Origin of the sequence: Brevibacterium sp. H602, assembly GCF_051172395.1 — a bacterium.
Taxonomy (GTDB): domain Bacteria; phylum Actinomycetota; class Actinomycetes; order Actinomycetales; family Brevibacteriaceae; genus Brevibacterium.
Genome location: NZ_JBPIZD010000017.1, coordinates 1 through 57671, shown reverse-complemented (window position 1 = coordinate 57671; position 57671 = coordinate 1). Strand labels below are relative to the sequence as shown.

Genomic DNA, 57671 nt, shown 5'->3' with positions numbered 1-57671 from the left:
TGGCTCAGTTGCTCGCCGCCGGAGCGCAGGTGTCCTTCAGCCATTCCGAGACCTCGCCTTGGGCAGGAGTGCGGGATGCCGTCGTCGGCGACGAAGGGATCGGCGCCCGTGCGGCCTTCAACGCTGCCACCCGCTTCGCCCACCGCGCGGCCGGTAATCCCGAAGGCGGAGTGCTCGCCCCCGGTGCCGATGCCGATATCGTGCGCTGGAAGGTCGAACGGCTCGTCGTGCAGGTCGCCGACCCGCGCGTCGCAGCCTGGAGCACCGACCCGCGGTCGGGTACACCGGGGCTGCCCGAACTGTCTCCCGATGTGGCTCTGCCCACCCGGGTGGAACTCTGATCCGAAGCCGACGCTTCGGCCTGTCCAGCCGACACGCCGATGGACTGAACATTTCGGTTCTTCAATTGAGCCTCTGACCTGCAGTTTCAGCCATCAGCCCAGGTCACAGCGATTTTGCAAAGTCTCCGGCGGCCACTAGATTCGACGTGAACATTCCGCTTGATGTGGGATGGAGCCGGCACTCCCGTCAATAGATAACTCGCTGCTGCGGCAGCGTGGTCCGAAGGCGGGGGTGTCGACTCATTGTCTGGGGCGACTTCCGCGTATCGTGGAGTCCGTGCTTTCCAAGATTCTCGTCGTCATCCCCACTTTCAACGAACGTCTCGCCCTCCCCGTGACCCTGACCGGACTGTTCGAGCAGCAGCCCGAAGTCGACGTCCTCATCGTCGACGACGGCTCTCCCGATGGAACCGGCGAGTGGGCCGATGAGCAGGCTGAGAAGGACCCCCGCATCAACGTCCTCCACCGCAGCGAGAAGTCAGGCCTCGGAATGGCCTATATCGCTGGATTCGAATGGGCATTGGAACGCGACTACGAGATCATCTGCGAGTTCGATGCCGACGGTTCTCACCGCTCACTCGACCTGCGACAGCTGCTCGATGCCGCGGCAGAAGGGCGAGGGGACCTCATCATCGGCTCACGGTGGGTGCCCGGCGGCGAGATCGTCGACTGGCCGAAGTCCAGATACTTCCTCTCCCGCGGCGCGAATGTCTACGTCAACGCTGTCATGGGTCTGGGAGTCAAAGATGCGACTGCCGGTTTCCGCGCGTACAACCGTTCTGTGCTCGAGGCACTCGATCTCTCCGGTGTGCAGTCGCAGGGATACTGCTTCCAGATCGACATGACCTACCGCACCGTCGAGGCCGGCTTCCGCGTCGCTGAGGTGCCCATCGTCTTCGTCGAACGCGAGCTCGGTGAATCGAAGATGAGCGGCTCGATCATCACCGAGGCGTTCACGAAGGTCGCCGGCTGGGGCCTGACGCGCCGCCGCGGTCAGCTGCGCCGCCTGCTGACCCGCTCCACCCCCACCACCTAAATACCCCCCCCTTACTACCTGACGGCGGCCCAGCAACCTCGCGCCAGGTTGTTGGGCCGCCGTCAGGTAGCAATAAGGGGTGCAGGTCTGTTGACCTGCACCCCTTATGTGCGCTTGTTGCGGTTGTATCAGCTCTGGGCCGGAACCTCACCGCGACGGATTGCGAGGCGCTCGTCGAGGAGCACCTGGAGCTCGTCGAAGGATCGGCGTTCCAGGAGCATGTCCCAGTGGGAACGCACATGCTTGACGGGCTCGCCATCGGGTTCGTTGACTCCGACGCGGACACCGATGCCGTGGATTCCCGAATCCCAGGTCGAGGGGACTTCGGCTTCGATGGAGAACGGCACCTTGAAACGGGTCCCGTCTTCGCATTCGAATTCGACCATCTGGCGGGGTGCCGGCTCGACGCCCTCTTCGGTTTCGAGGCTGCGCGAGCCCAACTGTGTTCCGCGGAGACTGCGTTCGCTCATATCTAAGACCTTCCGACTCGACTGCACACCTTGGACGCAATGTAACAGTCTACCGTGCTCGGATATTCCTCGCCGACTGGCCACGGCGGCATTCGTGCAGCGGCCCGTGTTCCGGGGCCGCCACTGCGCTGAAAGGCAGTCGCTGCACGAGGAGAAAGTGTTGCATTCGCGGCCGAATCCTCGGTCTATCCGCGTCGGCTGGCCAGCACGTCGAGGCCGAGCTCGACATCATCGGTGACGATCCCGTCGACTCCGAGATCGAGCAGCGACCGCATCGTCGCCTCGTCATTGATCGTCCAGACGTGGACGAGCAGACCTGACCGGTGAGACCGGTCGACGAAGTCCGCTGTGACCACGGGGATCCCCTTGAACGTTGCCGGGACCTGCAGCGCGTCGACACCGGGCGGCAGGGGCGCGGCACCGTGTGCAGGGACCCCCGGGATCCGACCGAGGGCGAAGAGGGCGGTCTCCGTCGTTCCCGTCGACGTCCGCACACCGGGCAGAGCTATGCGCAGCCGTCGGAGCGTCGTGGAATCGAAGGAAGCGAGGCGGATGCGGTCGGCGGCATGGAAATTGTGAACGAAGCGGATCATCGGGCCGATGCTGTGGGCGGCTTTGACATCGATGTTCCATCGCACCTGCGGAAGTGCTTCCACCAACGCCTCGAGGCGAGGGAGCCGACCCCCTGCGAGGAGTTCGACTCGGTCGAGCTCGGCTGCCGGCAGTTCCCGAATGGTGTGGTCCAGCCCGGCAATGCGATTGAGGTCGGCATCGTGCGCGGCGAAGAGGATTCCGTCGGCGGAGGCGTGGACGTCGGTCTCCATCCACTCGACTCCGGCCGACGCGGCAGCGGCGAAGGCCTCAAGGGTGTTTTCGCTCATTCCCGGCCACAGGCCGCCTCGGTGCGCGATGATCTCTGGGTCCGCGATGACCTCCCGCTGGGAATTCATGGTCCAATCCTAACCAGAGTGTTGATTTCGCCGAGGCTGTGTTCAAGGATGGAGCCATGAGCTCACACCGCGAACCCATCGAACCCGACGACGTCATCGACGCGACCGCGAAGACCCCGACCGAACGTGCCCGCCGGGCCGCCGGACGCGCATACAGCGTCGCGAGCACAGGTGTGAAGAACGTGCGTGAGGCGGCTTCGACCTCCCGCCTCATCGAAGCCACCGAGAACGGTGTCAACCGTGCACTGGGTTCTGTTTCGCACGCGATCGATGATGCTGTGCGCAGCGGCAAGATCGAACGCGCCTTCGACCGGGCGCAGGAGACCGTGACGACGGGAGCCGAAGGTGTCCGGAAGCTGGTGACGCGCAAGTCCCGCTGACCATCACCGGCTCGGGTCTCTCACGCCCGTCGAGGTTCCGAGGACCAGCGGCACGCGGACTTGCTGTCGTGAGCAGACTCTCATCCATGTGGCACACCGTTTCGGTGTGCCACATTGCTTTTGTAACAGTTCCTTAACTAGAATCTGTGAAGATAACGATCAGATAACTTGGAGTTTCTCCTCGAGCGCGCTGGTGCGAGAGGTCTTCCCATTGCATCTCCGAGTTGCCGAGACACTCTCTGATGACGACGAGGAACACCACTGTGGGCAGACACTCAGCACCGAGCACCAAGAAGACCGGCTCGATCTTCTCAGCGCTGGCGGCGAAGAAGAAGACCGGACGCCACGCACCGACCGACCGCCCGAACACCGCTGGGGGAGTGCTGGCAGCAGTCCGCACCCGTCCGGTGCTCTCCGCCTTCATCGTGCCGACGGCCGCAACGGCGGCCGTCGTCGCGTCGAGCCTTGCCATGGTGCCCAATGATGCCTCCGCGGGCGGCCAGGTCGTTGCCGAAGCGCCGGCCGAGGCTCCCGCGGTTGCCGTCTCCGAACCGACGAAGGCCGCGGATGAGTTCCTCGCCAAGGCGAAGAAGCAGGCCAAGGAGAAGCCCGCAGAAGTCACGATCGACACTCATATCGAGACCCCCAGCCCCGAGCCGTCGAAGACCGCAGACAAAAAGGATGAGGCCTCGACCGGCGGGTCCGCGGATGAGAACGACGGACCGTCGAACTCCGGCAAGTCGGCCGGCGAATCCGGCAGCTGCCCCATGTCCTACTACGGCGGCGGTGACGGATTCGACGGGAAGCAGACCGCCAACGGCGAGATCTTCGATACGAACAAGCTCACCGCGGCCCACAAGACCCTGCCGTTCGGCTCCAAGGTGAAGATCACGAACAGCGCGAACGGTAAGTCCGTGACGGTGCGCGTCAACGACCGCGGCCCCTACCACGGCAATCGGTGCTTCGACCTGTCCAAGGCCGCCATGGAGGCCGTCGGCGGTGTCGGCGCAGGACAGATCAACGGCAAGTACGAAGTGCAGTGACCCCAGCGGTGAGCTGCTGACTGCCCACCTCACTCATTGAGCTCCGCCGCGGCCCGTGCACGATCGTGCAGGTCGCGGCGGAGCTGTTTCGGTGAGAGGACCTCGACCCCGGGCACGGTGACGAGCTGACTGACAGCCACCTCGTCGGGTTCCATGGGAAGGTTGATCTCGATGATGTCGCGGTCCGTCCGCCCCGCGTTGACGGCATCCTCGGTGAGTCGGCCCGGCACCGCGCGCAGAAGGTCAGCGACCTGGTCCACAGGCAGTCGCAGTCTCACGCATGTCCGGCGAATCGAGGTGTCGAATTCGGCCTGCGCATTTGTCCAGTAGTCGGCGAGGTCGAAATTCGGTGGGGGAGTGCAGCGGAGGAATCGCAGCTCGGCTGAGCCGATCCGTGAGACGCGATAGGTGCGGGGTCTGCCTCCCGGCGGCTGAGCCGCGAGATACCAGCGACCGGCCTTAATGACGAGCCCCAGCGGCAGAAGCGTGCGCGATCGCAGACCGTTCCGTCCGCGATACGTGATTTGCAGTCCCCGCTGAGTGCGCAGTGCGGTGACGATGGTGTCGAGCTGCTCGGGATCCTCCTTGGCCATGAACCAGTCCGGCCCGTCGACGAGGATGAGCTGCGAGAATACCGATGACGATTCGGTGAGAACTTTCGCTCGCGCCGTGGCCAACGCGGACGAGAAGCCGAGATCGGCCGCAGCAGGGGAGCCGATGAGCAGGGAGTCGAGTTCGTCCCGGGTCAGACCCGACACCGGCGAGACCCAGTCGCCGAGGAGGCTGATCCCGCCGCCGGGTCCCGCCTCGGTGATGACGGGAACGCCCATCCGCGACAGCTCACCGAGGTCACGGTAGATCGTCCGCTCGGTGACCTCGAGGCGTCGCGCGAGATCGGCTGCCGTGATCGGCCGAGAACGCGCACCGAGGATGACGATCTCCGAAACGAGGCGAGCAGCTTTCACAATTCTGAGAATAATGAAGGACACTGACACGAGATGTCAGTGGAAGCGGATGAGACTGGTCCCATGATCACACCGACACCGGAATCAGCTCACGCCACCGACCCCGCCGACTTCGCTCCGTTCTCCCAACGTGCGCTGAACGGCAAGGTCGCACTCGTCGCCGGAGCCACCCGAGGAGCCGGCCGCGCCATCGCCCGTGACCTCGCACGTGCCGGCGCCTTCGTCCACTGCACCGGCCGATCGACCCACGGACGTCCCTCCGACTACGGACGCACAGAGACGATCGAAGACACCGCCGCCCTCATCACCGACGAAGGCGGCCAAGCCGAAGCCCACGTCTGTGATCACCTCGATCCCGCCCGGATCTCACAGGTGATCGACCAGATCGACACCGACCACGGCCGTCTCGACATCATCGTCAACGACATCGGGGGAGAAGCCTACGTCGAGTGGGGCACACCGTTCTGGGAGACCGAGCTCGACACCGAGATGCGTCTGTTCCGGGCGGGTCTGCTCACTCACCTGCACACCGCACATGCCGCCCTGCCCCTGCTCACACGGAATCCGGGCGGTCTCCACATCGAGATCACCGACGGCACCGCAGAGTTCAACGCGAGCCATTACCGGGAAAATGTCTTCCTCGACCTCACGAAGACGGCCGTGAGCCGACTGGCCTTCGGACTCGGCCACGAACTCGACAAGGTGGAAGCGACGGCGGTCGCCATCACCCCCGGTTGGCTGCGGTCGGAGATGATGCTCGATCACTTCGGAACCAGCGAGGACAACTGGATGCGCGACTCGCTCGACGAAACCCGCACCGAACCGCCACGCGATTCTGCGATCTCCGAGACGCCTCATCTGCTCGGTCGTTCCGTTGTCGCACTGGCCGCCGATCCCGACCGGCACAGCTTCAACTCGACGACGCAGGACACCCACGGATTGGCCGCCTACTACGGATTCAATGATCTCGACGGTTCGCGACCCGATTCGTGGAGCTTCATCACCGCCCTCGAGAACGACCCTGCGGCAGATCCCCGCGAGTTCCGCTGACCGCTCGGGCGAGTGCGGATTCCGCACTTGCCGAATCCGTCTTGGCACGGGCCCGGGACCTCGTTAGTCTGAAGCCACCCCAATCGCTTCAGGAGGAGTTCGCCGTGTCCGCAGAGACCCGTGACGTCGTTATCATCGGAGCAGGCCCATCGGGCCTGAGCGCCGCCCGTCGGCTGCGCAAGGCCGGACGCAGCGTCATCGTGCTCGAGGCCCGTGACCGTGTGGGCGGCCGCACCTGGACCGAACACATCGACGGGCAGATGTTCGAACTCGGCGGACAGTGGATCTCCCCGGACCAGACCGCGCTGCTGGCCCTCGTCGACGAACTCGGCAAAGAGACCTACCCGCGGTACCGTGACGGAGACAGCGTCTACATCGCCCCCGACGGAACTCGCACCGTCTATTCGGGGGAGATGTTCCCGGTGGGGGAGTCGACCCAGTCCGAGATGGAGCGCCTCATCGGCATCCTCGACGAACTCGCCGCCAGGATCGGTCCGAAGGCCCCCTGGGATGCCGAAGACGCAGCCGAACTCGACTCGATCTCCTTTCATCACTGGCTGCGTCAGCGGTCCGAGGACGAACTCGCCTGTGAGAACATCGGACTGTTCGTCGCCGGCGGCATGCTCACCAAACCCGCCACCACCTTCTCGGCACTCCAAGCGATCCTCATGGCCGCCTCGGCGGGATCGTTCACGAATCTCGTCGACGATCACTTCATCCTTGATCGTCGCGTCGTCGGCGGGATGCAGTCGGTTTCGGTGCAGATGGCCGAGGAGCTCGGCGATGACATCGTCCGTCTGCAGCAGCCGGTGCGCCGGATCGAATGGTCGGAGACCGGAGTCAGTGTTTCGACCGACGAACTGACGGTCAGCGCAGGCCAGGCGATCGTCGCCGTACCGCCGAACCTCTACTCGCGCATCAGCTATGACCCACCTCTGCCGAGGCTCCAGCAGATCTTCCATCAACACCAGTCGATGGGTCTCGTCATCAAGGTCCACGCCACCTACGACACCCCGTTCTGGCGCGAAGACGGTCTGTGCGGAACCGGTTTCGGCGCCTCCCGTCTCGTCCAAGAGGTCTACGACAACACGAACCACGGTGAAGAGCAGGGCACCCTCGTCGGCTTCATCTCCGATGTCAACGCCGACGCCATGTGGGCCCTGGACGAAGAATCCCGCCGGACGAAGATCCTCGAAGCCCTCGCCGAATTCCTCGGCCCGAAGGCACTCGACCCCCGAGTCTTCTACCTCTCCGACTTCGGCGCGGAGGAATGGACCCGCGGAGCCTATGCGACGAGCTACGACCTGGGAGGTCTGCACCGCTGGGGACCGTTCCAGAACGACCCGGTCGGGCCCATCCACTTCGCCAGCTCCGATATCGCAGCCGAAGGCTACCAGCACGTCGACGGAGCGGTGCGCATCGGCACCGCCACCGCCGAGAGGATCCTCGGCGAGAAGTCCTGAGATGAGCAGTACACAGCCGTCACCGTCGACGAACACGAGCGGACTGAGCTCCAAAGGACTCTCCGCCGGCAAGATCGGAGCCATCGGGGGAGCTGTCATCGGCATCTCCTGCATCGCTCCGGCCTATACGCTGACCTCTGGACTGGGCCCGACGATCTCCGAGGTCGGGGTGCACACCCCGGCCGTGCTGCTCATCGGCTTCGTGCCGATGCTCCTCGTCGTCTTCGGCTACCGCGAACTGAATACCGCGATGCCGGACTCGGGTACGACCTTCACATGGGCGACCAGAGCGTTCGGGCCCTGGCTGGGCTGGATGGGCGGATGGGGGCTCGTCGCCGCCACCGTCCTCGTGCTGTCCAACCTCGCGGCCGTGGCCGTCGACTTCCTCTTCCTCCTGCTGTCCCAGGTGTTCTCCGATCCGTCCATCGCCGAACTCACACGAGTGCTGTGGATCAACATCCCCGTGACGATCATCCTCACCGCCGCTGCGGCCTGGGTGTCCTATCGGGGAGTCGAAGCCACCGAGAAGCTGCAGGTGTGGCTCGTCGCCTTCCAGGTGCTGGCCCTGGGCTGGTTCGTCGTCGCCGCGATTGTGCAGGCTTCCAACGGCACCTCCTATGATCCGACCCCGGTGTCTCTCGACTGGTTCAATCCGCTGTCCGCCGGCGACTTCTCCACCGTCGCGGCAGCCGTATCGCTGTCGATCTTCCTGTTCTGGGGCTGGGACACGGTGATCACGATGAACGAGGAGGCGAAGGATCCGGAGAAGACTCCGGGCCGCGCTGCCATGCTCACGATCATCGCGATCGTCATCATCTACATCGCCTGCACGATCGCCGTCATCTCCTTCGCCGGAGTCGGCACCGAAGGCCTGGGTGCGGGCAACCCCGATAACCAGGAATCGATCTTCGCCTCGCTCGCCGGCCCGGTCATGGGGCCCTTCGCAGTGCTCGTGTCCATTGCGGTGCTCTCATCATCCCTGTCCTCGCTGCAGGCGACGATGGTCTCGCCCTCGCGGACGATCCTGGCGATGGGCCACTACGGGGCGCTGCCTGAGAAGTACGGCCGGGTCTCTCCCCGCTACAAGTCCCCGTCGGTCGCCACCGTCACCTCGGCGGGCGCCGCGATCATCTTCTATGTCGTCATGCGCCTGCTCTCGGAGAACGCTCTGTGGGACACGATCACTGCGCTGGGCCTCATGGTGTGCTTCTACTACGGCATCACGGGCCTGGCCTGCATCTGGTACTTCCGACGCAGCCTCTTCGCCTCGACCCGCACGTTCTTCTACCGGTTCCTGTTCCCTCTCATCGGGGGAGTGACCCTGCTGGTCATCTTCGTCACCACCGCAATCGACTCGCTCGACCCCGACTACGGATCCGGATCCTCGGTCTTCGGCGTCGGACTCGTCTTCGTCCTCGGCATCGGGGTGCTGGCCCTGGGCGTGGTCATCATGATCATCCAATCCGTCCGCCATCCCGACTTCTTCCGCGGACGCACCCTGAAACAGGGAGTCGACGCGGGGTGATCGAGCAGCTGGTGGCTCTGCGCCGAGTCCGGGACCGCATCGACCGCGAATTCGACCAGCCCTTGAGCGTGGAGGCTCTGGCCTCTGGCGTGCACATGTCCGCCGGTCACCTCAGCCGTCAGTTCAGATCGGCCTTCGGAGAATCGCCGTATTCGTATCTCATGACGCGCAGGATCGAACGGGCCATGGCCCTCATCCGCCGCGGTGATCTCACGATCACCGAGATCTGCTTCACCGTCGGCTTCTCGTCCTTGGGCACCTTCAGCACCCGTTTCAGCGAACTCGTCGGACTCTCACCGACCCGCTACCGCGACGGAGTCGCCGCAGGCGAGCACCGGCTGCCGACGATCGTGGTGAAGAATGCACTGCGACCGGTCAGGAATCGAGAAGTCCCACCGCGCTGAGCAGTCTACGATTGCTGACATGGACATCTCGATCAACGCCAGCTTCCTGCCGCACACCGATGCAGAAGAATCCCTGACCTTCTACCGCGACATCCTCGGCTTCGAGCTGCGCCTCGACGTCGGTGCCGGACGCATGCGCTGGCTGACGGTGGGACCGGTCGGCCAACCCGACACATCGATCGTGCTCACCCCGCCCGTGACCGACCCGACGATCAGCGACACCGAACGGGAGACCATCGAAGGTCTCATCGCCAAGGGCAGCTATGCCGCGATCGTACTCGCGACGCCGAACGTCGATGAGGCCTTCGCCGAGGTGGAGGCCAAAGGCGCCGACATCGTGCAGGAGCCGATGGACCAGCCCTATGGTCTGCGAGACTGCGCCCTGCGGGACCCCGCCGGGAACATGATCCGCATCCAGCAGAGAGGCTGACACCGGTGCACACTGCAGACAGCCACGACCTCATCCGCGTCAGCGGAGGCCGGGAGAACAACCTCAAGAACGTCAGCGTCGAGATCCCCAAACGCCGCCTCACGGTCTTCACCGGCGTCTCCGGCTCCGGCAAGAGCTCACTCGTCTTCCACACCATCGCCGCCGAGTCCCAGCGGATGATCAACGAGACCTACTCCGCCTTCGTCCAAGGCTTCATGCCGGCGATGGCCCGACCAGAAGTCGACGTTCTCGAGGGACTGACGACGGCCATCCTCGTCGACCAGGAGCGGATCGGGGCGAACCCGCGCTCCACGGTGGGCACGGTCTCTGACATCAATGCGAAGCTGCGCACCCTCTTCGCGCGTCTGGCAGAACCGAACCTCGGATCGACGAACGCGTATTCCTTCAACGTCGCCACCCTGAGCGGCAAGGGCGCGGTGACCATCGACAAGGGCGAGGGCAAACAGGTCGAACGGAGGTCGTTCTCCGTCAACGGCGGCATGTGCCCGCACTGCGAGGGCATGGGCACAGCCACGGACATCTCCATCGCCGAGGTGGTCGATGAGTCGAAATCCCTCAATGACGGAGCCATCACCGTCCCCGGGTACAAACCCGGCGGCTGGTCGGTGCGCATGTTCTCCGAATCCGGGTATTTCGACCCCGACAAGCCGGTCGGCGACTTCGATGAGAACGAGCGGCACTACCTGCTCTATGCCGAAGGCGAGAAGGTCAGGATCAACGGCACGAACATCACGTTCGACGGGCTGATCCCACGGATCCAACGCTCGTTCCTGTCTAAGGATCGGGATTCGATGCAGAAGCACATCCGCGAATTCGTCGACCGTGCCGTCGTCTTCACCACTTGCCCCGAATGCGCAGGGACACGGCTCAACGCCGCCGCCCGGTCCTCGCTGATCGCCGGGAAGTCGATCGCCGATGTCTGCGCTCTGCAGATCTCGGACATCACGGGTTGGTTGGACCAGATCGAGCCGGGAGCCGCCTCGGCGCTGCTCGATTCCCTGCGCGCCGATGTGCGCGCTTTCAACGACATCGGACTCGGATATCTGTCCTTGGACAGATCGGCTGGATCGCTGTCCGGGGGAGAGGCGCAGCGGATCAAACTGGTCCGCCACCTCGGGTCCTCGCTCACGGACGTCACCTACGTCTTCGACGAACCGACGATCGGCCTGCACCCGCATGACATCCGATCGATGAACGAACTCCTGTTGGCGCTGCGGGACAAAGGCAATACGGTGCTCGTCGTCGAACACAAACCCGAGACGATCCTCATCGCCGATCACATCGTCGATCTCGGACCCGGGGCCGGCAGCAACGGGGGAGAGGTCACCTTCACCGGCACCGTCGACGGCCTCCGGGCATCCGATACGCTCACCGGTCGCCACCTCGGGTACACGGCGTCGCTCAAGGAAACGGTGCGGGAACCGGCGGGAGCGCTCGAGATCCGCGGTGCCGGGTCGCACAATCTGCGCGATGTCGATGTCGATGTGCCCCTCGGCGTGCTCACCGTCGTCACCGGCGTCGCAGGATCCGGCAAGAGCAGCCTCATCGAGGGGTCCCTGCGGGGACGTGATGGGGTCGTGATGATCGATCAGGCGCCGATCAAGGGATCCCGGCGCAGCAACCCGGCCACGTATACGGGAATGCTCGAGCCCATCCGGAAGGCGTTCGCGAAGGCCAATGGGGTCAAGCCCGCCCTCTTCAGCGCGAATTCCGAAGGTGCCTGTCCCGTGTGCAACGGCGCCGGAATCATCTATTCGGATATGGCGCTCATGGGCGGCGTGTCCGCACCTTGCGACGAGTGCGAGGGCAAAGGGTTCCAAGCCGAAGTGCTCGAGTTCACCTTGGGCGGACTGAACATCCGCGAGGTCCTCGACCTGCCGGTGGACGCGGCGATCGAGCATTTCGGTGCGGGGGAGTCGCGTATTCCCGCGGTCGTGAAGATTCTCAAGATCCTCGCCGAGGTGGGACTCGGCTATGTCAGCCTCGGGCAGCCGCTGACGACTCTGTCAGGGGGCGAGCGGCAGAGACTGAAGTTGGCGGTCCATCTGTCGGCGAAGGCCGCGGATGCCGCGCAGGTGATCATCCTCGACGAACCGACGACCGGGCTGCACCTGGCCGATGTGGAGAACCTGCTGCAACTCCTCGATGGGCTCGTCGATTCGGGGCGGACCGTCATCGTCATCGAACACCATCAGGCCGTGATGGCTCACGCCGATCACATCATCGACCTGGGGCCCGGTGCCGGACACGACGGAGGTTTGATCGTCTTCGAGGGCAGCCCGGCTCAGCTGGTCGCCGGCGCGAAGGCGAATGGATCGCTGACCGCGGAGCATCTGGCACAGTACGTGACCTCCTGACTGGGGGAGCCGCTCCCCTTCAGGCCCCACTCAGGTTCCGCGGAGGCGATTCGGATGCTGAATTCACGGTCTCGGGTTCAAATGCGGCAGTTGATTCGTTACGGTGTATAACGGCTCGGTAACGACCGGGTTACAGAACCGAAATGCAGTCGTACTTTGGAGAAGACACAGTGAACCTCTACAGCACAAGCCTCCGCAAAGTCGCCCTGCTCGTCGGCGCCGGCGCTGTCGCAGCTGCCGGACTGACCGGTATGAGCGCAGGGCAGCCGGCCCAGGCATCTGAGAAGGGCGTCTGGGACAAGGTCGCCGAATGTGAATCCGGCGGAGACTGGCACATCAACACCGGCAACGGATACTACGGTGGACTGCAGTTCTCCAAGCAGACATGGAACGGCTTCGGCGGTTCGGGCACTGCGGACGAGCACAGCAAGCAGGAACAGATCCGTATCGCTCAGAAGGTCCTCAAGGAGCAGGGTCCGGGCGCATGGCCCACCTGCGGTGAGAAAGCCGGACTGACGAAGTCCAATGGCGCTGCCGATGACGGAGGCAGCAAGAAGGACGATGGCGGCAAGAAGGACGACGGCGGCTCTGGCGACAGCGGTAAGGTCGGCCTCGGCGGCAACGTCACCGTCGGCAGCTGAGACCGCACGATGAACTGACGATCGACGATCTGCAGGCATGAACACGTGCTTTGAGATCGTGATCGCGAAATGGCCGTGAGTGACCTGTGCGTCGCTCACGGCCATTTCTGTCGGTGACGCTCGTTGCCGTGTATTGGGTTTTCGCTGCGACGGTTTCTTTCGAGGTATCTAAGACTCCTCTCGTCTATGGATGCAACGCCGATAATATACATTATGTTAAGTAAAGACATTGAGCCGCTCCCCGCGGAGCGCAGTTACAGTTGAATCCGGCGATCTGAGCCTGTGATCCATCGGTCCGACATCAGGAGGCGAAATGGCGACGAAGCAACCGGCAATGCGACCGACAGGTGAACCCGTCGATGACGTGCTCGACCGTGCAGGCGCTCCCAGGCGTGCCGGGGCCGATCGTCTGCGTGAGATTCTCGCAGAGATCTCCGGCGAGGAACCAGTGGTGTGGGCCTCACGGATCATCGGATTCGGCGAGGTCGAGTATCGCTACGAATCAGGACATGGCGGCACGATGCCGGTTCTCGCGTACTCCCCTGCCTCGCGTCAGCACACGATCTATCTCACGAGCGACTATGAGGACCGTTGGCCCGACCTTGCCTCCAGGCTCGGCAAGTACCGCAGTGGCACGTCGTGCCTCTATCTCACTCGATTGATCGATGTCGACGAATCGGTGCTGCGTGAACTCCTCAAGCGCACTCGTGACCTCACACTCGCCGAACGGTCCGACTGATAGCATGTGTACTGAACGGTAATTCAGATCACAGTAAGGGGCGCCTCCATGACCGCAGACACCACAGCCGTGCATACCGCCGAAACGGCGTCCACCTTCAAGCTCTGGAAGAAGATGCAGGAGATGCCTCTGGGCGGCCTTGTCGGTTCCTGGCTGTTCTCTCAGGGCATCTGCTTCAAAGCACCCTACTTCCGTACTGTGCGCCCGCAGATCAGAGAGCTGCGACCCGGTCTGTGCCGCGTCACTGCCCCCAACCGCCGTGGAATGCACAACCATATCGGTACCTACCACGCGATCGCGTCGTGCAATATGGCCGAAGTCGCCGCCGGAGTCATGACGGAAGCGACCGTGCCTCCCACTCATCGCTGGATCCCGGCGGGAATGGCCGTGGAATACAACGCCAAGGCCAGCAAGGGGCCGGTCACGGCCGTCACCCGGCTTGAGGAGATCCCCGGTTTCGGCGAGGAGAAGTTCGACCTGGTCGTCCCTGTCGATGTCCTCGACGCGAACGGCATCGCCTTCGTCACCGCACGCATCACCATGTACATCTCACCGAAGAAGCGCTGAGCGGCCTCGATCGGCGCCCTGCGATCGCACTCCCCTGGAGGCGATCGTGGGGCGCAGTTTCGTTCACCCGGAATATTTCAACATGCCGCCACCGTCGTGGCCTGCTCCCCTGGCTGTTGGGCGACCGATGATATCCATGCCCTCAGCCGATGTCTGCCGAGCCTGAGCGGCGTCGTTCTGCAAGGCGGGACGGGCATCGGAAATCGCTCCGATAAATCTCGAGTGTTGAGAACTTCTGGTCAAACCATGGTCCTGACCGATCGGTCAGTATAGGTTGTTCCTGTGCACTGCGCGATGGTATACCGATATGGCTCGCCATCCGGCGCCCCTGCAACTCGATAATGAAGTGAGGAGCTGACCATGACTGTGGCCAGCGGTTCGGCCGACTACATCGGTCTCGCAAACGCACCGATTCTCTGGATACTCGCGCTGGCGGTGATGGGCGTCGTCGTCGTCCAATCGCTCATCTATATGACCGCGGTGAAGAAGAACGCCGAGTCCGCGGGTATGAGCCAACAGGAAGTCCGTTCGGCCTTCCGCGCCGGCGGTGTCGCCGCCATCGGGCCATCGCTGTCGGTGGTCCTCGTCGCCATCGCTCTGTTGCCTCTGTTCGGCACTCCCCCGGTCATCGTCCGCGTCGGACTCATCGGGTCCGCCGCCACCGAGGTCGCATCTGCGTCCCTGGCGGCAGGCACCATGGGTGCCAACCTTGGTGATGAGACCTTCACTCGCGGCGTGTTCATCGTCGCCCTGCTGGCGATGAGCCTCTCGGGCGCCGGCTGGATGATCTCCACCCTCATCCTCACCCCGATCTTTAAACGCAGCTCTCACAAGCTCGAGAAGGTCAATCCCGCACTCATGTCGATCATCCCGGGTGCGGCGCTGCTCGCGGCCTTCGCGGCGCTGACCTTCCGTGAGCTGCCGAAGTCACCGACCCACGTCATCGCCGTCATCGTCTCGGCGGTGGTGATGAGCATCTGCCTGCTGCTCGCCAAGACGCTCAAACAGAACTGGCTGAAGGAATGGGGATTGGGAATCTCCCTGCTCATCGGCCTCGTCGCCGCCTACTTCGCCCACTATGCCGGTCTCGGCATGCCCGAAGCCTGAGGAGAGAACATGCCATCGATCATCACATCACCCTCGCACGCGGCATTCGAGCGCACCACCAGCCGATGGGGCTCGATCACGCTGTTCATCGGATTCCTCATCGCCACCTCGGTGCCGTTCTATCTTCTGTTCGTCGCCGACGCGAACATCGACCTCGGAGAGATCCTCAAGGGATTCCTCGCCGTGTTCGCCGTCTACGGCGTCTTCTACATCGTCGAACCTCTCACCTACTTCCCGATCCTCGGACCCGCCGGAATGTACCAGGCCTTCATGATCGGCAACGTCGCGAACAAACTGCTGCCCTCGGCGATCGTCGCCCAGGACACGATCGGAGCGAAGCCCGGCACTCGCAAGGGCGAATACGCGGCGACGATGGCCATCTGCGGAGCCGCGATCATCCACGTCGCCTCGATGGTCATCTTCGTCGGCATCCTCGGCACCTGGCTCGTCTCCCTCATTCCCGAGCCGGTGACCCTCGTCGCGAAGCTCTACATCCTCCCGGCCATCCTCGGCGGTGTCACCGTCCAGCTCATCGCGTCGCTCAAACAGCTGAAGTCGACGCTCATCGCCCTCGGCATGGCGGCGCTGGTCATCCTCGTCCTCGTCCGGCTGGTTCCCGTGCTCGCGCCCGGCGACGTCGCCATCGTCGTGTTCCTGACCATCGTCATCACATGGTTCACCCGCAACAAGGCGGTCACGGACAAGAGACCCGACAGCGACGGCACCGACACCGTCGGCATCAACTGACGGCCGACAAGGGTCGGTGCTCGTCTGCCGAGACTGACCCCCGCATCCGACAATTCCTGCCAAGATGGCACCAGACCTCTGCTGAAAGGACATCATGTCACTCAACTCCGCCCTCCGCTCGTCGATCAGTGCCGATCTCGACCAGACTATCGCCGACTACAAGCAGTTCCACCGCACTCCCGAGCTGTCCATGCAGGAGACGAACACTGCTGCGGAGATCGCCTCCCGGCTCCAGGCCCTCGGCCTGGAGACGCACACTTTCGGCGGAACCGGAGTCGTCGCCGTGATCGAGAACGGCGACGGTCCGGTCATCGGCTACCGTGCCGACATCGACGGGCTGCCGATCAGCGAGGACACCGGACTCGACTATGCCTCCACGGCGGACGGCACTCTTCCCGACGGCGAGACGACGAAGGTCATGCACGGCTGCGGCCACGACACTCACATCACCGTCGGCCTCTACCTCGCCAAGCACCTCGTCGCACACAGGGACCTGTGGTCGGGAACAGTCGTCATGCTCTTCCAGCCCGGTGAGGAGACCGGCCAAGGTGCGCGCGCGATGCTCGATGACGGGCTCTGGGATGAGATCGTGCGCCCCGAGGTCATCTTCGGTCAACACGTGTGGCCCGGCGCCGCCGGTCACCTCTACGTCAGCAGCGGCACCGCCATGGCGATGTCCGACTGCCTGCGCGTGACCGTCAAGGGCAAGCAGGCACACGGATCCCAACCGGAGAACGCGATCGACCCGATCGTCCTCGGCGCCTATATGATCACCCGGCTCCAATCGGTCGTGTCACGCGAGATCTCCGGCCGCGACATGTCGGTCGTCACCGTCGGCACCTTCCACGGCGGACTCAAAGAGAACATCATCCCCGACTCCTCCGAATTCAAACTCAATATCCGCACCTTCACCGAGGAGGTCCGCGCGGTCGTCCTCGACCGGGTCCGCCGCATCATCGAAGCCGAGGCTCTTGCTTCCGGAGCTCCGGAACCCGAGATCGAAGAGATGTATCGGTTCCCGCGGTGCTACAACGACCCCGAGGAGACCGATTCGTTCCTCACCCATGTCGGATCCGAACTCGGCGCCGAACGGGTCCACGTGTCCGAGCCGGCCACCGGCAGCGAAGACGTCGGAGCGTTCGGCGATGACATCGGCGTCCCGTACGTGTACTGGTTCTTCGGCGGCTACTCCCCCGAGAAGTTCGCCGATGGTCAGACCCCTCCCGGGAATCACTCCCCGTTCTTCGCTCCCGACGATGTCGAGACCACTCTCGAGACCGGCATCAGAGCCGCGCTGTCCGCGGTGCTGAGCAAGGTCGGAAAGGACCGCGCATGAGCGAGTCGATGCTGTGGTGGTCGACCCGTGAGCTGGCCCGCCGAATCGCCGCCAAGGAGGTCTCGGCCCGGGAGGCTCTGCAGGTTCATCTCGACCGCATCGATGAGGTCAACCCTGCTCTCAACGCCGTCGTCACCCGAGACGACGAAGCCGCCTTCGCTCAAGCCGATGCCGCAGACGCAGCAACCGCCCGCGGTGAGAGCTTCGGTGCCCTGCACGGAGTGCCGATGACGCATAAGGACACCCACGACACAGCAGGTCTGCGCACGACCTGGGGTTCACCGCTCATGGCCGATCGCGTGCCCGAAACGGATGCGCTCATCATCGCCCGTCTCAAAGCCGCCGGAATCACGACGACAGGCAAGACGAACGTGCCCGAGTTCGCCGCCGGCTCCCACACCTTCAATGAGGTGTTCGGCACAACCGTGAACCCCTACGACCGGACGAAATCGGCTTCGGGATCCTCCGGTGGCGTGGGTGCGGTGCTCGCAGCCGGGATCCAGGCCTCAGGTGACGGCTCCGATATGGGCGGATCGCTGCGGTCGCCGGCCTCGTTCAACAACGTCGTCGGTCTGCGGCCGAGCAACGGCCGTATTCCCCATGTTCGACCGGGCAACCCCTTTGCGTGGCTGTCCCAGAGCGGATTCATGGCACGCACGGTCTCCGATGTGGCGCTGCTCATGTCGGTGGCCTCAGGGCCACATCCTTCGGCGCCGGGATCGATCCTCGAGTCGGGCGGCGTCTTCGACCTCCCGGAGTTCGCACTCGCCTCCGACCGCTCCCCCGACCTTGCCGGACTCCAGGTCGGCTTCAACCCCGACCTGGACGGACTGCTTCCGGTCGAAACCGAGGTGAAGGAGATCGTCGCGTCCGCCGCACCGGTATTCAGCAGCCTCGGTGCACATGTGGACGAGGAGATCCCGGATCTCACGGAAGCCGACGAGGTGTTCAACGTCCGCCGCGCCCTCGACTTCGTGGGCTCCTGGGGCGGCCTGTATGAGGCGCACCCGGACAGAATCAAGGAATCGGTCAGGTGGAACATCCGCATGGGGCTCGACCTCTCGGGCGCCGAGGTGGCTTCGGCCGAATCAGCGCGCACCCGTCTGCACGCGGAGATCGACAGCTACTTCGCCGGACACGACGTCCTCGTGCTCACCACGTGCCAGGTCCTGCCGTTCGACGCGGACATCGAGTATCCGAGACAGATCAACGGTGTGCAGCTGGAGAACTACCTCGATTGGATGCGAGCACTGTGCCTGATCTCGGCGACCGGCTGCCCCGCGATCTCGGTGCCGGCCGGCTTCTCGGCCTCCGGTCTGCCGGTGGGTGTGCAGATCGTGGCGAAGCCGGGCGCGGATGTCGAGTTGCTGCGAGTCGCTCACGCCTTCGAAGCTGCTACCGGACATCACTCCAGACGTCCGGAATTCTGAGCGGCAGTCTTCGCAGGACGCGGCGTCGGTCGAGGCAGGTATGGCATACCTGGGCAGAGTTTGCCGAGCCTTTCCACACTGGAACGGTTCTAGAAAAGGTGTCAGGATATTCTCTAAGCAGGCGGAACGGATCCGCCTCGAACCGCAAAGGAGTAAAAGATGCACCTGAGCCCCGCCATGCAGAAGGTCCTCAACGAGCAGGTCACCCTCGAACTCGAAGCCTCGTTGGTCTACCTCCAGCTCTCCATCCAGCTCGATGATCTCGATCTGCCCGGAATGACGCGCTGGATGCGCGCCCAGTCCGAAGAAGAGCAGGTTCACGCCGCCAAGTTCACTCAGCACTGCCTCGACCGCGGATTCTCCCCTCAGATCGGCGACATCGCCGCTCCGAAGGTCTCCGGTTCGCAGCCGCTCGACTTCTTCAAGGCCGCACTGGCCCACGAGGAGAAGGTCTCGGAGTCCATCCGCAACATCTACCGCACCGCTCAGGACGAGGCCGACCTCGACGTCCTGCCGCTGCTCCACTGGTTCATCGACGAGCAGGTCGAGGAGGAGTCGAGCATCTCCGAGATCATTGGTCGCCTCGAGCGCGTCGGCAACGACGGTGCCGGCGTCCTGCGCATCGATTCCGAACTCGGCTCACGCCACCCTGATATCACTGCCGACAGCGAGTGAGAACTGCATGACCATTTCGGCTCAGCGCTCAGGGTGAGCTCTATGAGTCAAGTGTGAACTCGAATCGAGTACTCCAGCGGCCGATCCCAGCACGGGATCGGCCGCTCTCGTTCTCAGGCCCGAGCTTGCGGGGAGACCGGTGCGTCCTCAGCCGAGGACCGACTTGCCGATGAGCAGCACGATCGGCAGAGTCACGAGCATGACGACGGTCTGTCCGGCGATGAGTGCGGCCATGAGCTTCGCATCGCCCCCGAGCTGCCGGGCCATGACATAACCTGAGCTCGCCGTGGCGATCGACTGGAAGAGCAGCCCTACCAGCGCGGGCACCGCCGGGACGGCGAAGAGAGACAGTGCGACGAGGGACAGCCCCGGCAGCACGATCAGCTTGATGAACGTCGAGGCGATGATGGCCCGGGCGTGGTCACGCATCGAGAATGCCTGCAGACCGGCGCCGACGCAGAGGAGCCCGATGGGCAGCGAGGCGGCCGCCAAGGGTTCGAGGACCGTGGCCGCCACGTCCGGCAGACCCAGACCGCTGAGATTGGCCGCGGCTCCCGTGGCGCAGCCGAGCACGAGAGGATTCGTCACGATCGCCCGCAGCAGCGCGAGCAGCGAGCTCGGTCCGGTGCGCAGGAACTCGAAGCCGAGGCTCGAGATGACATTCACCGTGGGGACGAGAATCGCCGCGACGATCGCGGCCACGGCGCTGCCTTCGGAACCGAACAGGCTGCCCGCCAACGACAGGCCGATATAGGTGTTGAAGCGGATCCCGCCTTGGAGCACGGAGGTGAAGGCCGGAAGATCGCGAGCGATGACCCTGCGGGCGAGGACGATGCCCAGGGACACGATCACGGTGGGGATGACGAGCGCGGCTGCCAAGCGCGCGAGCGGGACATGGGCCACGTCCACCTCGGCGACGGAGGTGAAGAGGAGCACCGGAAGGAGACAGTAGTACGCGAGCTTCTCCGCGCCCGACCAGAATTCCGGACTCCGAAATCCCGGCAGTCTCTTCAGTACGAGACCGAAGGCGATGAGCGCCGTGACGGGAAGTAGGGCGAGGAGTATGGGAACCAGGCTCACAAACTGAGAATTTCATGAGTTCGGAATCATTTCAAAGTTGAGTGTGTTTGACTCAATGTATGACCCGAGCGAAAGGAAGCACATGGCTACACGTTTCGACCCCATCCGCGACCTCGACCGATTCTTCTCCGAGGTGACCCGCACCCCGAACGCCACCACCCTGCCGATGGACCTCTACCGCGACGGCGAAGTCTTCATCGCCCTCATCGATATGCCCGGAGTCGATCCGAGCAGCATTGATGTCGATGTCGAAGACCGCACGCTCACGGTGCGCGCTCGCCGCGAGTCCGAGGTCGCCGACAAGGACGTGAAGTGGCTGACCCGGGAACGCACCAACGGCACCTACGCCCGCCAGCTCACGCTCGGCAACCGGGTGGCGCTGGATCGCATCCGCGCCGACTACAGCGACGGTGTCCTCACGCTGACGATCCCCGTCGCCGAGGAGGCCCGCCCCCGGAAGATCTCCGTCTCCCATGCAGCCGGACAGACCTCCCCCGAGGTGGTTGAATCGTCCTCGTCCGACGGACCCCGGTCCCCCGGCCTCGACGGCTGACATCGGCGCCGGATTCCAACGGAATCACGGTGACCGAGGTTCGGACGCCGAGGCGTCTCCTGGTTGCCGACAGCGGGCCGCACCTTCATCGGGTGCGGCCCGCTTCGTGCGTTCAGCCCCGTTCGAGGAGATATGCCAGGCACATATACGGCAGATCCACCGTGCCGGACACCGGATGCTCGACACTGAAGTACTCGCGCAGGTTCGTTTCGACTCGAGCTCGAGTCTTCTCGTTCGAACGCAGCCAATACGACCGGGTGCGCGCGAGGTCGACGATTCCATCGACGGCGAGCTCCGTGGTGAATTCGACGAGCCTGTGGTCGGTGAGAGCCAGGCCGTTGCCGGGCTGGGGTCGGTACTGCGGTCGATAGACGTCGCCGGCGTGCATGATCCGGCTCAGGCGCAGCACCCAGTCGACCCGGACATCGAGTTGGTTGATGAGGATGAGCAGCCGGCCTCCCGGGCGGAGGATGCGCGCGACTTCGGCGGCTGCTTTCGCTTCGTCGAACCAATGCCAGGCCTGCGCGACAGTGACGAGGTCGAGGCTCTCTGCTTCCAGGCCGGTGTCCTCAGCGGTGCCGACCGTGGTGGGGGCTGGATTGTGTTCGAGCGCGGACGTGTCGGGATCGACGGCGATGAGGTCGGCACCGCGTGTGAGCAGCCGGCGGCTGAGGATCCCCGTTCCCGCACCGAGGTCGCACACGCGCAGACCAGACCATTGCGGCTCCCAACCGGTCAGCGCGAGGTCGAGGGCTGAGTCGGGATATCCGGGCCGCACCTCGTCATAGACTCCGGCCTGGGCGCCGAAACTGCGTCCGTGGGCGGCCCGCGCACGTGGTCGCACCATCTGAGTCTGCCTTTCATCGAATTGTCGGCGGTCGTCCAGGCGGCCGCTGCAGACCACTCTAGCGTCGTCGGCAATCGCCGAGTCGATAGGATGGAGTCAACGGCCCGTTCCCAGCCCTAAGGAGCCAGCATGTCCGCACCGTCCGACCTCTCGTCCAAACTGGACGAAGCCTCCGCCGCGTACGAGGAATTCGCCGCGCGCGGTCTCTCGCTCGACATCACACGGGGCAAGCCCGCTCCGGAACAGCTCGACCTCGCTGCCGATCTGCTCACTGCGGTCAGCGGCGACGACTTCCGCACTCCCGGCGGCGTCGACACCCGCAACTACGGCGGACTCGACGGACTCATCGAACTGCGGGAGATCTTCGCCCCGCTGCTCAAGGTTCCCGCCGACCAGCTGCTGGCCGGCGGCAATGCCTCGCTGACATTCATGACCCAAGCGCTGACCTTCGCCCTCATGCACGGCACGGCCGTCGATGATCGCCCGTGGGGACAGGGTCCGCACAAGCTGCTGTGCCCCGTGCCCGGTTACGACCGCCATTTCACCCTGGCCGAATCCCTCGGGTTCGAGCTGTTGACCATTCCGATGGACGACGAGGGCCCGATCATCTCCGAGGCGCAGCGTCTGGCCGAAGACCCGGCGGTCAAGGGCATGTGGCTGGTGCCGATGTATTCCAACCCGACCGGAATCACGGTCACCGAAGCGCGGGCACGGGAGCTGGCTGCCATGCCGACGGCGGCGCCCGACTTCACTCTGCTGTGGGACAACGCCTACGGGGTGCACCATCTGCGAGAGGACCATCCGGACAATCTCGACATCCTCTCGCTCTGCGCAGAGGCGGGTCATCCCGAACGTGCATGGGTCTTCGCCTCGACGTCGAAGATCACTCATGCCGGGGCCGGTGTGTCGTTCTTCGCCGGAGGCCCGGCCACGGTCGATTGGATGCGAGCGAACCTCGGGAAGGTCGCGATCGGCCCCGACAAGATCAACCAGCTGCGCCATGTCCGGTTCTTCTCCGACCCGGCCGGGGTCGAAGCGCATATGCGCAAGCATGCCGAGATCGTCGCACCGAAGTTCGACGCGGTGCTCAAGGCGCTCGAGGACGGACTCGGAGCCGAAGAGCTGGCGCAGTGGACCTCACCGGACGGCGGGTACTTCATCACTCTGACGACGATGGAGGGCATCGCCGATCGCGTCGTCAAACTCGCAGGGGAAGCCGGAGTGAAGCTGACCCCTGCCGGTGCCACACACCCGTACGGTCTCGACCCGCACAACAACATCATCCGCATCGCGCCGACGATGCCGACCCTCGATGAGGTCGAACTCGCCGCTCAGGGCCTCGTGGCGTGTGTGCGCCTGGCCAGCTATGAGAAGCTGTTGGCCGGCTGACACCCGAACGCTGCCTGAAGACAAAGACAGGTCCGCCCCGAACCGAAGGGTTCGGGGCGGACCTGTCCGTACCGGGGCGTCGGATCAGTATTCGTAGAATCCGCGTCCGGACTTCACACCGAGTAGGCCGGCATCGACCATGCGCGACAGCAGGATCGGAGGCTTGTTCGCCGGGTCGCCGGTCTCCTCATACATGCTCTCTGCTGCATAGAGGCAGGTGTCGAGACCGACGAGGTCGGCCAGCTTGATCGGTCCCATCGGATGGGCGCAGCCGCCGACCATTCCCGCGTCGATGTCCTCCTTCGTCGCGAGTCCGGCCTCGAGCATCCGGACCGCACTGAGCAGGTACGGGATGAGCAGGGCGTTGACGATGAAGCCGGGGCGGTCATCGGCCTGGATCGGGTTCTTTCCGAGCACATCGGCGACGAAGGACGTCACCGTGTTGCGGACATCCTCGGCGGTGAGCACCGAGGAGACGATCTCGAGGAGCGGCTGGACCGGTGCGGGGTTGAAGAAGTGCACTCCCAGCACGCGCTCGGGCCGCGAAGTCGCCTGCGCGAATCGGATGATCGGCATCGACGAGGTGTTCGAGGCCAGGATCGCTTCCGGGTCGGTGACAACCTGGTCGAGCTCGGCGAAGATCGATTTCTTGATGTCCTCGTTCTCACTGGCTGCCTCGATGACGAGCTGACGATCGGCGAGATCGCTGATATCGGTGGTGAACCGCAGTCGGCCGAGCGCCTCGTCGCGGGCGGCGGCATCGAGTTTGCCCTTGTCCACTGCGCGAGCCAGGGATTTCTCTATGCGGGCACGACCGGCGGCCGAGGCCTCCTCGTTGATCTCGCGGACGATGACGTCGAGACCGGACTTCGCCAGCACCTCGGCGATTCCGGCTCCCATGAGTCCGCTGCCGATGACGGCGGTGCGCTGGATGCTCATAAACTTCTCCTTCTTGGTCTATCTGGTCGGTCGGGTGCGAATGACTCGGCTCAGGGCATTCGGGCGAGGAACCAGTCGGCCGAGCGGATGGCTTTCATGGCCTCCCGCCGGCGTTCCCCGGGCAGAGTCTGGATGTAGACCTGTCCGTCGAGGTGCCCCACCTCGTGTTGGAGCATCTGGGCGAAGACTTCCGTGCCTTCGATCTCGATCGGCTGATTCTTCGCATCCACCCCTCGTACCCGAGCGAATTCGTAGCGGGGGGTGGGGAAGAACAGCCCAGGGACGGACAGGCAGCCTTCTTCGATGTCACGCAGCTGCCCGCCGAGCTCGACGATCTCCGGGTTGATGACATATCCCGTGCGACCGTCGAGGTCGTAGCCGAATGCTCGCAGTCCGACCCCGATCTGCGGAGCGGCGACGGCCGCACGGCCCTCGGGCCGTGCGGTGTCGACGAGGTCGGCTGCCAGAGCTTCGACGTGATCATCGAAGGCTGTCACCGGTTCGCACTTGCTGCGGAGCACGGGGTCGCCCCACAGTCGGATCTCGCGTTCAGGCATCGATCACCACGACGAGGTCTCCGCCTTCGAGCTGCTGGACATCGGCGATGGCCACACGGGAGACGGTTCCAGCCGTCTGGGTTGTGATCGTCGCTTCCATCTTCATCGCCTCGATGGTGGCTACGGTGTCGCCGACGGAGACCTTGTCGCCCTCGTGGACCTGCATGGTCACAACTCCGGCGAACGGGCTGCCGACATGTCCGCTGTTGTTCGGATCGGCCTTCTCCGCAGTCTTGACTTCGCTTTCGACGGAGCGGTCACGCACCTGCAGCGGACGCAGCTGTCCGTTGAGGGTGAACATGACCGAACGCATCCCGCGCTCGTCAGTGCCGCCGATGGCCTGGACGCCGATGAGCAGGTTCTTGCCCTTCGCCAGCTCGACGGCATGCTCTTCGCCGCTGGTGAGACCGTAGAGGTACTCGGAGGTCTCGACGACCGAGAGGTCGCCGTAGTTCGAGCGCATCGACTGGAATTCCTTCGTCGGACCGGGGAACAGCAGCTCGTTGAGCTTGTCCTTCCGGTCCCGGCCCGGCGTCTGCAGCGCTTCGGCATCCGCAGGTTCGAGATGCTCGGTGAGCGGCTTGGCGGAACGGCCGGCGAGGGCCTTCGTGCGGAACGGCTCGGGCCATCCGCCCGGAGGATCACCGAGGTCGCCGTTGAGGAACCCGATCACCGAATCCGGAATGTCGAACTTGTCGGGGTTCTCCGCGAACTCCTCGGGCGCAACTCCGGCGCCGACGAGGTGAAGCGCCAGATCGCCGACGACCTTCGAGGACGGGGTGACCTTGACGAGATGGCCGAGAATCGAATCGGCGGCCGCATACATGTGTTCGATGTCCTCGAACCGCTCCCCCAGGCCCAGTGCGACGGCCTGCTGACGCAGGTTCGACAACTGTCCGCCGGGGATCTCGTGACGGTAGACGCGGCCGGTCGGTCCGGCGAGCCCGGACTCGAACGGTGCGTAGAGCTTGCGCACCGATTCCCAGTAGGGTTCGAGGTCGCTGACGGCGTCGAGGCTGATGCCGGTGTCGCGCTCGGTGTTCTCGAATGCGGCGACGAGTGCGGAGAGACTCGGCTGGCTGGTGGTTCCGGCCATCGCAGCAGAGGCGGCATCGACGGCATCGGCACCGGCGGCGGCAGCAGCATAGAGAGTGGCTAGCTGTCCGCCCGCAGTGTCGTGGGTGTGGACGTGGACGGGCAGGTCGAAGTTCTCCCGCAGAGCAGTCACGAGGCTGACTGTGGCTGCCGGGCGCAGCAGGCCGGCCATGTCCTTGATGGCGAGCACATGAGCACCGGCGTCGACGATCTGTTCGGCCAGGCGCAGGTAGTAGTCGAGCGTGTAGAGCTCTTCCTTCGGATCGAGGATGTCCGAGGTGTAGCACAGGGCCACCTCGGCCAGTGCCGTGTTCGTTCCGCGCACGGCTTCGATCGCCGGACGCATCTGCTCGACGTCGTTGAGAGCGTCGAAGATGCGGAAGATGTCGATGCCCGTGCGGGCCGCCTCATCGACGAATGCGTCGGTGACCTCGGTCGGGTACGGGGTGTAGCCGACCGTGTTGCGTCCGCGCAGAAGCATCTGCAGGTTGATGTTGGGAACCGCGGTGCGCAGGGCTTCGAGACGTTCCCATGGATCCTCGCCGAGGAAGCGCAGAGCCACGTCATAGGTCGCACCGCCCCAGGCCTCGATGCTCAGCAGCTCGGGTGTCATCCGGGAGACGTGCCCGGCCACGGCCAGCAGGTCTCGGGTGCGCACGCGGGTGGCCAGCAGGGACTGGTGGGCGTCGCGGAACGTCGTATCAGTGACGGCCAGGGAGCTCTGCTCACGCAGGGCGCGGGCGAAGCCCTCCGGTCCGAGCTCGGCGAGACGGTCGCGGCTGCCCGCTGCGGGTGCCGCAGAGAGGTCGATGCTCGGGAGCTTGTCGCCCGGACGGATGCGCAGACCCGGTTCGCCGTGGGGGCGGTTGACCGTGACATCGGCGAGGTAGTCCAGCAGCTTCGATCCGCGGTCGGCGCTCACCCGAGCGTCGAAGAGCTGCGGGCGTTCTTCGATGAAGGACGTGGACAGGTCTCCGGCGACGAACGCGGGATCGTCGAGGACGGCCTGCAGGAAGCCGATGTTCGACGATACGCCGCGGATGCGGAACTCAGCCAGGGCGCGTTTGGCACGGCCGACGGCCTGAGCGAAGTCGCGGCCACGGCACGAGAGCTTCACGAGCATCGAGTCGAAGTGGGGGCTGACGGCAGCACCGGCGTGGACGGTTCCGCCGTCGAGGCGCACACCTGCACCACCGGCAGAGCGGTAGGCGGTGATCGTGCCGGTGTCGGGGCGGAAGGAGTTCGCGGGATCCTCGGTGGTGATGCGGCACTGGAGTGCGGCGCCCTTGATCCGCATCTCGTCCTGGCGCAGGCCGATCTCTTCGAGGGTGGCTCCGGCGGCGATGCGCATCTGCGAAGCCACGATGTCGACATCGGTGATCTCTTCGGTCACAGTGTGTTCGACCTGGACGCGCGGGTTCATTTCGATGAACACGTGCTTGCCGGCGCGCGGTCCGTCGGTCTCGAGGAGGAATTCCACGGTGCCGGCGTTCTGGTAGCCCAGTGCCTTTGCGAACTTCAGGGCATCTGCGTGCAGGGCGGCCGCGATCTCGGGATCGAGGTTCGGGGCCGGAGCGATCTCCACGACCTTCTGGTGGCGGCGCTGCACGGAGCAGTCGCGTTCGAAGAGGTGGATGGCGTTCGAGTCGTTGTCGGCCAGCACCTGGACCTCGATGTGACGGGGACGCTGCACCGCCTGCTCGATGAAGACCGTGGGATCGCCGAAGGCGCCTTCGGCTTCGCGCATGGCGGCCTTGAGAGCGTCCTCGAGGTCGGAGGCCTGAGCCACGCGACGCATTCCGCGACCACCGCCGCCGGCGACGGCCTTGACGAAGAGGGGGTATTCCATCGATTCGGCATCGGCGAGCAGCTGTGCGATATCGGCCGAGGGACGTGTCGAGTCGAGGACCGGGATGCCCGCATTGCGTGCGGCCGCCAGCGCCTGGACCTTGTTTCCGGCCAGTTCGAGCACATCGGCCTTGGGGCCGATGAAGGTGATTCCCGCTTCGGCACAGGCACGTGCCAGATCGGGGTTCTCAGAGAGGAAGCCGTATCCGGGGTAGATGGCGTCGGCGCCGCTCTCCTTCGCCACCCGCAGCATCTCTTCGACGCTGAGGTAGGCGCGGACGGGGTGGCCCTCCTCACCGATCATGTAGGCCTCGTCGGCCTTCATACGGTGTTCGGAGTTGCGGTCCTCATAGGGGAAGACTGCGACGGTGGAGGCTCCGAGCTCATAGGCGGCACGGAACGCACGGACGGCGATCTCTCCGCGGTTGGCCACAAGGACTTTAGAGAACATAGGTGTCTCTCACTTCTGTATCGGCCGCACTGGGCGACTGGTCGACAAGCTGTCGGAAACATACTCTACAAGTGACCTGGAACACCCCTGCGCCCGGGGGGTCGACTTTGGACTGAGACGTGAGTCTCGGCGTGGTCGGCACGGCTCGGCAGCCGCCGATACGTTAACGTAGGAGGGTGCTTGTCCTAAGTATCAGCAGCCTCAAAGGCGGAGTCGGTAAGACATCCGTGACGCTCGGTCTGGCCTCGGCGGCCTACAACAGGGGGATTCCCACCCTGGTCGTCGACATGGACCCGCAAGCGGACTCGTCGACCGGCCTCGATGTGCCGACCTCGACGCGTGTCGACATCGCCGATGTGCTCGCTGCTCCGAAGTCCCAGAAGATCCTGTCCGAGGCGATCATCCCCTCCGGGTGGGTCGGTGACAGGCTCGGCCACCTCGATGTGATCTCCGGATCTCCGCGTGCCGCGGAATTCGATCGGCCTTCGCTGTCCGAGCGCTATCTGCGCCGGCTCGAAGATGCCCTGACTCGCATCGCGAAAGGCTACCGACTCGTCCTCATCGACTGTCCGCCCAGCCTCAACGGTCTCACCCGTACGGCGTGGACAGCGAGCAACCGAGTCGCGGTCGTCACCGAGCCCAGCCTATTCTCCGTGGCAGCTGCCGACCGTGCCCTGCGGGCGACGGACGAACTGCGGCAGCGTGGCGCCTCCGATCTGCAGCCGCTCGGCCTGGTCGTCAATCGGGTGCGTGCCGGTTCGACCGAACATGACTATCGCATCCAGGAGATGCGTGAGATGTTCGGTCCACTCGTCCTCAATCCGCCTTTGGCCGAACGGGCCGTCATGCAGCAGGCTCAGGGATCGGCACGTCCGATCCACTCCTGGCCGGGTAAACCCGCCGAAGAAGTCGCTGGCTCATTCGACGCTCTGCTCGAACGTGCACTCCGCTCGGAGAACATCCGCGGTCGGCGCGGTGCCGCCCCGACGAAGAACGACGCTCAGCAGCCCGAGAAGAAGTGAACGACTAGCTGCCGCTCCCCCAGCATCACGTCGACTGCCGTCGCGGACTCAGGTTCGCGACGGCAGTTCTCTGTTCTCGGGCACCTCGGACTCATTCGAGGCCACTCTGCACCGAGCCTTTCCGTTCCATACGACCACCGAGGCGGTCCGCTCGAACTGAGCGGACCGCCTCGGTGGTGGTGTGAGTACTCTGTGGGCTGTCAGCCGGACTTGCGTGCGCGACGGGCGGCGAGCTCATCCATGGCTTCAAGGGCCGCATCGTCTTCGGGGACTCGTTCGCTCGGGAACTCCGACAGCGAGCCTTCGACTTCGTTCCAGACGCGGCCGACGGCGATGCCGAAGACGCCCTGTCCGCCCTGGAGGAGGTCGACAACCTCATCGGGCGAGGTGCATTCGAAGACGCTGGCACCATCGGACATGAGAGTGATCTGAGAGAGATCGTCGACGCCGCGGGAACGCAGGTGCTCAACCGCTGTGCGGATCGACTGCAGTCCGACGCCGGTGTCGAGGAGTCGCTTGACGATCTTGAGGACGAGGATGTCACGGAAGCTGTAGAGCCGCTGGCTGCCGGATCCGGTCGCATTGCGGATCGACGGGGTCACCAGATCGGTGCGCGCCCAGTAGTCGAGGCGACGGTAGCTGATGCCGACGACCTTGCAGACGGTGGGACCGCGGTAGCCGGCCTCTTCATCGAGTACGGGCAGATCATCATCGAACAGCAGCCCTTGGGCTGCTGACGGCATCGGCGTCATGTCGACGCTTTCATGACTTGAGCGGTTCACACCGACTCCTCCTTAAAGTCCCTGGGGGAAGCGAAGGTCGCTTGGAAGGACCGAGAACATAGTCATTCTAGCCCTCTTCCCAGCGAACCTACAGTGGGATTCAACAACTCCAAGTTATTGTGCCGTCCCGGCCAGGACAAACACCTCGAGGTAACAATTTCCGCGTGTCGCCGTTACCGCAGTATTCGAACATGTCACATGGATGTCATTCAGGCGACCAGGAGCAGGATGAGTCGGGGCCGTCAGGCCTAGTTCGACGAGCTTTCGCCGTCAGATTTCGACTCATCCCGGCTCGGAGGATCCGACTTCTTCGGCTTGGCGCTCGTCAGCAGCTTGGTCTTGACCGACGACGCATAGGTGTCGACGTATTCCTGCCCGGACAGGCGCATGATCTCGTACATGATCTCGTCGGTGACCGACCGCAGCATGAAACGGTCGACGGGAAGACCTGCATACTTCGAGAAGTCCATCGGTGCGCCGAAGACGACTCCGACACGCCGGAGCTTGGGAACGAGGCGACCGGCAGGCTGCAGCTTGTCCGTGCCGATGATCGCCACGGGAACCACAGGCGCGCCGGACTCGAGGACGAGACGCGCAATGCCGGTGCGTCCGCGATAGAGCTTTCCGTCGGGCGAACGCGTGCCTTCAGGATAGATGCCCAGTGAATTCCCCTCACGGAGGACCTTCAGACCCGACTCGAGCGAAGCCTGAGATCCCGATCCGCCTCCGCGATCCATTGGGAGCTGATTGTTGAGCTTGAAGAACCACCGAGTCACCGCACCCTTGATTCCGCGACCGGTGAAGTAGTCCTTCTTCGCCAGATAGACGACGGGACGCGGAGCGAGCAGCGGAACGAAGATCGAGTCCATGAAGTGGTTGTGATTTCCTGCGATGATCGCCGGGCCCTCGGACGGCAGATTGTCCAGGCCCCGCACCCACGGACGGAAGAGGATCCGCAGGATGGGTCCGGCGAGGACTCGCTTGAGAAACCAGTAGAACACGCGCACCCTTCCGACTACGACTCTTTGTCGTCCTCGGCAATCATATATCGACACGAACGGTGAACAGCGAAGTCCGTCGCGGACTCATCCGTGCCATGCTGGGAGCATGGAGATCGATTTCACACTCGGGGCGGATCCGACGGCCGCCTATCGCAGCCTCGACGGCGGTTCAGCCTCGGCGGTTCTCTTTCTGCACGGACTCACCGGTTCGCCCGTCTCCTGGGTGCCGATCGCCCGCGCGATCGCGGCGGCGGGCGTCGACGTCAGCGTCCCCCAACTGCCCGGTCACGGCACCTCTTGGCAGGACATGGACGCTACGGGATGGTCCGATTGGCTCGGCGAGGCGCGCACAGAGCTGGGTCGGCTCCAGGCCGACCACGAGCGTGTCGTCGTCGCCGGTCTGTCGATGGGTGGGGCCCTGGCACTTGCCCTGGCGGCGGCAGAGGGCGCACCCGACGAGATCGTCGTGGTCAATCCTGCTCTCTACATCGACTCTCCCTTCGCTCCCCTGCTGCCGGTGCTCAGGCACGTCGTGCGCACGATCCCGTCGATCGGCGGCGACATCGCCCACCCGGACCGCGATGAGTACGCCTATGAACGGACACCGGTGGCGCCCCTGGCGACGTTCCATCGTGCGCTGCGGACACTGCGCGACGATCTGTGGAAAGTCACCTGTCCCGTCACGGCCATGATCTCCGGTGAGGACAATGTCGTGAGTCCGCGAACGCTGCGTGCGCTGCGATCGGACCTTCCGCACCCCCCGAAGATCGTCGCCCTCCGCCGGTCCCGCCATGTGGCGACTCTTGATTTCGATGCGAACACCATCGCCGAGGCGGTCCTGCAGGTGGTCTCCACCGAAACGACCGTGCCCTGTCAGTCCGAGGCCGGGGAATAGCCGAGGCCGGGGAATAGCTGAGGCCGCGGAATTGCTGATTCAGGTATGAACGACGAGGGCACCGCTTCGACTCCCGACGACGAGGGCCGGGAGGACTGGCGACGAGACGTTCCCGATCCGGAGAGGATCGGGCACGACCGCTCGCGCATCAGCGACGAGGACTGGGACGACCTCGTCCGGCAGATCGCAGAACCCTCGGCGACGATGGGTGATATGCCCGCCGAGGATGTTCGCGACGCCCTCGAGGACACCGAGCATTGGGAGCGCGAACCGGCGGAGCCGATCGGGTGGCGCACCGCTTCGCCCACCCTGGTGCTGTCCTGGGCCGCGGCTCTCGGCGCGGTCGTGCTCCTGCTCATCGGCGTGATCTTCTTCAGGCCGCTGCCCGGGTGGTACCTGCTCATCGGTCTGGCCGTCGGCATCGGCGGCGCGGTCGGTCTGTTCTTCCATCTGCCGAGCCATCGTTCCGCCGACGACGGCGACGGATCCTCGGTGTGAGCGATGCTGACCGCTTCGTGTCAGCGACACCTGAGAGACTGGGCATCATGACCGTCCCCTTCGACCGCGCACCCAGCGCACTGCACAACACTCAGCTTTCCTTCGACAGCCTCGGAACTCCCCTGTCCGACGTCACCTTCGTCATCGTCGACCTCGAAACGACAGGCACCCGAGCCGGGCAGTCGGAGATCACCGAGATCGGCGCGGTCAAGACGCGCGGCGGCGAGGTCATCGGCGAGTTCCAGACCCTGGTCAAACCGGAACACTCCGTGATCAGCCCGTTCGTGGCCCGGCTCACCGGCATCACTCATGCAATGGTCGATGATGCACCCCCGATCAGCTCGGTTCTGCCGAGCTTCCTGGAATTCTCCGTCGGTGCGGTGCTGGTGGCACACAACGCGCCCTTCGACATCGGATTCCTCCGCTCGGCCTGCGAACGCCTCGACTACCACTGGCCGGCGCCCACAGTCCTCGATACCGTCACGCTGTCCCGGCGCGTCGTCGGCCGCGATGAAGTGCGCAACCACAAACTCTCGACGCTCGCCGCTCATTTCGGCACCCAGGTCGAGCCCGATCACCGTGCGCTCTCCGACGCGCGGGCCACCGGCGAGCTCCTCCACCACCTGTTCGAACGATTCGGCGGCTACGGTGTGACGACGCTGGAGGAGCTGTCGACCGTCAGACAGTCGGGGTGGGCGAAGCGACAGGCGAAATCCCATCTGGCCAAGGACGTCCCCCCGGAGCCCGGCGTCTACATGTTCCTCGATGGCACTCGCCGTGTGCTCTACATCGGGAAGTCCGGAAATATGGCCAGGCGAGTGCGCGGGTACTTCAACGCCTCGGAGAACCGTGGCCGCATGGCCGAGATGATCACCGCGGCACAGGAGGTCAGCTGTCTTCCCTGCGCCCACGCGCTGGAAGCCGAAGTCCGCGAGATCCGTCTCATCGGAGAGCTGGCTCCGCCGTACAACCGACGGTCGAAGAACCCCGAACGCAATTCGTGGATCGTGCTCAGCGATGAGCTCTTCCCCCGACTGTCGGTGGTTCGGGCGAACTCGGCGCTCGAACGCTCCCCCGCACCGCCGCTGGGACCGTTCCGGTCACGGAAGTCGGCACAAGCTGTCAAGGAACTCCTCGACACCCTCTACCCGGTCAAGAGGTGCACGGCGACGATCACGCAGCGCAGCCTCGGCGAACATCGTCCCTGTGTAAGTGCGCAGGTGGGTCAGTGCGGCGGTCCCTGCGCTGGGATCACCGATGTCGATGATTATCGGAGTTCGATCCGCGAACTCTTCGCCCTGCTCGGTGGGGACCTGTCCTCACTGCAGCGCTTGGCCGCTGAGCGGATGCAGCGACTGTCCGGAGAAGCCCGGTTCGAAACGGCCGCCGAGGTCCGGGACGCGATGCGTTCGGCGGTGTCCACCGCGGCGCGGGCCGAACAGGTCACGGCACTGCGGAGAGTTCCCGAACTGATTGCGGCGGCCCCCGGTTTCGACTCAGGCTGGGACCTGGCGATCATCCGCCACGGGAAACTCGCCGGTGCCGGCCATGTGTCGACCAGGCAGGCCATGGGAGATTCCCTGTCGGCGCTGCATTCGACGGCCGAATGGGTCCCTGCCCCCGGAGCGCTGCCGCAGGAGACAGACTCGCTCGCGGAGGAGTCGCGTTTGCTGGCCGGCTGGCTGGAGACCGCCGAGCTCGTCTCCGTGACTCCCTCAGGCGGTCATGGCTGGTCGCTGCCCCGACAGGGAGCGACCAGCCATGCACACAGCTCAGGAGCGGTTCGTCTCAGCGACTCTGTGTGAGACGTCGATGAGCTGCTGAAGCTTGTTCGCGCCGCCCCCGCTGTCGATCGTCTCCACCGCAGTCTCGAGCTTGAGGGCCAAACGCTCAGTGAAGGTGCCCACAGCTGACTCGTCGGCGGCGACGAGAGCCGCCGCGGCGTTGATGGCCACGATGTCGCGCACTGCCGATCGTTCGCCGTCGAGGACCGCGCGCGTGATAGCCGCGTTCTCATTCGGACCGCCGCCGCGCAGATCGTCCTTCGTCGCCCGCTCGATGCCGAGGTCGAGGGCGTCGAACGTCGTGTGTTCGATCTCGCCGTGACGGACTTCCCAGACATCGTTGACATCGGTGTTGCTCAGCTCGTCGAGACCGTCACGCGACCGGAACACCACGGCCTGGTGTCCGCGCTTGGCCAGCGTGCCGACGACGAGCGGGGCCATCTGGGCATCGGCGACGCCGATGGCCGTATGCCTGGCCCGAGCCGGGTTCGTCAGGGGGCCGAGGATATTGAACGCGGTGGGGACGTTGATCTGACGCCGCACAGCAGCGACGAACTGCATCGACGGGTGGAACACATTGGCGAAGCAGAATGCCAGTCCGACCTCTTGGGCGATCTCACCGGTCTGTTCGGGGGTGATGTCGAACCGCACGCCGAGCGCTTCGAGCACATCGGCCGATCCCGACGCCGAGGATGTCGCACGGTTTCCGTGCTTGACGACCCGCTGCCCGGTGGCGGAGATGATCATGGCCGCGGTCGAGGAGATGTTCGCCGTCTTCGCGCGGTCGCCTCCGGTGCCGACGATGTCGACGGAGTCCTCGAGTCCCGGCAGGGGCACGGCATGGTCCATCATCGCCGCCACGAGGCCGGCGATCTCCTCGACCGTCTCGCCCTTCGTATGGTGTGCTGCGAGAAATGCGGCCATTGTCACATCCGGAGTCTTGCCGGACATGATCTGATCCATCGCCCAAGCAGCCTGAACGCCATCGAGGTCCTGCTGGTGCATGAGAGCCATGAGCAGGTCGGGCCAGTTCTCAGCGGCCGCCGGAACCGTGGTGCGGGCCTCGGAAGCCTGAGCTGCCGGGGTGGTCAAGGGCGTGGAATCGGTCATCCGTCTGAACTCTCACTAGGGGCTGCCGCCGCCCCGAAGCACAGGGCGGACCTTACCTGCGGCATACTATCGCGACTTCGACACGCGGGCGGAAGCGGCTTCCGAAACGAGATTTAGGCACCAGATCGCGGTTTTTGCTACGTCGTGTAGAAATTTCTTTCTCGAAACCTGGGTAAAAGATGAAAACTCACCCCGAGACGGGTAATAATGGGGTTGTGTCAACTGCCACTGCATCTCAAACAGCGCCAGCACATCCGGTTGTCAATCGTCCGAATGTGACCACGGTGGGCTTCATCGTGTTCCTCGCGAGCGACCTGATGTTCTTTGCCGCGCTCTTCGCCATGTACTTCACCGTCCGGTCCGTTGTTCCGGAGCTGTGGGAGGCGAGGACCCAGATCCTCGACATCCCCTACGCTCTCGGCAACACGTTGATCCTGGTGTCGTCTTCGTTCACCTGCCAGATCGGTGTGTTCGCCGCCGAGCGGTTCCGCCCTCGGCGGACCGGCTCGCTGTTCAACATCGCCAAATGGGGAATGGTCGAGTGGTTCTACCTCACCTTCGCCCTGGGCGCGATCTTCGTCTCCGGTCAGGTCATGGAGTACGCGACCCTCGTCAGCGAGGGAATCTCGATCAGCTCCGACGGCTACGGCTCCGTCTTCTACCTGACCACGGGCTTCCACGGCATTCACGTGACCATCGGACTCATCTGCTTCCTGCTCGTCATCGGACGCGCCTACGGAGCGAAGAAGTTCGGTCACCATGAAGCCACATTCGCAATCTGCGTGTCCTACTACTGGCACTTCGTCGATGTCGTCTGGATCGGTCTGTTCGGCATCATCTACCTGCTCCAGTAGCCGGCCTGAGATGCTCGGCCCCCAGGACTCACAACACTTCAAGCAAAGGACGATCAAGTGAAGCTTCTAGCAGATCGCCGCAGACATCCCATGGCGCTGGTCGCGCTTCTTCTCGTGGGACTGCTGCTGACCGGCGGAGCCTATGCACTCTTCACGCAGACTTCGAGCGCCAAGGCGGACACAGCCAGCGCCTCTGATATCGAAGAAGGCAAGAAACTCTTCGCGGCCAACTGTGCCACCTGTCACGGCATGAACGCCGAAGGCTCGAAGGCCGGTCCCGGTCTCATCGGCGTCGGCGCTGCTGCTGTGGACTTCCAGGTAGGCACCGGACGCATGCCGCTGCAGGCCAACGGCCCGCAGGCTCGCGTCAAGGAACCGCAGTTCGACGAAGAGCAGACTGCTCAGATCGCTGCCTACGTTGCTTCGCTCGGCCCCGGGCCGGCAGTTCCCGAAGACGAGTACCTCGATGCTTCGAAGGGTGACCCCGCTGCCGGCGGCGGTCTGTTCCGCACCAACTGCGCCATGTGCCACAACGTGGTCGGCTCGGGTGGTGCTCTGACCCGCGGCAAGTACGCACCGAACCTGTCCGAAGTCTCCGAGAAGCACCTCTACGAAGCGATGCAGACCGGCCCGCAGAACATGCCGATCTTCAACGACGCGAACCTGACTCCTGAAGACAAGCGCGATGTCATCGCCTACGTCAAGGAAGTCTCGGACAACCCCTCCCCCGGCGGATTCAAGCTCGGATCGCTGGGTCCAGTGGCAGAGGGCCTGTTCATCTGGTTCTTCGGACTTGCTGCCGTCATCGGTCTGACAGTGTGGCTGTCATCCAGGGCCAAGTGAGTCTGACAGTGTCGTTCACCATCAATTACGAGAATAGACGGGGAATTCAATGACCTCGAAAGAGCACTCCGGCGGCGGCAGCCAGCTCGAGGAGTTGAACGGGTTCACGAACCCAGGTCTGCCCGAGCACAAACCGCGCTTGGCCGATTCGGACCCACGTGCCGAGAAGGTCGCCGAACGACAGGTAGCCGCCTGGTTCATCCTCTCGATGATCGGAACCATCTGGTTCATCGTGGCGTACTTCCTGTTCACTCCGGGCGAATCCATGCAGAGCATCCGCCTCCACAACATGTTCGTCGGCCTCGGCGCCGCTGTCGCGATGTTCTCCATCGGCTTCGGTGCAGTGCTCTGGGCCAAGAACCTCATGAGCGATCATGAGGGCATCGACGAACGCCATGACATCGGCGGCAGCGAAGAGGATCAGGCGATTGCGCTCGAGATCCTCCACCAGGCCAAGGAAGAGTCGGGCATCGCCCGCCGTCCGCTGCTGCGCAACACCCTCATCGCAGCGCTGGCGATCGCTCCGCTGCCCGCAGTCCTCGTCTTCCGCGACCTCGGTCCGCTGCCGGGCGACAAGATGTTCAACACGCTCTGGCAGAAGGGCACTCGTCTCATCCGCGATGTCGGCGGAATCCCCTCGGTCGATTCCGAACGTCCGATCAAGGCTGACGAAGTCACAATCGGCTCGGCCTACCACGTCCTGCCTTCGGGCATCGGCGACGAGGAGGTCAGCGAGCACCCGCTGGACGAGAAGGCCAAAGCGGCCGTGCTTCTCATGCGCATCGATCCCAAGGAACTCAAAGAGGATCCGGATCGCAAGGATTGGTCGCACGACGGTATCGTCGCCTACTCGAAGATCTGCACCCACGTCGGCTGCCCCGTCGCACTGTACGAGCACCAGACGCACCACCTGCTGTGCCCCTGCCACCAGTCGACCTTCGACGTGACGGAACACTGCAAGGTCATCTTCGGCCCGGCTAAACGACCGCTTCCTCAGCTGCCCATCACCGTGGACAGCGAAGGCTACCTGGTTGCCCAGTCGGACTTCCCTGAGCCTGTCGGACCTACGTTCTGGGAGATCAACCACCCATGAGTACTACACAGCCAACCACCACCATCGGGAAGGCGGCGAACTTCGCCGAAACCCGCGTCGGGGCATCTGTCCTCGTGCGCGAGTTCGGTCGCAAGATCTTCCCCTCCCACTGGTCGTTCATGCTCGGCGAGGTTGCTCTCTACAGCTTCATCATCGTCGTCCTGTCCGGAACGTTCCTCACGTTCTTCTTCCAGCCGGCCATGGGTGAACTTCACTATGACGGACCCTGGCTGCCGCTGCGCGGAGTCGAGATCTCCGAAGCCTATGACTCGACACTGGCAATCTCCCTGGAGATCCGCGGCGGTCTGTTCATCCGACAGATGCACCACTGGGGTGCGCTGCTCTTCGTCGCCGCATTGAGCGTCCACATGCTTCGTGTGTTCTTCACCGGCGCTTTCCGTCGTCCGCGTGAGCTCAACTGGGTCGTCGGTGTTCTGCTCGTCATCATGGGCATGGCTGCCGGCTTCACCGGCTACTCGCTCCCCGATGACCTGCTCTCGGGCAACGGCCTGCGAATCATCGACGGCATCCTGAAGTCGCTGCCGCTCGTGGGAACCTATATCTCATTCTTCCTCTTCGGCGGAGAGTTCCCGGGCATCGACATCGTGGCCCGTCTGTACACCCTGCACATCATGATCGTGCCGGCTCTGCTCATCGCGCTCATCGGCATCCACCTGATGTTCGTCGTCGTGCACAAGCACACCCAGTACCCGGGTGCAGGAAATACGGAGAAGAACGTCGTCGGAGAACCGGTCCTGCCGACCTTCGCGGCCAAGGGCGGAGGATTCTTCTTCCTCATCTTCGGTCTGCTCTCGCTCATCTCGGCCCTGTTCACGATCAACCCGATCTGGAACTACGGTCCGTACGACCCCTCCCCGGTCTCGGCTGGTACCCAGCCTGACTGGTACATCGGCTGGGCCGACGGCTTCCTCCGCATCGTTCCGGGCTGGTTCGAGTTCTACATCTTCGGATGGCCGATCTCGTTCAACATCAACAGTGCCGTGCTCGTCATGGGCGGCGTGTTCGCTGTCATGTTCATCTATCCGTTCTTCGAGGCGTGGCTGCAGAAGGACCATCGAGAGCACCACATCCTCGATCGTCCGCGCAACAACCCGACTCGTACCGCCATCGGCGTTGCCGGAATCATCTTCTACTGCAACATGTGGGCGGCTGCATCGGGTGACATCATCGCTGTGTTCTTCCAGATGTCGCTCAACGATATGATCTACATCTTCCGATTCCTGTTCTTCTTCGGACCGATCATCGGTTACATCATCACCAAGCGCATGTGCCTCGCACTTCAGCGCAAGGACCGCGAGATCGCTCTGCACGGAAGGGAGACGGCTCATATCATCCGTCTGCCCCACGGTGAGTTCCTCGAACGCCACGAGGCTCTTCCCCCGCACAAGCTGTGGAAGATCACCGCATTCGAGTCGCCGACCTACATTCCGGCCGAGCCGAACGCCGAGGGCAAGATCACGGGAATGGAGAAGCTGCGTGCACGTCTGTCTCGCTTCTTCTTCGAAGATCGTGTGGCTCCGGTGACGAAGCAGGAGCTCGAAGCTTCGCACCACGACCACGGCGCTGTCGAGGGTTCGAACAACAAGGAACTCGGACACTGACAGGTTCGACAAGCCAGATTCGAGGGGCTCAGCAGTTCAACTGCTGAGCCCCTCGCTCTATTCACAGAAGAAGTCTGCTCTTCACCGGAGCGCCGACTCAGCCTGATTCCCCAGGCTTACCCTCTCCTCTCCAGACACGGGTCATCACAACCCTGTCCTGCTCATTTCGCAGGACTCGACACTCAGCAGCTGCCTCCGACATTTCTGGTCCAGTCCCCCATCTGGAGGATCCCCGGTCCATGCGGCCTCAGAGAGCATGCGCAGGAGTGTTCCCGCACGAGCGTCGGACCACCGCCGACGGGTGTGACAAGCATCGGACGACCCTCGATGCAGGCGACCTGGACGGGTCACTGCCAGCAGCAATGGGAGATTCGTCCAAGCACGTCAATCTGCTCAGATGGAACCTGCCGCGGTTGCGCCGGTCCCCAGTGTTGAGGGGCGTTGCTCTGTGTTCTCTGTGACGCTGGCAGCGTTCAGAAGCCCTCCTTCTCGGCCGGAGACTACTCTCGACGACTCCGAGTGCGTCTGGGCTCCTACGACAGCCAGGGAGAGCCATTTTCGCTGGTTCTGAAAGAGTCCGTTCTCTCCGGCCCGAATGAGGCGTCAGCACGGAAGAGCAATCGGGCGAGGAGACGGTCGATGGCCCGGCCCCACTCCCCTGATTCGAAATCGGATGCCGCGCACCCTATCAATACATCTGACGCCCTCGCTCGGCCAGATTGAGTCACGGCGCTGTTTCGGGAGAGCCCGACTCCGCTGCTTCCACATTGTTGGACCGCCGCTCAATCGGTTCAGGAACCGACGCGCTGTATCCTCGCTGAGCGCATCGGTATCCGACCATCGTCACCAGGTTCGGAGCCTTCGATACTTGCGTCCGGAACAGTTCATCAGTTTCGAACCTGATGAACTGTCCAAAGGGTGATCCTCGTGAGCAAGAGGCTCCGATGGCGGCGCAATCATGCGTCTGCACCGGCGCAGCCTGCCACCGAACTCCATTGTCGACCTCACACCGGTCACCAACCTCGGCGAAGATCCCGGCGATACGTGCCGTCAGAAGTGCTGTGAATAGCACTGTGGCCCGGACTCGATTTGAGTCCGGGCCACAGTGGCTGGGCGATCAGATCACTGAATCAGTGGGCGAAATCCCCGCGATCATGTTCGTAGGTGAGACCGACGAGCGCGATGATGCCGAGCACGACACCGAACGGGAAGATCCACCAGCCCATCGCAATTCCATAGAAGGCGACGGCGGCAGCGCCCGCGCTGAAGATCGGCCACCAGCTCCACGGGCTGAACATACCGTAGTCGGCATCGGCGTCAGAGATCTCGGCGTCATCGTTGTCCTGAGGCTGACGACCGACACGTCGATCCGTCAGCCAGAGGTAGACGCCGATCATCAGGGCCATCAGTCCGACGAGGAGCAGCGCCGGGAATCCGACGAGCTCGGTGAAGTCGGTGAAGAAGCCGTAGAAGATCCCGACTGCGATGAAGAACAGGCCGCAGAGGTTGAAGACGTAGATCGATGACTTCATTTGGCGTTGTCTCCTGTGAGCTGGGGTTCTGCCTGACCGTGTCCGCTGTACTCAAGCAGCTCTGGGTGGTTGAGGTCGAAGGCAGGACGTTCGGAGCGGATCCGCGGCAGCGAGGTGAAGTTGTGACGCGGGGGCGGGCACGAGGTGGCCCATTCGAGCGATCCTCCGTAGCCCCACGGATCGTCGACAGTCACCTTGGGTGCGTTGCGGTGGGTGATCCACACGTTCCAGAAGAACGGAACCATGGACAGACCCAGCAGTAGCGAGCCGACCGTCGACACCTGGTTCATCCAGGTGAAGCCGTCCTGCGGCAGGTAGTCGGCGTAACGACGCGGCATTCCGTCGACACCCAGCCAGTGCTGGACGAGGAAGGTTCCGTGGAAGCCGATGAACAGCATCCAGAAGTGGATGTGACCGAGCTTCTCGTTGAGCATCTTGCCCGTCCACTTCGGCCACCAGAAGTAGAATCCGGCGAACATCGCGAACACGACGGTGCCGAAGACGACGTAGTGGAAGTGGGCCACGACGAAGTAGGTGTCGGACACATGCTGGTCGAGAGCCGGGCTGGCCAGGATGACTCCGGTCAGACCACCGAAGAGGAACGTTGCGAGGAAGCCGATCGACCATACGATAGGCGTCTCGAATGTGATCGAGCCTCTCCACATCGTGCCGATCCAGTTGAAGAACTTCACACCCGTCGGGATCGCGATGAGCATCGTCATGAACGCGAAGAACGGCAGTGCGACGACGCCTGTGACGTACATGTGGTGAGCCCACACGGTCACCGACAGAGCAGCAATGGCGACTGTCGCGAAGACGAGTTCCTTGTAGCCGAAGACCGGTTTGCGGCTGAACACCGGGAAGATCTCTGTGACGATGCCGAAGAACGGCAACGCGATGACATAGACCTCCGGGTGGCCGAAGAACCAGAACAGGTGCTGCCAGAGTATCGGCCCGCCGTTGCCCGGACTGAACACATGGGAACCGAGGACACGGTCGGAACCGAGCACCAGCAGCGCAGCAGCCAGCGGCTGGAAGGCCATGAGCACGAGGATGCCGGTGACCAGAACGTTCCAGGTGAAGATCGGCATCCGGAACATGGTCATGCCCGGGGCGCGCATGGTGATCACAGTGGTGATGAAGTTGACGGAGCCGAGGATGGTTCCGAATCCCTGCAGGGCGAGTCCGAGGACCCACAAGTTACCACCGGCGCCCGGCGTGAACGTCGTATTGCTCAATGGCGCGTACGCGGTCCAGCCGAAGGATGCTGCACCCTGCGGGGTGAGGAATCCGGAGATGGCCACGAGGCTGCCGAAGAGGTACATCCAGAAGGCGAAGGCGTTCAGTCGCGGGAATGCCACGTCCGGAGCGCCGATCTGCAACGGCATGATGACGTTGGCGAAGCCGGCGAACAGCGGGGTGGCGAACATCAGCAGCATCAATGTGCCGTGCATGGTGAACAGCTGGTTGTACTGTTCCTTGGTCTCAACGATCTGCATCCCGGGCTCGAAGAGCTCGAGGCGGATGATGAGCGCCATCACACCGCCGACGCAGAAGAAGAAGAACGAACCGATGAGGTACATGTACCCGATCGTCTTATGGTCCGTCGACGTGATCCAGTCGACGATGATCTTGCCCTTGCTCCGTGGAACTACCGGAGCATCAAGAGCCGCCTGATCCATCGTGGCGGTCATTTCTCAGCACCTTCTTTCGGGTACCAGTTGCGATCGTACTCCGGTCCCAGCTGGCCTGTGTTGCCCTGATCGGCAAGCGACTGCGTGTACTCCTGGAATTCTTCCTTGGACACGACCTTGACGTTGAAAAGCATCTCCGAGTGGTACTCACCGCACAGCTCGGCACACTTGCCGACGTACTCGCCTTCCTTCTCGGCACGCAGATGCAGGCTCTGATCGTGGCCGGGGATCATATCGCGCTTCTCGAGGAAGGCGGGCACCCAGAAGGAGTGGAGGACGTCGCGGGAGTGCAGGCGGATCTCCAGGTCGGTGTCGACGGGGAGGTAGAGGACGGGAGCGGTCTTCTCGGGGGCTTCGGTGCCGTCGAGGGCTACCTGAGTGCCGGCGTAGTAGACGTCTTCGGTCTCATAGTTGAAGTCCCAGGCCCACTGCTTGGCAGCGACCTCGATGACCTGCTCGCCGGGGGTCGAGTCATCAGTCGTCTTCTCCATGACCTGGACGTTCTGGAAGAAGAAGCCGAGGACGAGGACGACCGGAGTCACCGTGAAGAGGATTTCGATCGGCATGCTGTAGCGCATCTGCACCGGCAGTCCGCGATCGTTCTTGCGGCGGCGGTAGGCGACCATGGCCCACAGGATGAGACCCCACACGATGAGGCCCACGATGAGAAGGGCGATCCAGCCGCCGTTCCACAGCGCTGTATAGGCATCCGTGTGGTTCGTCGCGCCTTGCGATTCGACGGGAAAAAATCCTGTGGCGATCTGCTCTTTAGTGCAACCCGATAGCAACGCCGGTATCAACACGGCGCTCAGAATGCCGAGCCGCTTCGCCCAGGACCGCTGCGGTCCTGACTGATTCGGAGAATCCACGTGCAGCCTTTCACAACGTTCTGCGTCTCCAGGTCAGGCCGAGAGACGTGTACTTACTCTGTCACTCATAAGACTACCGCTACACGCGGTAGAAATTCACCTGCAGATGTTCATTTGTTGAGAATATGCTGACAGACACTGCCCCTGAGCGCGGAATCTAGGTGCGCGGAGTACTCCAGGCCGCTGATCTCCGACACGCCGAGGGTGGCAAGGTGTGATGTCTGCCACTGGGTGTCGATGAGCCAGTCCCCCGGTGCCGCATCCGCATCCTCCGAGGTGGACCGCCGTTCTCCGTTGACAACGTCGGTTCTGTCGAAGAGTCCGACGAGGTGGGCCAGTGCGGCCTTCGAGGCGTCCCGCTGAGTGTGGAACATCGATTCGCCGGCGAAGAACGAACCGATGGCGACTCCGTAGAGTCCGCCGACGAGCTCATCGTCGTTCCAGACCTCGACCGAATGCGCCCACCCGTCGTCGTGGAGGCCCTGGTAGAGCTCGATCATCTCCTCGGTGATCCAGCTGCCCGTCCGCCGTGGGTCGGCACACGAGCGGATGACGTGCATGAAGGCGCGGTTGGTGGTGAAGGTGAAGTGCTTCATCGATTTGCGCAGGCTCTTCGTCACGCGCAGGTCACCGGGAAACAGAACTCCACGTCGTCGTGGAGCCCACCATCCCATCCGACCGGTGCCCCCGTGGCCGACTCCCATCGGGAAGAGACCGGCCCGATACGACAAAAGGACCTGGGGCTGCGTTGCCGTATATGACACGGCACGCAGATCCTCCAGGTCCATGAGAAGCGCTCCTCCTCAGCCGAGGCTGATCAGTGGAACGAGTCTCCGCAGGCGCAGGAGCCGCCGGCGTTGGGGTTGTCGATGGTGAAGCCCTGCTTCTCGATGGTGTCGGAGAAGTCGATGGTCGAACCGCTGAGGTAGGGAACGCTCATCCGGTCGACGATGACCTCGACGCCGTCGAAGTCGCGGACTGCGTCTCCGTCGAGGAAACGCTCATCGAAATACAGCTGATAGATCAATCCGGAACATCCGCCGGGCTGGACAGCCACGCGCAGGCGCAGGTCGTCACGACCTTCCTGTTCCAGCAGGCTGCGGACCTTGTCGGCAGCGGTCGACGACAGCTCCACCTCGTGGGTGGCTTCTGCTTTTTCGGTCACAGTCATGGTTACTCCTTTTCGCGTTCCTGTCCCCAGGCTACACCGGTGACAACGTCGGTGCCCGGCAAGCTATTCCCCGTTTGCGTCATCCTTGGTCGCCGAGGCGCTGCAGCAGCAGTGCTTCGGCGACGATCGCGGCCTTGAAATCGGGCAGGTAGAGCGATTCGTTGGCGCTGTGGGCCCTGGCGTCGGGATCTTCGACACCCGTGACGAGGATCGATGCGCTGGGAAACACATCGAGCAGATCGGCGATGAAGGGAATCGATCCGCCGATGCCCATCGTCACCGATTCGGTGCCCCATGCGTCGGTGAGCGCCTGGCGGGCGGTCCGGACCACTGGGTCGTTCTCATCGGCCTGCCAGGGGCTTCCGCCCTCGGTCTCACCGATGCTCAGCTGCGCGCCGAAGGGCAGATTCGCGCGCAGATGCTCTTCGACGGCCTTGACCGCCGAGGCGGGAGTGTCCCCGGGCGCGAGTCGGATCGAGAGCTTGGCCTTCAGTGAGGACTGCAGGGTGTTCGAAGAGACCGCCACATCGGGAATGTCGAGGCCGATGACGGTGATCGACGGCTGAGTCCACAGACGGGAGGCCAAGGTGCCTGCGCCGATGAGCTCGGTCTCCTCGAGCACTCCGGAGTCGGTGCGCAGAGTCGCCTCGTCGTAGTCGATGGACGTCTCTGTGCTCGAGTGCAGCCCGGCGACAGCGACGGAGCCGTTGTCATCGTGGAGGGTCGCCAGCAGCTTCGTCATCGCGAGCATCGCATCCGGTGCCACTCCCCCGTACATTCCCGAGTGCACGGCGTGGTCGAGCGTGGAGACCTCGAATTCGACGGCGCACATTCCGCGCAGGCTCGTCGTCAGGGCCGGAGTGCCCGCAGCCCAGTTGCCCGAATCGGCGACGACGATGACATCGGCACGCAGTCGGTCCCGGTAGGTCTCGAGGAAATTGCGGAAGCTCGGGCTGCCGGCTTCCTCCTCGCCTTCGAAGAAGAGCGTCACACCGACACCGAGGCGGTCGGCCAGCAGCCGGAGAGCCGTGAGATGGACCATGATCCCCGCCTTGTCGTCGGCGGCTCCACGGCCGAAGAGACGGTCGCCCTTCCGGGTGGCGACGAAGGGTTCGGTGTCCCAATCCTCGGCGCGTCCGGGCGGCTGCACGTCGTGATGGGCGTAGAGGAGGACGGTCGGGGCGCCCTCCGGAGCCGGCACGGAGGCGACCACGGCCGGGTATCCGTCGGCGCCGTCAGACTGCTTCGCGGTGAGGATCTCCGTCTCGAGGCCGAGCTGACGTGCCAAGCCCGCGACCGCCTCGGCGCTGGCCGTGACATTCGCGGCGTCAAAGCTCGGCCAGGCGACGGAGGGGATGGCGACGAGATCCGTGAGATTGCCGATTACCTCGTCGAAGATGGTGTCCAGTTCGGCATGCAATTGTGCACTGTCAAGTGCTGAAGTCGATTCGCTCATTCTCCAAAGGTAGTATTCATCTCGTGTTCGGAAGCAAAAAATCTCGCGCGGAGGAAGAAACCTCCGCCTCTCAGCCAGTCCATGACGACCTCTCCGCAGAAGCCGACGCCCGTCGCGAAGCGGAGGCGAAGAAGGGACGGCCCACGCCCAAGCGCAGCCAACAGGAGTCTGCGCGCCGTCAGCCCTTGGTGAACAAGGATCGCAAGGTTGCGAACAGAAAAGCCAAGGAGCAGCAGCGGCAGGAGCGCGACCGCGCACGCATCGGCATGATGAATGGTGAGGAGAAATACCTCACCCGTCGTGACAAGGGCCCGCAGCGCCGGTACATCCGCGACTACATCGATGCCCGCTTCTCGATCGGCGAGATCTTCATACCAGCCGCGATCCTCATCCTCGTCATCGCGTTCACGCAGCCGGTGCAGATCCAGCAGTACTTCACCTACGCCGTCTGGGGTCTCATCGCACTGATCGTCCTCGACGGGTTCGTGCTCAACTACATCCTCAAGAACCGGCTGCGCAACAAGTTCGGCGAAGTCGAACGGGGCATCACCTTCTACGCGGTCATGCGCAGCATCCAGCTGCGTCCGCTGCGCATGCCCAAGCCCCAGGTCAAGCGCCGCCAGTACCCCGAGTGAGCAGTCGACTCGACTCGAGGCCGCGCGCGATGCGGCCGGGGAAGAACGGACCGGAGTAGATCATCCCCGAATAGGCCTGGACAAGGTCGGCGCCCGCGGCTACTCGAGCCCGGGCGTCTTTCGCATCCGCGACACCGCCGACGGAGATGACGGTGAGCTCGTCTCCCACATGCTTCTTGACCAGACGCAGCACCTCGAGTGAGCGTTCGGCCACCGGGCGTCCGGAGATGCCGCCGGCCTGACCTTCGGCGAATTCCGCCTCGGCGCCGGACAGCACACCACGATCGATCGTCGTGTTCGTCGTGATGAGTCCGTCGACGCCGGTGCGCAGAGCGAGGTCGCAGATCTCGACGACATCCTCGTCGGCGAGATCCGGGGCGATCTTGACCAGCAGGGGCACATGGCCCAGCGTCGATCGCGGACTCTCGACCACCTCGGCGGCGGTGTCGCGGACGGCGGTGATGATCGGCTCCAGGCTGTCCACGGACTGCAGGTCGCGCAGACCGGGTGTGTTCGGTGAGCTGACATTGATGACGAGGTAGTCGGCCAAAGGAGCCAGCGCACGGGTCGATGCCGCGTAGTCGGCCACCGCATCGGCTGCCTCGACGACCTTCGTCTTGCCGATGTTGATGCCCACGATCGGACGCAGGCGCTGCGGGAGGGACTCGATCTTCTTCCGCTCGGCGGCGATGTTGAACGACGCCTGCCGGGCACCGTCGTTGTTGAACCCCATCCGATTGAGCAGGGCGAGATTCTTCCGCAGACGGTACAGCCGCGGACGGTCATTGCCCGGCTGCGCATGGGCGGTGATCGTTCCGACTTCGATATGTCCGAAGCCCAGCGACGACAGAGCACGGACCCCCACACCGTTCTTATCGAACCCGGCGGCCAGGCCCACTCGGTTGGGGAAGGGCAGACCCATCACCTGAACGGGCCGGACGGAGCCGCGGGCACAGACCAAGCGGAGCAGGCGACCGAGCAGAGGAACGGAGTCAAGAAGGCGCAGCGCGGAGAACGAGAGGTGATGGGCCCGTTCGGCATCCATCGGAACGAAGAGGAGTCTGAAGATCAATGAGTACACGCACCTAAGAATATGTCAGAGTCCCTCATCGCTTCAGCAGGCGCTCGACTCACTGCTTCAGCAAGTCGACGTGTTTGGCATTAGGATCGAATCAACGTTCAAAGTCGACTGAAAGGGAACTCATGGCTGGTGCATCCACCCTCAGCAGCTACTCCACGACCTCACCGGTGAAGGCCACCGCCTCCGTTCTGGTGCTGGCGGCAGCGGACTCGATGGTCCTCGGGCTCGAAGGGGCGAAAGCGGCGAAGACCGCCCTCGACGAAGCCGCTCGCGCCATCGGGTTCAGCGGAAAGGCCGGATCCACCGCTCGTGTTCCCGCTCCGAAGGGTGTCTCCGCCGACTCCGTCCTGCTCGTCGGACTCGGCGACTTCGATCCCGATGACTCCGATGTCGCCGCAACCGCTGAATCGCTGCGTCGCGGCGCGGGGGCGGCGCTGCGCGTACTCGACGGTGTCGAGTCGATCGCTCTGGCCCTGCCCGCCACTACTCCGACCGAGGTCGAAGCTGTCACGGTGGGCGCGGGACTCGGAACCTACCGTTTCCTCGACTACCGCAGCGAGGGCACGACGCCGGGCGGGATCACCGTCATCGGCCCCGAGGGCAAGACATTCGCCGCAGCCCATGACGCCGGCGAGGTGATCGCGGCAGCGACGAACAGAGCTCGCGATCTCGTCAACACTCCCCCGCTCGATCTCTACCCCGAGTCCTACGCCGAGATCGTCAAGGACCAGGCCAAGGACCGCAAGCTCAAGGTCACTGTGCTCGGCGAGAAGGAGCTCAAGGCCGGAGGCTACGGCGGAATCATCGGCGTCGGCCAGGGTTCGACCCGCGGACCCCGCCTCGTCAAGGTCGAATACGCCCCTCGCGGCGCCAAGCGCCATCTCAGCTTCGTCGGCAAGGGAATCACCTTCGACTCCGGCGGCATCTCACTCAAGCCGGCGAAGAGCATGGAGGACATGAAGTCCGATATGGCCGGTTCCGCGGCCGTCGTGCAGGCGCTCTTCGGCATCGCCGACCTCAAGCTCCCGGTGCGGGTCACCGCGTGGCTGCCGATGGCGGAGAACATGCCCGGGTCTTCGGCACAGCGCCCCAGCGATGTGCTGAAGATGCGCATCGGCAAGACCGTCGAGGTCACGAACACCGATGCCGAGGGCCGACTCGTCCTCGCCGATGCGCTCACCGACGCCGGTGCGGAGAACCCGGATCTGCTCATCGATGTGGCCACACTCACCGGTGCTCAGATCGTCGCACTCGGCGAACGCACCTCTGGCGTCATGGGCTCCGAAGCCGCGCGGGCAGAGGTCATCGCCTCGGCGTCCGTGGCCGGTGAGCAGATGTGGGCGATGCCGATCCCCGAGGAGATGCTCTCCGGATTCGACTCCACCGCCGCCGATCTCACGAACTCGGGACCGCGCCCCGGCGGCATGCTCGCCGCTGCGGCGTTCCTGCGTGAATTCGTCGGAGAGGATGCGAACTGGGCGCATATCGACATCGCCGGACCGAGCTTCAACGGTTCAGCACCCTTCGGCTACACACCGAAGGCCGCGACCGGAGCCGCGGTGCGCACACTCATCGAAATCGCGAAGGCGAAGGCCTGAGCACGGTGGTTCTACACGCTGTCGCGGTGAACGTGATGATGCCCACCTGTGTCCAATCAGACAGCGTTTTTCTTCGCCCCGCGCAAGAAAAGTGGAAAGATAAGACTGAAAGCTGCGTACTGCAGGCTTATTCACAGCTACGAGGAGAAATCCGTGAGTGACGAATTGACCTACGACCTTGTCGTTCTGGGTGGCGGAACCGGTGGCTATGCCGCTGCTCTGCGAGCCGCAGAGCTCGACATGAAGGTCGCTTTGATCGAACGCGACAAGGTGGGAGGCACCTGCCTGCACCGTGGCTGCGTTCCGACGAAGGCTCTTCTGCACGCCGCAGAAGTCGCCGAGACCGCCAAGAACTCCGAGACCTTCGGCATCGAAGCCGAGTTCAAGGGGATCGACATCGCCAAGGTGCTCGAGTACAAGGACGGGGTCATCACCCGCAACTACAAGGGTCTGCAGGGTCTGGTCAAGGCTCGCGGAATCGACACCTACTTCGGCACCGGCAAGCTCGTCGGCAAAGACACTGTCGAGGTCACCGGCGAAGACGGCAACCACACCGTCAAGGGCACGAACGTTCTGCTCTCGACCGGTTCGACATCGAAGACCATCGGACTCGAGGTCACCGACCGCGTGATCACGAGCACCGAGGCTCTCCAGCTCGACAAGGTCCCGAGCTCGGCCATCGTGCTCGGCGGCGGCGTCATCGGCGTCGAGTTCGCCAGCGTCTGGAACTCCTTCGGAGCTGAGGTCACGATCGTCGAGGGCCTCAAGCACCTCGTTGCCAACGAGGACGAGACCATCTCGAAGAACCTCGAGCGCGCCTTCAAGAAGCGCAAGATCAAGTTCAAGCTCGGCGTCATGTTCAAGGGCGTCGAAGAGACGGCCGACGGGGTCAAGGTCACTCTCGAAGACGGTTCGACGCTCGAGGCGGAGTACCTCCTCGTGGCGGTCGGCCGCGGCCCGGTCACCGAGGGCTTCGGCTTCGAAGAGCAGGGTATCCCGATGGATCGCGGATTCGTCCTCGCCAGCGAACGTCTCCACACCGGCGTCGGCAACATCTACGCCTGCGGCGATATCGTCCCCGGACTCCAACTGGCCCACCGCGCCTTCGGCCAGGGCATCTTCATCGCCGAGGAGATCGCTGGACTCAACCCGGCACCGGTCGTCGAATCCGGCATCCCCCGCGTAACCTACTGCGAACCGGAGATCTTCTCCGTCGGACTCTCCTCTGCACAGGCGGAAGAGAAGTACGGCAAGGATCAGGTCGAATCGCTCGAGTACAACCTCGGCGGCAACGGCAAGTCCGTGATCCTGAACACGACAGGTCTGATCAAGGTCATCCGCGAAAAGGACGGTCCGGTCGTGGGCGTGCACGGAATCGGTGCTCGTCTGTCCGAGCAGGCCGGTGAAGCTCAGCTCATCGTCAATTGGGAAGCATTCCCCGAGGAAGTCGCGCAGCTCATCCACGCGCACCCCACGCAGAACGAAGCACTCGGCGAGGCCCACCTGGCCCTGGCCGGCAAACCCCTGCACTTCCACTCATAAGATCCGAGGAGACGAATACTCATGTCGAATTCCGTTCAGATGCCGGCTCTCGGAGAGTCGGTCACCGAGGGCACTGTCACTCGCTGGCTCAAGGAAGTGGGCGAAGAAGTCGAGGTAGACGAACCGCTGCTCGAAGTGTCGACCGACAAGGTCGACACTGAGATCCCGAGCCCCTACGCAGGCACCCTCGAGAAGATCCTGGCCGAAGAAGATGACGTGGTCGAGGTCGGCGGCGACCTCGCCTACATCGGCGACGGCAGCGGCGCTTCATCCGACGATGCGGCACCGGCCGAGGAACCCGCCGAGGAGCCTGCAGAGGCCCCGACCGAAGAAGCACCAGCCGAAGAGGCACCGGCGGCTGAAGAAGCACCGGCCGAGGATTCCAAACCTGCCGCTTCGGATTCCGGATCCTCCGAAGGCACCGAGATCACGATGCCCGCGCTCGGCGAGTCCGTCACCGAAGGCACCGTGACCCGTTGGCTCAAGGAGGTCGGTGAAGAGGTCGAGGTCGACGAACCGCTCCTCGAGGTCTCGACCGACAAGGTCGACACCGAGGTCCCCTCCCCCGTCGCCGGAGTCGTTCAGGCTCACTTGGCGGAAGAGGACGACACCGTCGAGGTCGGCGCGCCTCTGGCCCGCATCGGTTCCGGTGCCCCGGCCGAATCCGCACCGGCTGAGGAAGCGCCCAAGGAAGAGGCCCCCGCCGAGGAAGCTCCGAAGCAGGAAGCCCCCGCCGAAGAGGCTCCGAAGCAGGAGGCACCGAAGCAGGAGGCACCGAAGCCGGAGGCACCGAAGCAGGAATCGGCTCCCAAACCGGCCGCGACAGCATCGGCGCAGTCCGCCTCGGCCGCTCAGGCCGAAGAGCCGGTGGAGGCAGCTGCACAGGCACCTGCCGCCGCCGACACCGTCGGTGAGAACGCTGCCTACGTCACTCCCCTCGTGCGCCGTCTGGCCCGCGAGAAGGGTGTCGATCTCTCGCAGGTCTCCGGCACCGGAGTGGGCGGACGCATCCGCAAGCAGGATGTCGAGGCGGCCGCGAAGAACGGCCCTGCTGCCGCTCCCGCGGCACAGTCCGGCGCATCGGCCGGAGCACCGAAGGCTCCGTTCAAGGTCGAGATCCCTGAGGAGGCTGCGAAGCTGCGAGGCACCACGGAGAAGGCTTCGCGTATCCGCCAGACCATCGCCAAGCGCATGAGCGAGTCCCTCGATGTCTCCGCTCAGCTCACGCAGGTCATCGAAGTGGATATGTCTCGCGTCGTCAAGCTGCGCAAGGCCAACAAGGAAGCGTTCCAGGCCAAACACGGTTCGAAGCTGACCTACCTGCCGTTCTTCGCCAAGGCCATCGTCGAAGCGCTTCAGGTGCACCCGAAGGTCAACGCACAGTACGATCTCGAGTCGCAGCAGATCACCTACTTCGATCACGAGCACCTGGCCGTCGCGGTCGATACCCCGCGCGGACTGCTCGTGCCCGTGATCAAGGATGCCGGTGATCTCAGTGTCGCAGGTCTGTCGAAGGCCATCGACGATGTCGCTGACCGGACTCGCAACAACAAGATCATGCCGGACGAGCTCTCGGGCGGAACCTTCACGGTGACCAACATCGGTTCCGTCGGGGCGCTGTTCGACACGCCGATCATCAACCAGCCGCAGATGGGCATCATCGGTACGGGCGCGATCGTCCGCCGTCCCATCGCCGTGAAGACGGCCGACGGTGACGAGGCGATCGCCATCCGCGACATGGTGTACCTGCCGTTGACCTACAACCACCAGCTGGTCGACGGTGCGGATGCAGGACGATTCCTGCAGACCATCAAGGCACGTCTGGAAGAAGGCAACTTCGAGGCCGATCTCGACCTCTGAGCCTGACTGACCGACACACCTTTTCGAGGGGCCGACCATTCGTGGTCGGCCCCTCGGGCCATTCACCGCGTCGTTGCCTCCCGGACCTCCGCCACGAGCCATGTCCCCTCGACTCTGCGCAGTTCGAACTCGACGGTCTGCTCGGCGAACTCCACCAGGTCGGCCCCGGTACCTCCGCTCGAGCGCATGAGCGCCGAGGCGACCACCCGGACATCGTCGGCTGCGACGATCTCCACGTCCTCGACATCGATCGAATAGTCGGAGTCGGCATACGTCGAAAGATCGATGAGCTCATCGGCCGCTGCGGCGGCCGACTCGGGCACCGTCAGCGCCTTCAGAGCCGCCTCGTCGCCCTTGCTGAGAGCTGTTGCCCGTGACTCACACAGCTCCTCGAGGACTGCGGTCACGTCGTCTGCGTTCATCGTTGGCTGCGGTTCGGGCGGCCGGTCCGCCCCCTTTGCCGACGACGCCTCCTCTTCGCTCACGGCCGCGGTGGACGACCATGAGGTCCAGGCGACGATTCCGCCGAGAACCGTCAGGCACACGGTGAGGCCGATGAGCAGGGTGCTGCGTCCGAACCAACGCTGCAGGTCCACCGCCCGCACGCGTGTCCACAGGGAGTCCACGGAGTGCAAAAGCGGTGTCATCCATCCCCATCGGCCATCGGCGCGCCTGCGTTCGCTTCTCGAGCGTCGCGAGTTCTTCGCCTCGGCGCGCAGCGGAGACACTCCGCCCCCGCGCAGAGGCGGAGCCGGTGCGCCGAGCGTCGAACCGCTGCCCTCCTCCGATCGCGGGTTCGGTCTGAGCCCGGTTGCCACGCGCAGGCGAGCCGTGAGGGCCGATTCCGGCGACGTTTCGCTCTCGGCCGGCACCATTGGCAGCGCAGCGGGACGGTCAAGCGTACGCAGGGAATCAGCCGCCTCGGCGAGGGCGGTGCCCAACCCGATATCGGACGCCGCATCGTCCAGGAGACCTGAGACGAGCGACCGCAGAGCCGACGATGATTCGGACAGCGCGAGTTCGACGGGAAGCAGCACCTCGGCCCACGGACGCCCGTGGACGGCGTGATAGATCATCTCCCCCACGGCGCGGCGCGGTGTCGTCACTATGGGCGCCGAGACTCCGGGAATGATGACCGGTCGACCGTCGGCGTCGAGGGAGAACGCGGTCAGAGTGAGCCGATCCTCTGGCCGCGTGCACGTCGTGAGCTCCTCGATGATGCCCAGGAACAGGGTGCACAGCTCGGCCTCGGTCAGTCCCTGATAGGCGCGGATCACGTCGAGGACGAGCCCTCCGGGTGAAGCGGGGACGATGAGAAGGGAACGGGCGCCGTTCGGCAGAGCCACCTCGGTGAGGGCGAGAACACGGGGATCGTCGGCATCGAAATCATTGTGCACGACGCCCCACGCACTGCGACCGTCGGAATCGACGACGCGATGGATATCATCCGCAATCGTTGCTTGGAACTCCCATGTCATGGTTCGTCATCTCCGTTGATGATGATCTGATGCGTTTGATGTCGTTTAATGATGCTCGCCGATGTCGTTATGTGTCAAGGGCCACAGCCTCGGTGGAGGTCGGCAGATGTGATTGGAAACAAATTGAACACTGAGGTCAAGAGTCATAGTGTGGAGCCATGCCCCTGGCCACAGAAACGCTCGGGTTCGCCCCTGTCCTCTCGGACTATCGGCAGACTTGGGAATTGCAGAAGAGATACCACGACGAAGTGCTCGCAGGCGACCGCCGGTCGACGATCCTGCTCCTCGAGCATTCCCCGGTCTATACGGCCGGCAAGCGCACCGAGGACTTCGAACGGCCCACCGACGGCACCGATGTCATCGACGTCGACCGCGGCGGGAAGATCACCTGGCACGGTCCCGGACAGCTGGTCGCCTACTGCATCTACAAGCTCAATGACCCCAAAGAGGTCCGACTCTTCGTGTCCCAACTCGAGGATGCGATGATCCGACTGCTCTCCGAATACGAGATCGAGGCGACCACGGTCGAGGGCCGTGCCGGTGTCTGGCTGCGCGGCGACGAACTCCGTCGTGACCGCAAGATCGGCGCCATCGGCATCCGCATCCACGAAGGCGTGACGATGCACGGCCTGGCCCTGAACTGCAGCAACGACCTCGGCGCCTATGAGTCCATCATCCCGTGTGGGATCACAGACGCCGACACCACGTCCATCAGTGCTGAGCTCGGTCGCCCGGTCACTCCCGAAGATGTGGCGCAGCGACTCGACGAAATCCTGCACGAGACCATCACCGCTTAGGAGAACTCAGATGACGATCGCACCAGAGGGCCGCCGCATGCTCCGCGTCGAAGCCCGCAACTCCGAGACTCCGATCGAGGACAAGCCGGCCTGGATCAAGGCGAAGGCCCATATCGGCCCCGAGTACACGGCGCTGAAGTCGCTCGTGCGCAAGCAGGAGCTGCACACGGTCTGCGAAGAGGCAGGCTGCCCGAACATCTTCGAATGCTGGGAAGATCGCGAAGCGACCTTCCTCATCGGCGGCGAACAGTGCACCCGGCGCTGTGACTTCTGCCAGATCGACACCGGCCGACCGGCCGAATTCGACGCTGACGAACCTCGCCGCGTGGCCGCCTCGGTGGCGGAGATGGGTCTGCGCTACTCGACGATCACCGGTGTGGCACGAGACGACCTCGAAGACGGCGGCGCCTGGCTCTATGCCGAGACCGTGCGTCAGATCCACGACCTTTCGTATGTCGACGGTCGCGGCACCGGCGTCGAGCTGCTCATCCCTGATTTCAATGCCAAGCCGGATCAGCTCGCCGAGGTGTTCTCCTCCCGCCCCGAGGTGCTCGCGCACAATGTCGAAACGGTTCCGCGCATCTTCAAGCGCATCCGTCCCGCATTCCGCTATGAACGGTCGCTGTCGGTGATCACTCAGGCCCGTGAGGCCGGTCTGGTCACGAAATCGAACCTCATCCTCGGGATGGGTGAGACGAACGACGAGATCATCTCCGCACTCCAGGACCTTCACGATGCCGGCTGCGACCTCATCACCATCACGCAGTACCTGCGTCCCTCTCCCCGGCACCATCCCGTCACCCGGTGGGTCAAGCCCGCCGATTTCGTGATGCTGCGCGATGCCGCAGAGGAGATCGGCTTCCTCGGTGTCATGTCGGGTCCGCTCGTGCGTTCGTCGTACCGTGCCGGTCGCCTGTGGGCCACCGCCATGCGCCGTCGTGGAGAGGCCATCCCCTCGCATCTGGCGCACCTCGACAAGCACACGCCCGCCAAGCAGGAGGCGCAGGCCGTTGTGGATACCTTCGGCCCCGGCGAAGAGGTAGACTTGACTGCTGAGCAATGAGCGTCGGCCTCCCCCTGATTTCCGGAGGCGACGCCGCAACGCCCCTCAAGAGCAAGTGAGAGAATGAGCGAAGAACCGCGTAAGGGACTGTTCCGGCGCAAGCCGAAGGATCCGAACAAGAAGCCCGGCCGACTGGCGCAGATGCGTCAGGTCTACGAGCTGTCCGCCAAACACAACAAAGCGACCCCGTGGCTGCTGGCCGCGGCGATCCTCGGATGCACGCTCATCGGTCTGCTGATCGGTCTGCTCATCGGCGGCACCACTGCGATCTTCACGACGATCCTCGGTTTCATGGTCGGTCTGCTGTTGGGCATGTTCATGCTCGGCCGCTTCGCCGAGACCGCCGCATTCGCTCAGATGGACGGACAGCCCGGAGCCTTCGGCGCTGTTCTCAACACGGCCCGTCGCGGGTACCTCATGGATGAGAAGCCGATCGCCGTCGATCCGAAGAGCCGCGACCTCGTGTTCCGGTCGACCGGTCGTGCCGGCGTCGTGCTGCTGAGCGAAGGTCCGAAGGGACGCAGCGCGAAGCTGCTGGCCAAGGAGAAGAAGCGCCACGAACGCATCCTCCCCAATGTTCCGGTGCATACCTTCCAGGGCGGCAAGGAAGAGGGCCAGCTGGCGATGAAGCAGGTCGTTCCGGCCGTGCAGAAGCTGCCGCGCAAGCTCAACCGCGCCGAGGTCCTGGCCGTGCGCAATCGTCTGGCTGCTCTCGGGACGCAGGGCACCCGCCCACCGATCCCGAAGGGCACCGACCCGAACAAGGCCCGCCCGAACCACAAGGCGATGCGCGGACGCTGACCCGCAGCCCCTCAGCGAACGCACGAGCCCTTCAGCCGAGGCAAGGAGAAGCGGCGCCGACTCCACGAGAGTCGGCGCCGCTTCCCATTCCCCTCTTCCTACCTGACGGCGGGCCAACAAACCGGGGGGAGGGTGTTGGGGAGACGTCAGGGAG

At 64.0% G+C, this 57671-nt stretch carries 54 protein-coding genes (1 of these 54 running past the window's edge); 35 read left to right on the top strand and 19 right to left on the bottom strand.

What is annotated here, in order from left to right; genetic code table 11:
- Both ACSBQT_RS13305 and ACSBQT_RS13300 read left to right on the top strand, forming a co-directional pair.
- Positions 1-341, top strand: partial view of a metal-dependent hydrolase gene (locus ACSBQT_RS13305; protein ID WP_435001914.1) — the final stretch only. The gene continues 586 nt to the left of window position 1, outside the view; the window shows 341 of its 927 coding nt (coding positions 587-927); its start codon lies beyond the left edge, outside the window; its stop codon occupies positions 339-341.
- 277 nt (positions 342-618) lie between these two features.
- The gene (locus ACSBQT_RS13300) at positions 619-1377 is read left to right on the top strand and encodes a polyprenol monophosphomannose synthase (protein WP_435001901.1); all 759 of its coding nucleotides are present in this window, start codon (positions 619-621) and stop codon (positions 1375-1377) included.
- Between the two features lie 128 nt (positions 1378-1505).
- Here the strand turns inward: ACSBQT_RS13300 and ACSBQT_RS13295 are convergent, their stop codons facing one another.
- Together ACSBQT_RS13295 and ACSBQT_RS13290 are read right to left on the bottom strand one after the other, a co-directional pair.
- Positions 1506-1847, bottom strand: coding sequence for an RNA polymerase-binding protein RbpA (locus tag ACSBQT_RS13295; RefSeq protein WP_098731087.1), 342 nt, complete (start codon positions 1845-1847; stop codon positions 1506-1508).
- Between the two features lie 185 nt (positions 1848-2032).
- On the bottom strand, positions 2033-2797 hold the full coding sequence (locus ACSBQT_RS13290; protein ID WP_435001900.1) for a glycerophosphodiester phosphodiesterase family protein: 765 nt from the start codon (positions 2795-2797) through the stop codon (positions 2033-2035).
- 56 nt (positions 2798-2853) lie between these two features.
- On the opposite strand from ACSBQT_RS13290, the gene ACSBQT_RS13285 reads away from it, so the two are divergent.
- Both ACSBQT_RS13285 and ACSBQT_RS13280 read left to right on the top strand, forming a co-directional pair.
- On the top strand, positions 2854-3177 hold the full coding sequence (locus tag ACSBQT_RS13285) for a hypothetical protein (RefSeq protein WP_410709994.1): 324 nt from the start codon (positions 2854-2856) through the stop codon (positions 3175-3177).
- Between the two features lie 242 nt (positions 3178-3419).
- On the top strand, positions 3420-4220 hold the full coding sequence (locus tag ACSBQT_RS13280; protein WP_410709995.1) for a septal ring lytic transglycosylase RlpA family protein: 801 nt from the start codon (positions 3420-3422) through the stop codon (positions 4218-4220).
- A 29-nt stretch (positions 4221-4249) separates the two neighbouring features.
- Here the strand turns inward: ACSBQT_RS13280 and ACSBQT_RS13275 are convergent, their stop codons facing one another.
- On the bottom strand, positions 4250-5185 hold the full coding sequence (locus tag ACSBQT_RS13275; protein ID WP_435001899.1) for a helix-turn-helix transcriptional regulator: 936 nt from the start codon (positions 5183-5185) through the stop codon (positions 4250-4252).
- A gap of 63 nt (positions 5186-5248) precedes the next feature.
- On the opposite strand from ACSBQT_RS13275, the gene ACSBQT_RS13270 reads away from it, so the two are divergent.
- The 14 genes from ACSBQT_RS13270 to ACSBQT_RS13205 all read left to right on the top strand — a co-directional run bounded on the left by ACSBQT_RS13270 (position 5249) and on the right by ACSBQT_RS13205 (position 19677).
- Positions 5249-6235: an SDR family oxidoreductase gene (locus ACSBQT_RS13270; protein ID WP_435001898.1), complete on the top strand. Its 987-nt coding sequence runs from the start codon at positions 5249-5251 to the stop codon at positions 6233-6235.
- A 104-nt stretch (positions 6236-6339) separates the two neighbouring features.
- Positions 6340-7698 carry a flavin monoamine oxidase family protein gene (locus ACSBQT_RS13265; protein ID WP_410709998.1) on the top strand — a complete coding sequence of 453 codons (1359 nt, stop codon included), beginning with the start codon at positions 6340-6342 and terminating at the stop codon, positions 7696-7698.
- 1 nt (position 7699) lies between these two features.
- A complete protein-coding gene (locus ACSBQT_RS13260) occupies positions 7700-9223 on the top strand; it encodes an APC family permease (protein WP_410709999.1) in 1524 nt (507 codons plus the stop codon).
- Complete coding sequence (locus ACSBQT_RS13255; RefSeq protein ID WP_410710000.1) at positions 9220-9627, top strand: helix-turn-helix transcriptional regulator; 408 nt, start codon at positions 9220-9222, stop codon at positions 9625-9627. The genes ACSBQT_RS13260 and ACSBQT_RS13255 overlap by 4 nt, the downstream gene beginning before the upstream one ends.
- A gap of 19 nt (positions 9628-9646) precedes the next feature.
- A complete protein-coding gene (locus tag ACSBQT_RS13250; protein WP_410710001.1) occupies positions 9647-10057 on the top strand; it encodes a VOC family protein in 411 nt (136 codons plus the stop codon).
- Between the two features lie 5 nt (positions 10058-10062).
- Positions 10063-12435, top strand: a complete 2373-nt coding sequence (locus tag ACSBQT_RS13245; RefSeq protein ID WP_435001897.1) for an ATP-binding cassette domain-containing protein — start codon at positions 10063-10065, stop codon at positions 12433-12435.
- Between the two features lie 170 nt (positions 12436-12605).
- Positions 12606-13076 (top strand): transglycosylase family protein, encoded by a 471-nt coding sequence (locus ACSBQT_RS13240; protein WP_410710003.1) that lies wholly within the window; start codon positions 12606-12608, stop codon positions 13074-13076.
- A gap of 313 nt (positions 13077-13389) precedes the next feature.
- Positions 13390-13815, top strand: a complete 426-nt coding sequence (locus tag ACSBQT_RS13235) for a DUF1801 domain-containing protein (protein ID WP_410710004.1) — start codon at positions 13390-13392, stop codon at positions 13813-13815.
- 48 nt (positions 13816-13863) lie between these two features.
- Positions 13864-14382, top strand: coding sequence for a hotdog fold domain-containing protein (locus ACSBQT_RS13230; protein WP_410710005.1), 519 nt, complete (start codon positions 13864-13866; stop codon positions 14380-14382).
- 360 nt (positions 14383-14742) lie between these two features.
- Entirely contained in the window at positions 14743-15489 is a 747-nt protein-coding gene (locus tag ACSBQT_RS13225) for a DUF5058 family protein (RefSeq protein WP_410710006.1), read from the top strand.
- 9 nt (positions 15490-15498) lie between these two features.
- On the top strand, positions 15499-16236 hold the full coding sequence (locus ACSBQT_RS13220; protein WP_410710007.1) for a hypothetical protein: 738 nt from the start codon (positions 15499-15501) through the stop codon (positions 16234-16236).
- Between the two features lie 94 nt (positions 16237-16330).
- Entirely contained in the window at positions 16331-17572 is a 1242-nt protein-coding gene (locus ACSBQT_RS13215) for an amidohydrolase (RefSeq protein WP_410710008.1), read from the top strand.
- Positions 17569-19002 (top strand): amidase, encoded by a 1434-nt coding sequence (locus ACSBQT_RS13210; RefSeq protein ID WP_410710009.1) that lies wholly within the window; start codon positions 17569-17571, stop codon positions 19000-19002. The genes ACSBQT_RS13215 and ACSBQT_RS13210 overlap by 4 nt, the downstream gene beginning before the upstream one ends.
- A 159-nt stretch (positions 19003-19161) precedes the next feature.
- Complete coding sequence (locus tag ACSBQT_RS13205; RefSeq protein WP_410710010.1) at positions 19162-19677, top strand: ferritin; 516 nt, start codon at positions 19162-19164, stop codon at positions 19675-19677.
- Positions 19678-19824: 147 nt separating this feature from the next.
- Here the strand turns inward: ACSBQT_RS13205 and ACSBQT_RS13200 are convergent, their stop codons facing one another.
- Complete coding sequence (locus ACSBQT_RS13200) at positions 19825-20757, bottom strand: AEC family transporter (protein ID WP_410710011.1); 933 nt, start codon at positions 20755-20757, stop codon at positions 19825-19827.
- An 82-nt stretch (positions 20758-20839) separates the two neighbouring features.
- Between ACSBQT_RS13200 and ACSBQT_RS13195 the strand changes: the two genes are divergently transcribed.
- Complete coding sequence (locus ACSBQT_RS13195) at positions 20840-21310, top strand: Hsp20/alpha crystallin family protein (RefSeq protein ID WP_410710012.1); 471 nt, start codon at positions 20840-20842, stop codon at positions 21308-21310.
- A 112-nt stretch (positions 21311-21422) separates the two neighbouring features.
- On the opposite strand, the gene ACSBQT_RS13190 is transcribed toward ACSBQT_RS13195, so the two are convergent.
- Positions 21423-22157 carry a class I SAM-dependent methyltransferase gene (locus tag ACSBQT_RS13190; protein WP_410710013.1) on the bottom strand — a complete coding sequence of 245 codons (735 nt, stop codon included), beginning with the start codon at positions 22155-22157 and terminating at the stop codon, positions 21423-21425.
- Between the two features lie 129 nt (positions 22158-22286).
- Between ACSBQT_RS13190 and ACSBQT_RS13185 the strand changes: the two genes are divergently transcribed.
- On the top strand, positions 22287-23546 hold the full coding sequence (locus tag ACSBQT_RS13185; protein WP_410710014.1) for an aminotransferase class I/II-fold pyridoxal phosphate-dependent enzyme: 1260 nt from the start codon (positions 22287-22289) through the stop codon (positions 23544-23546).
- Between the two features lie 84 nt (positions 23547-23630).
- On the opposite strand, the gene ACSBQT_RS13180 is transcribed toward ACSBQT_RS13185, so the two are convergent.
- Genes ACSBQT_RS13180 through ACSBQT_RS13170 form a run of 3 tightly spaced genes read right to left on the bottom strand, consistent with a single transcriptional unit; the run spans position 23631 to position 28436 of the window.
- A complete protein-coding gene (locus ACSBQT_RS13180; RefSeq protein WP_410710015.1) occupies positions 23631-24485 on the bottom strand; it encodes a 3-hydroxybutyryl-CoA dehydrogenase in 855 nt (284 codons plus the stop codon).
- Positions 24486-24535: 50 nt separating this feature from the next.
- Positions 24536-25042 (bottom strand): peptide deformylase, encoded by a 507-nt coding sequence (locus ACSBQT_RS13175; protein ID WP_410710016.1) that lies wholly within the window; start codon positions 25040-25042, stop codon positions 24536-24538.
- Positions 25035-28436: a pyruvate carboxylase gene (locus ACSBQT_RS13170; protein ID WP_410710017.1), complete on the bottom strand. Its 3402-nt coding sequence runs from the start codon at positions 28434-28436 to the stop codon at positions 25035-25037. The genes ACSBQT_RS13175 and ACSBQT_RS13170 overlap by 8 nt, the downstream gene beginning before the upstream one ends.
- A 176-nt stretch (positions 28437-28612) precedes the next feature.
- Here ACSBQT_RS13170 and ACSBQT_RS13165 point away from each other — a divergent pair, with 176 nt between their 5' ends.
- Entirely contained in the window at positions 28613-29458 is an 846-nt protein-coding gene (locus ACSBQT_RS13165) for an AAA family ATPase (protein WP_173152175.1), read from the top strand.
- Positions 29459-29658: 200 nt separating this feature from the next.
- Here ACSBQT_RS13165 and ACSBQT_RS13160 read toward each other — a convergent pair whose 3' ends face one another.
- Together ACSBQT_RS13160 and ACSBQT_RS13155 are read right to left on the bottom strand one after the other, a co-directional pair.
- Entirely contained in the window at positions 29659-30240 is a 582-nt protein-coding gene (locus ACSBQT_RS13160) for a MerR family transcriptional regulator (protein ID WP_101544153.1), read from the bottom strand.
- 248 nt (positions 30241-30488) lie between these two features.
- The gene (locus tag ACSBQT_RS13155; protein WP_410710018.1) at positions 30489-31241 is read right to left on the bottom strand and encodes a lysophospholipid acyltransferase family protein; all 753 of its coding nucleotides are present in this window, start codon (positions 31239-31241) and stop codon (positions 30489-30491) included.
- A 106-nt stretch (positions 31242-31347) separates the two neighbouring features.
- Between ACSBQT_RS13155 and ACSBQT_RS13150 the strand changes: the two genes are divergently transcribed.
- Genes ACSBQT_RS13150 through ACSBQT_RS13140 form a run of 3 tightly spaced genes read left to right on the top strand, consistent with a single transcriptional unit; the run spans position 31348 to position 34439 of the window.
- The gene (locus tag ACSBQT_RS13150) at positions 31348-32136 is read left to right on the top strand and encodes an alpha/beta hydrolase (protein WP_410710019.1); all 789 of its coding nucleotides are present in this window, start codon (positions 31348-31350) and stop codon (positions 32134-32136) included.
- A 45-nt stretch (positions 32137-32181) separates the two neighbouring features.
- Complete coding sequence (locus tag ACSBQT_RS13145; RefSeq protein WP_173152169.1) at positions 32182-32634, top strand: hypothetical protein; 453 nt, start codon at positions 32182-32184, stop codon at positions 32632-32634.
- Positions 32635-32681: 47 nt separating this feature from the next.
- Positions 32682-34439, top strand: a complete 1758-nt coding sequence (locus tag ACSBQT_RS13140; RefSeq protein WP_410710020.1) for a DEDD exonuclease domain-containing protein — start codon at positions 32682-32684, stop codon at positions 34437-34439.
- Here ACSBQT_RS13140 and trpD read toward each other — a convergent pair.
- Positions 34407-35510 (bottom strand): anthranilate phosphoribosyltransferase, encoded by a 1104-nt coding sequence (gene trpD, locus ACSBQT_RS13135; protein ID WP_410710494.1) that lies wholly within the window; start codon positions 35508-35510, stop codon positions 34407-34409. The genes ACSBQT_RS13140 and trpD overlap by 33 nt on opposite strands.
- A 197-nt stretch (positions 35511-35707) precedes the next feature.
- Between trpD and ctaE the strand changes: the two genes are divergently transcribed.
- Genes ctaE through qcrB form a run of 4 tightly spaced genes read left to right on the top strand, consistent with a single transcriptional unit; the run spans position 35708 to position 39940 of the window.
- Positions 35708-36382, top strand: a complete 675-nt coding sequence (ctaE, locus tag ACSBQT_RS13130) for an aa3-type cytochrome oxidase subunit III (RefSeq protein ID WP_435001896.1) — start codon at positions 35708-35710, stop codon at positions 36380-36382.
- Between the two features lie 57 nt (positions 36383-36439).
- Entirely contained in the window at positions 36440-37225 is a 786-nt protein-coding gene (gene qcrC, locus ACSBQT_RS13125; RefSeq protein WP_101544143.1) for a cytochrome bc1 complex diheme cytochrome c subunit, read from the top strand.
- A 49-nt stretch (positions 37226-37274) separates the two neighbouring features.
- Entirely contained in the window at positions 37275-38318 is a 1044-nt protein-coding gene (qcrA, locus tag ACSBQT_RS13120; RefSeq protein WP_410710021.1) for a cytochrome bc1 complex Rieske iron-sulfur subunit, read from the top strand.
- Entirely contained in the window at positions 38315-39940 is a 1626-nt protein-coding gene (gene qcrB, locus ACSBQT_RS13115; protein WP_410710022.1) for a cytochrome bc1 complex cytochrome b subunit, read from the top strand. The genes qcrA and qcrB overlap by 4 nt, the downstream gene beginning before the upstream one ends.
- A gap of 1130 nt (positions 39941-41070) precedes the next feature.
- On the opposite strand, the gene ACSBQT_RS13110 is transcribed toward qcrB, so the two are convergent.
- From ACSBQT_RS13110 to ACSBQT_RS13085, 6 genes are all read right to left on the bottom strand, one after another.
- The gene (locus ACSBQT_RS13110; protein ID WP_264801688.1) at positions 41071-41472 is read right to left on the bottom strand and encodes a cytochrome c oxidase subunit 4; all 402 of its coding nucleotides are present in this window, start codon (positions 41470-41472) and stop codon (positions 41071-41073) included.
- Complete coding sequence (gene ctaD / locus ACSBQT_RS13105; RefSeq protein WP_139467188.1) at positions 41469-43166, bottom strand: aa3-type cytochrome oxidase subunit I; 1698 nt, start codon at positions 43164-43166, stop codon at positions 41469-41471. Before ctaD ends, ACSBQT_RS13110 begins: the two co-directional genes overlap by 4 nt.
- On the bottom strand, positions 43163-44035 hold the full coding sequence (gene ctaC / locus ACSBQT_RS13100) for an aa3-type cytochrome oxidase subunit II (RefSeq protein ID WP_139467187.1): 873 nt from the start codon (positions 44033-44035) through the stop codon (positions 43163-43165). Before ctaC ends, ctaD begins: the two co-directional genes overlap by 4 nt.
- Before the next feature lie 110 nt (positions 44036-44145).
- Positions 44146-44823: a leucyl/phenylalanyl-tRNA--protein transferase gene (aat, locus tag ACSBQT_RS13095; protein WP_410710023.1), complete on the bottom strand. Its 678-nt coding sequence runs from the start codon at positions 44821-44823 to the stop codon at positions 44146-44148.
- A gap of 29 nt (positions 44824-44852) precedes the next feature.
- A complete protein-coding gene (locus ACSBQT_RS13090; RefSeq protein ID WP_025778316.1) occupies positions 44853-45206 on the bottom strand; it encodes a HesB/IscA family protein in 354 nt (117 codons plus the stop codon).
- Between the two features lie 79 nt (positions 45207-45285).
- A complete protein-coding gene (locus tag ACSBQT_RS13085) occupies positions 45286-46662 on the bottom strand; it encodes a dipeptidase (protein WP_410710024.1) in 1377 nt (458 codons plus the stop codon).
- A 23-nt stretch (positions 46663-46685) separates the two neighbouring features.
- Between ACSBQT_RS13085 and ACSBQT_RS13080 the strand changes: the two genes are divergently transcribed.
- On the top strand, positions 46686-47297 hold the full coding sequence (locus ACSBQT_RS13080) for a DUF3043 domain-containing protein (RefSeq protein ID WP_410710025.1): 612 nt from the start codon (positions 46686-46688) through the stop codon (positions 47295-47297).
- Here the strand turns inward: ACSBQT_RS13080 and ACSBQT_RS13075 are convergent.
- Entirely contained in the window at positions 47272-48378 is a 1107-nt protein-coding gene (locus tag ACSBQT_RS13075) for a quinone-dependent dihydroorotate dehydrogenase (protein WP_410710026.1), read from the bottom strand. The two genes, ACSBQT_RS13080 and ACSBQT_RS13075, sit on opposite strands and share 26 nt — an antisense overlap.
- A gap of 122 nt (positions 48379-48500) precedes the next feature.
- Between ACSBQT_RS13075 and ACSBQT_RS13070 the strand changes: the two genes are divergently transcribed.
- From ACSBQT_RS13070 to sucB, 3 genes are all read left to right on the top strand, one after another.
- On the top strand, positions 48501-49976 hold the full coding sequence (locus ACSBQT_RS13070) for a leucyl aminopeptidase (protein ID WP_435001895.1): 1476 nt from the start codon (positions 48501-48503) through the stop codon (positions 49974-49976).
- 153 nt (positions 49977-50129) lie between these two features.
- On the top strand, positions 50130-51518 hold the full coding sequence (gene lpdA, locus ACSBQT_RS13065) for a dihydrolipoyl dehydrogenase (protein WP_410710028.1): 1389 nt from the start codon (positions 50130-50132) through the stop codon (positions 51516-51518).
- Between the two features lie 21 nt (positions 51519-51539).
- A complete protein-coding gene (gene sucB, locus ACSBQT_RS13060) occupies positions 51540-53378 on the top strand; it encodes a 2-oxoglutarate dehydrogenase, E2 component, dihydrolipoamide succinyltransferase (protein ID WP_410710029.1) in 1839 nt (612 codons plus the stop codon).
- 62 nt (positions 53379-53440) lie between these two features.
- On the opposite strand, the gene ACSBQT_RS13055 is transcribed toward sucB, so the two are convergent.
- The gene (locus ACSBQT_RS13055; RefSeq protein ID WP_410710030.1) at positions 53441-54856 is read right to left on the bottom strand and encodes a hypothetical protein; all 1416 of its coding nucleotides are present in this window, start codon (positions 54854-54856) and stop codon (positions 53441-53443) included.
- Positions 54857-55014: 158 nt separating this feature from the next.
- On the opposite strand from ACSBQT_RS13055, the gene lipB reads away from it, so the two are divergent.
- The 3 genes from lipB to ACSBQT_RS13040 all read left to right on the top strand — a co-directional run bounded on the left by lipB (position 55015) and on the right by ACSBQT_RS13040 (position 57517).
- The gene (gene lipB / locus ACSBQT_RS13050; protein WP_410710031.1) at positions 55015-55653 is read left to right on the top strand and encodes a lipoyl(octanoyl) transferase LipB; all 639 of its coding nucleotides are present in this window, start codon (positions 55015-55017) and stop codon (positions 55651-55653) included.
- Between the two features lie 10 nt (positions 55654-55663).
- The gene (gene lipA / locus ACSBQT_RS13045; RefSeq protein ID WP_410710032.1) at positions 55664-56716 is read left to right on the top strand and encodes a lipoyl synthase; all 1053 of its coding nucleotides are present in this window, start codon (positions 55664-55666) and stop codon (positions 56714-56716) included.
- A gap of 63 nt (positions 56717-56779) precedes the next feature.
- Positions 56780-57517: a DUF4191 domain-containing protein gene (locus ACSBQT_RS13040; protein ID WP_435001894.1), complete on the top strand. Its 738-nt coding sequence runs from the start codon at positions 56780-56782 to the stop codon at positions 57515-57517.
- The last annotated feature ends 154 nt before the right edge of the window (positions 57518-57671 follow it).

Coding starts and splice junctions, on each gene's coding strand:
- ctaD (WP_139467188.1), bottom strand. CDS start 43,166: ATGACCGCCACGATGGATCAGGCGGCTCTTGATGCTCCGGTAGTTCCA.
- ACSBQT_RS13290 (WP_435001900.1), bottom strand. CDS start 2,797: ATGAATTCCCAGCGGGAGGTCATCGCGGACCCAGAGATCATCGCGCAC.
- ACSBQT_RS13145 (WP_173152169.1), top strand. CDS start 32,182: ATGAACGACGAGGGCACCGCTTCGACTCCCGACGACGAGGGCCGGGAG.
- ACSBQT_RS13185 (WP_410710014.1), top strand. CDS start 22,287: ATGTCCGCACCGTCCGACCTCTCGTCCAAACTGGACGAAGCCTCCGCC.
- qcrB (WP_410710022.1), top strand. CDS start 38,315: ATGAGTACTACACAGCCAACCACCACCATCGGGAAGGCGGCGAACTTC.
- ctaE (WP_435001896.1), top strand. CDS start 35,708: ATGAAAACTCACCCCGAGACGGGTAATAATGGGGTTGTGTCAACTGCC.
- aat (WP_410710023.1), bottom strand. CDS start 44,823: ATGGACCTGGAGGATCTGCGTGCCGTGTCATATACGGCAACGCAGCCC.
- ACSBQT_RS13205 (WP_410710010.1), top strand. CDS start 19,162: ATGCACCTGAGCCCCGCCATGCAGAAGGTCCTCAACGAGCAGGTCACC.
- ACSBQT_RS13250 (WP_410710001.1), top strand. CDS start 9,647: ATGGACATCTCGATCAACGCCAGCTTCCTGCCGCACACCGATGCAGAA.
- ACSBQT_RS13280 (WP_410709995.1), top strand. CDS start 3,420: ATGACGACGAGGAACACCACTGTGGGCAGACACTCAGCACCGAGCACC.
- ACSBQT_RS13070 (WP_435001895.1), top strand. CDS start 48,501: ATGGCTGGTGCATCCACCCTCAGCAGCTACTCCACGACCTCACCGGTG.
- ACSBQT_RS13180 (WP_410710015.1), bottom strand. CDS start 24,485: ATGAGCATCCAGCGCACCGCCGTCATCGGCAGCGGACTCATGGGAGCC.
- ACSBQT_RS13040 (WP_435001894.1), top strand. CDS start 56,780: ATGAGCGAAGAACCGCGTAAGGGACTGTTCCGGCGCAAGCCGAAGGAT.
- ACSBQT_RS13230 (WP_410710005.1), top strand. CDS start 13,864: ATGACCGCAGACACCACAGCCGTGCATACCGCCGAAACGGCGTCCACC.
- lipB (WP_410710031.1), top strand. CDS start 55,015: ATGCCCCTGGCCACAGAAACGCTCGGGTTCGCCCCTGTCCTCTCGGAC.
- ACSBQT_RS13210 (WP_410710009.1), top strand. CDS start 17,569: ATGAGCGAGTCGATGCTGTGGTGGTCGACCCGTGAGCTGGCCCGCCGA.
- lipA (WP_410710032.1), top strand. CDS start 55,664: ATGACGATCGCACCAGAGGGCCGCCGCATGCTCCGCGTCGAAGCCCGC.
- ACSBQT_RS13220 (WP_410710007.1), top strand. CDS start 15,499: ATGCCATCGATCATCACATCACCCTCGCACGCGGCATTCGAGCGCACC.
- ACSBQT_RS13260 (WP_410709999.1), top strand. CDS start 7,700: ATGAGCAGTACACAGCCGTCACCGTCGACGAACACGAGCGGACTGAGC.
- ACSBQT_RS13285 (WP_410709994.1), top strand. CDS start 2,854: ATGAGCTCACACCGCGAACCCATCGAACCCGACGACGTCATCGACGCG.
- ACSBQT_RS13270 (WP_435001898.1), top strand. CDS start 5,249: ATGATCACACCGACACCGGAATCAGCTCACGCCACCGACCCCGCCGAC.
- ACSBQT_RS13175 (WP_410710016.1), bottom strand. CDS start 25,042: ATGCCTGAACGCGAGATCCGACTGTGGGGCGACCCCGTGCTCCGCAGC.
- qcrA (WP_410710021.1), top strand. CDS start 37,275: ATGACCTCGAAAGAGCACTCCGGCGGCGGCAGCCAGCTCGAGGAGTTG.
- ACSBQT_RS13170 (WP_410710017.1), bottom strand. CDS start 28,436: ATGTTCTCTAAAGTCCTTGTGGCCAACCGCGGAGAGATCGCCGTCCGT.
- ACSBQT_RS13295 (WP_098731087.1), bottom strand. CDS start 1,847: ATGAGCGAACGCAGTCTCCGCGGAACACAGTTGGGCTCGCGCAGCCTC.
- ACSBQT_RS13090 (WP_025778316.1), bottom strand. CDS start 45,206: ATGACTGTGACCGAAAAAGCAGAAGCCACCCACGAGGTGGAGCTGTCG.
- ACSBQT_RS13215 (WP_410710008.1), top strand. CDS start 16,331: ATGTCACTCAACTCCGCCCTCCGCTCGTCGATCAGTGCCGATCTCGAC.
- ACSBQT_RS13055 (WP_410710030.1), bottom strand. CDS start 54,856: ATGACATGGGAGTTCCAAGCAACGATTGCGGATGATATCCATCGCGTC.
- ACSBQT_RS13225 (WP_410710006.1), top strand. CDS start 14,743: ATGACTGTGGCCAGCGGTTCGGCCGACTACATCGGTCTCGCAAACGCA.
- ACSBQT_RS13140 (WP_410710020.1), top strand. CDS start 32,682: ATGACCGTCCCCTTCGACCGCGCACCCAGCGCACTGCACAACACTCAG.
- ACSBQT_RS13085 (WP_410710024.1), bottom strand. CDS start 46,662: ATGAGCGAATCGACTTCAGCACTTGACAGTGCACAATTGCATGCCGAA.
- ACSBQT_RS13235 (WP_410710004.1), top strand. CDS start 13,390: ATGGCGACGAAGCAACCGGCAATGCGACCGACAGGTGAACCCGTCGAT.
- ACSBQT_RS13190 (WP_410710013.1), bottom strand. CDS start 22,157: ATGGTGCGACCACGTGCGCGGGCCGCCCACGGACGCAGTTTCGGCGCC.
- sucB (WP_410710029.1), top strand. CDS start 51,540: ATGTCGAATTCCGTTCAGATGCCGGCTCTCGGAGAGTCGGTCACCGAG.
- ACSBQT_RS13195 (WP_410710012.1), top strand. CDS start 20,840: ATGGCTACACGTTTCGACCCCATCCGCGACCTCGACCGATTCTTCTCC.
- ACSBQT_RS13110 (WP_264801688.1), bottom strand. CDS start 41,472: ATGAAGTCATCGATCTACGTCTTCAACCTCTGCGGCCTGTTCTTCATC.
- ACSBQT_RS13150 (WP_410710019.1), top strand. CDS start 31,348: ATGGAGATCGATTTCACACTCGGGGCGGATCCGACGGCCGCCTATCGC.